Below are 48,470 nucleotides of genomic sequence, written 5' to 3' on the forward strand. Positions count from 1 at the left end.
CCGTACACACCCCGCCGCCCCCGCCCTCGTACGCCCTCCCGACGCCACGCACGCCTCCACCCCCACCAGGCCCCGCCCCCACCGCGCACCCACCCCCACCCCCTTCGCGCCCCCCGTCGTCTCGTGGTGTCCGTGAGTTCACCTGGGGTTCGTGTGGACGAAGCGGCCCGCTGCCAGCCTTCCCGCAGCAGAGGGCCCGGGGCCGGACCGGGCCGCGGTGGTGCCGGTACGGCGCCGGGGGAGGCGGACGGCCGGATGGACGGGGTCGACGCGGTCACGGAGTCCCTGCCGGGGGTCTTCGCCGGGGCGGTGTTCCTGCTCTTCGGGGGATGTCTGCTCGTGTGGACCTGTGCGCGTCTCGCGCTCAGGGCCCCGGTGGCCGAGGGGGTCAGGACGGGCACAGCCGTCGCGCTCGCGCTGCTGTTCTCCGTGGGCAGTCTCGGGCTCGGGGCCTGGTGCTTCGGGCGGATCTGAAACGGCTGGGGCGGGGGACGGGCGTACCGCCGTTGTCGTAGAGGGGTGCCGAGGCGGGCGCGGGCCGGTGTGCGCGGGGGCGACGGGGAGGGCGCTGGGGGTGGCGGACCGGCGCGTGAGGGTGCCCCGTACGCGTACCGCCGGAGGCGCCCGCACCCCCTCCCACCTGCGACGGAGCCAGGACGGCCCGTATCACCGCACTCCGTGCGAAACGGCGGGGAGCTGGTCCGGGCGGCAGGAATGGCGGTAGTCGGGTTACCGTTCGAGTGGCCGTTGCGGGCTTTTCCCGTTTGACACGGGGGCGGGAGGTACCGTCACACTCCGCAGCGTCAGCAGTCACCCACCCGCAGGAGTGTGGGAGGCGTCGGGCCCCCTGTGGCCCGGCCCCGGGCACGTGTCCACGTCCCGCGGACCTTGAGCCTCGACCGGAGAGAAGAGCCACGTTGTCCCCGACCAGCGAGACCGCGAACGGCGGTCGCCGACTCGTCATCGTCGAGTCGCCCGCCAAGGCGAAGACGATCAAGGGCTACCTGGGCCCCGGCTACACCGTCGAAGCGAGCGTCGGGCACATCCGCGACCTCCCCAGCGGTGCCGCCGAGGTCCCGGAGAAGTACACCGGCGAGACGCGCCGCCTCGGGGTCGACGTGGAGCACGACTTCCAGCCCGTCTACGTCGTCAACGCGGACAAGAAGTCCCAGGTCAAGAAGCTCAAGGACCTGCTGCGCGAGTCCGACGAACTCTTCCTCGCCACCGATGAGGACCGGGAGGGCGAGGCGATCGCCTGGCACCTCCAGGAGGTGCTCAAGCCGAAGATCCCCGTCCACCGGATGGTCTTCCACGAGATCACCAAGGACGCGATCCGCGCCGCCGTCGCCAACCCGCGCGAGCTCAACCAGAAGCTCGTGGACGCCCAGGAGACCCGCCGCATCCTCGACCGGCTCTACGGTTACGAGGTCTCCCCCGTGCTGTGGAAGAAGGTCATGTCGGGCCTGTCGGCCGGGCGTGTCCAGTCCGTCGCCACGCGCCTCGTCGTCGAGCGGGAACGCGAGCGCATCGCCTTCCGTTCGGCCGAGTACTGGGACCTGACCGGCACTTTCGGCACGGGACGCACGGGGGACGCGAGCGATCCCTCCACCGTCGTCGCGCGCCTGAACACCGTGGACGGCAAGCGCGTCGCGCAGGGCAGGGACTTCGACGCGAGCGGCCGGCTCAAGTCGGACGTCCTCCACCTCGACGAGCAGGCCGCGCGCACCCTGGCGGCCGCCCTCGCCGAGGCGAGCTTCGCCGTGCGCTCCGTGGAGTCGAAGCCGTACCGCCGCTCCCCGTACGCGCCCTTCCGCACCACGACCCTCCAGCAGGAGGCGAGCCGCAAGCTCGGCTTCGGCGCGAAGGCGACGATGCAGGTCGCGCAGAAGCTGTACGAGAACGGCTTCATCACCTACATGCGTACGGACTCCACGACGCTCTCCGACACGGCGATCTCCGCCGCGCGTGCCCAGGTCACGCAGCTGTACGGCGCCGATTACCTGCCGGACAAGCCGCGCACGTACGCCGGCAAGGTCAAGAACGCGCAGGAGGCGCACGAGGCGATCCGCCCCTCGGGGGACCGCTTCCGCACGCCCGCCGAGACCGGACTGACCGGCGACCAGTTCCGGCTCTACGAGCTCATCTGGAAGCGCACGGTCGCCTCGCAGATGAAGGACGCGACCGGCAACAGCGTCACCGTCCGCCTCGGCGGGACGGCCAGCGACGGCCGGAACGCCGAGTTCTCCGCCTCCGGCAAGACGATCACCTTCCACGGCTTCCTCAAGGCGTACGTGGAAGGCGCCGACGACCCGAACGCGGAGCTGGACGACCGCGAGCGGCGTCTGCCGCAGGTCGCCGAGGGCGACCCGCTGACCGCCGAGGAACTGACAGCCGACGGGCACTCCACCAAGCCGCCCGCCCGCTACACCGAGGCCAGCCTCGTCAAGGAGCTGGAGGAGCGCGAGATCGGCCGCCCCTCCACGTACGCCTCGATCCTCGGCACGATCCTCGACCGCGGCTACGTCTTCAAGAAGGGCACGGCGCTCGTCCCGTCCTTCCTTTCCTTCGCCGTCGTCAACCTCCTGGAGCGGCACTTCGGCCGCCTCGTCGACTACGACTTCACGGCGAAGATGGAGGACGACCTCGACCGCATCGCGCGCGGTGAGGCGCAGGCGGTGCCGTGGCTGCGCCGCTTCTACTTCGGCGAGGGCGACGGGGACGGCGCGGACGGCGCCGCCGCCGCCGCGGGCAACGGGGACGGCGACCACCTCGGCGGTCTCAAGGAACTCGTGACCGACCTCGGCGCGATCGACGCGCGCGAGATCTCCTCCTTCCCGGTCGGCGACGGCATCGTGCTGCGCGTCGGGCGGTACGGGCCCTACGTCGAGCGCGGCGAGAAGGGCACCGAGGAGTACCAGCACGCCGACATCCCGAGCGACCTCGCGCCCGACGAGCTGACCGTCGAGTTCGCGGAGGAGCAGCTCGCCAAGCCGAGCGGTGACTTCGAGCTGGGCACGGATCCCGAGACGGGCCGCGAGATCGTCGCGAAGAACGGCCGCTACGGGCCGTACGTGACGGAGATCCTCCCCGAGGGCACCCCGAAGACCGGCAAGAACGCGGTCAAGCCCCGCACCGCCTCGCTCTTCAAGTCGATGACCCTCGACACGGTGACGCTCCAGGACGCGCTCAAGCTCATGTCGCTGCCGCGCGTCGTCGGTGTCGACCCCGAGGGCGTCGAGATCACCGCGCAGAACGGCCGCTACGGCCCGTACCTCAAGCGCGGCACGGACTCGCGGTCGCTCCAGACCGAGGACCAGATCTTCGACATCACGCTCGACGAGGCGCTCGCGATCTACGCGCAGCCCAAGCAGCGCGGTCGTGCCGCCGCCAAGCCGCCGCTCAAGGAGCTGGGCGAGGACCCGGTCAGCGGCAAGCCCGTCGTCGTCAAGGACGGCCGCTTCGGCGCGTACGTGACCGACGGCGAGACCAACGCGACGCTGCGGGCCTCCGACAGCGTCGAGGACCTCACGCCGGAACGCGGGTACGAGCTGCTCGCGGAGAAGCGCGCGAAGGGACCGGCGAAGAAGACCGCCAAGAAGGCCGCGAAGAAGGCGCCCGCGAAGAAGGCCGCAGCGAAGAAGACGGCCGCGACCGGGACCGCCAAGAAGACGGCGGCGAAGAAGACGACGACCGCCAAGAAGACGGCCACGAAGACGACCGCGGCCAAGAAGACGGCGGCCGGAGCGCGGTCGGGCTCGGGCGGCGACCAGGGCGACGGCGGGGAGTGACCCCCGCGAGGTGACGGACACGGCGAGGGCCGGGCGGCGAGGAGCTGCCCGGCCCTCGCCGCGCGTGCGGTGGCTGTTCGATGTCCCGGCCCGCGTGGGCGGAGCCTGCCCGGCCCGCCCGCGTGCGCGGACTTTTCTCCGGGACCCGTCACACGGTTGTTTGGCGGCGCTGAGCTGGGTACGGGCACGACGCGGGGTTGATCACGGCGCCCCGGTCCCTCGGCGGAAGGAGAAGAAGGCGTGCGGGTGAGAGGTCGTATGTTCGGGCGCGGCCCCGGGATGTCCGATCCGGCCGATAGGCTGGCCGAATGATGCGAGCCGAGCAGGAGGCGGACGCCGCCCGGACCTCCGACCACGCGACGTCAGGCAGCGCGACCTCGGGGAACCCGACCTCGGACAGTCCCCTGGTCGCGGACTCCCGCGAGCGCGCGGTCCGCGCGCTGCTGCGCTCGCAGCCCCTCAAGCGGCTGTGGAGCGCTCAGTTCGTGGGCGGCGTCGGCGATGTCCTCGCGCTGCTCGTGCTCGTCGTCCTCGTGCTCCAGTCGGCCGTGCTCCAGGGCTCCTTCGGCGGTGGCTACCGCGGCGCGGCCCTCGCGGTCGCGGCCGTCGTCGGCGCGCGCCTCGTCGCCACCCTGCTCTTCGGCGCCGTGCTGCTCGGCCCGCTCACCGCGCTCACCGCGCCCGAGGGCCCGCTCGACCGGCGCTGGACCATGACCGGCGCCGACGGGGTGCGGGCCGCGCTGCTCATCGTGGCCCCGCTGTGGATCGACTGGACTCCGGGCAACGCGCTCGCGCTCCTCCTCGTCACCGTGTTCGTCGCCGGACTCGCCGAGCGGCTGTGGACGGTGTGCCGCGAGAGTGCGGCGCCCGCGCTGCTGCCCGCCCCGCCGGTCGAGGGCGAGGCGGTGCGTCCGCTCCCCGACCACCTGCGCGCCCTGCGCACGCTGTCGGTGCGCACGAGCTTCCTCGCGATCCCGGCCGCGGCGCTCACGCTCGTCGCCGTCACCCTCGTGGGGAACCTGCTCGGCGCGGGCCTCGACTGGTTCGCGCTGCACCAGGCCGCGCTCGCCTCGTACGTCGCCGCCGGTTTCTTCGCCGCCTCCCTCTCCGTGGTCTCCACGCTCGAACTGCCCGCCGCCCGCACGCCGCGTCCGCGCTCCCCGCTGGAGGGCCTGCGACGGCCCCGGACCGCCGGAGCGGAGGACGGCGGCGCGCGGGACAAGGGGCGTACGGGCGCTGTCCCCGCCCTCGTCGGCGCGGGCGCGGCGGTCGCCGGGGCGATCGCCGCCGCCGTCGGCGTCGCCGTGCTGCACGCGGCCGATCTCGGGGGCGGGCCGGTCGCGTACGGCCTCTTCGTGCTCGCGCTCGTCGGCGGCACCGCGCTCGGCATCCGCGGCGCGCGCGCCGTCCTGCCCGCGCTCTCGCGGCGCCGCCTGCTCGCGCTCGCGATCGCGCTCGCCGGGCTCTCGCTGCTGATCGCCGGGCTCGTCCCCGACATCACCACGGTCCTGCTGCTCCTGCTGCTCGCCGGTTTCGTGGCGGGCGTCTCCGCCCACACGGCGCACGCGCTGCTCGACCAGGAGACCGAGGAGCCGCGCCGGGCCCGTACGACCGAGCACCTCCAGGCCGTGGCGCGCGTGACCGCCGCGCTCGCCGCGCTCGCCGCCCCGGTCGTCGCCGCCCTCATCGGTCCGCACCGCGTGGAGAACGGCAAGTTCACCTTCGACCACGCCGGAGCCTCGTACACGCTGATGCTCGTCGGCGCGCTGCTCCTCCCCGTCGCCGCGCTCGTCCTCGCCAAGACCGACGACCGCAGCGGGGTGCCGCTGCGCCGCGATCTGCGGGAGGCCCTGCGCGGCGGGGAGCCCGGGCAGGCGCCCCCGGCGACCGGTTTCTTCCTCGCTCTCGAAGGCGGCGACGGGGCGGGCAAGTCGACGCAGGCCGAGGCGCTCGCCGAGTGGATCAGGGCCAAGGGCCACGAGGTCGTCCTCACCCGCGAGCCCGGCGCCACGCCGGTCGGCAAGCGGCTGCGCTCGATCCTCCTCGACGTCTCCAGCGCCGGGCTCTCGCACCGGGCCGAGGCGCTGCTGTACGCGGCCGACCGCGCCGAGCACGTCGACACCGTCGTACGCCCCGCGCTCGAACGCGGCGCGATCGTCATCACCGACCGGTACGTCGACTCCTCCGTCGCCTACCAGGGCGCGGGCCGCGACCTCTCGCCCGTCGAGGTGGCGCGGATCTCGCGCTGGGCGACCGGCGGTCTCGTGCCGAACCTGACGGTGCTCCTCGACGTGCCCCCCGAGGCCGCGCGCGAACGCTTCACCGAGGCGCCGGACCGCCTGGAGTCGGAGCCCGCCGAGTTCCACGCGCGGGTGCGGGCCGGGTTCCTCACCCTCGCCGCCGCCGCGCCCGAGCGGTACCTCGTGGTGGACGGGGCCCAGGAGCCCGAGTCCGTCACCCGGACCGTGCGGCACCGCCTCGACCAGCTCCTCCCCCTCTCCGAGGCCGAGATCCGGGCCCAGGAGGAGGCGCGCAAGGCCGCCGAGGAGGAGGCCAGGCGCAAGGCCGAGGAAGAGGCCGCGCGCAAGGCCGAGGAGGAGCGCCAGGAGCGCGAGCGGCAGGAGCAGCTCGCCAAGCTCCGCGCCGAGCAGGAGGAGCGCAAGCGCCGCGAGCTGGAGGAGGCCCGGCGGCAGGAGGAACTGCGCCGCGAGGAGGAGGCCCGCCAGCGCGAGGAGGAGGAACGCCGCCGCGCCGAGGAGGAGCAGCGCAAGCGCGAGGCGGAGAAGGCGGCGCACGAGGCCGAGCAGGAACGACTCCGCAAGCAGGCCGCCGAGGAGAAGCGGCTGCGCGAGGAGGCCGAGCAGCGCCGCGTCGAGAAGCAGCGCAAGGCCGAGGAGGCACTGCTGCGGGCGGAGCGAGCGCGGAAGCTCGCTGAGGAGCAGGAGGCGGCGGCCCGGGAGGCCGAGGAGCGGGAGGCGGCCGAGCGGCGGGCCCGTGAGGAGGCGCAGCGGGAGGCGGCCGAGCGAGAGGCGGCTGAGCAGCGGGCCCGTGAGGCGGCTGAGCGGGCCGAGCGGGAGGCGGCCGAGCGGGAGGCCGGTGGCCCGGCCGGTCCCGCCGGTACCGTGCCCGACAACGAGACGACGGTGCCGACGCCGGTCGTCAGCTTCCGCAAGTCCGACGCCATACGGGACGAGGAGCCCGGGGCGGCACGGGACGAGGACGAGGAGCCGCGGTCCGGCGCCGGCTTCGCGGCGGGCGACCAGGACACCACGGTGTCCACACCGGTCGTGCGTCCCGGCGCCGAGGACGAGACGACCGTGCTCCCCCAGTACCGCGAGCCCGCGGACGCGGGACGGGACGGTGCCGAGGACGAGACCACGGTGCTGCCGCAGTACCGGGAGCCCGGGGCCCCCGCCTCCGGCGGTGCCCCGCAGGCCCCGGCGGACAACCCCGCCGACAGGGTGCCGCCCGGGTTCTTCCGCGACGAGCGCCCCGGCCGGCCTCCCGCCGGGCTCGGCCCCGACGACCGTACGCGCGAGCTGCCCCAGGTGGACGAGACCGGCGCCCCGCGCCACCGTCCCCGCCCCGCCTGGGCCGAGGAGACGCCGCTCGACGACCTGCCGACGCTGGCGGACGAACTCCTCGGGGCGCGGTTCGAGCCCCGGGAGCCGGAAGCCGGGCCGGGGGCCGGTTCCGGACCGGAGCCCGGAACGGCGTCGGGCTCGGGTACGGGCGCGGGTCCGGGTTCGGTTTCGGGCACGGCCTCGGGTTCGGGGGAGAAGGAGCGGAAGCGCCGTGGCTGGGGCGGGCGAGGGCGGAAGGACTGACACCGCCGGTCTAAGGGCCCACCCCTCGATCGCCTCCGTCCCCCCACGGTCCGCTCCCCGCTTGTCAGTGCCTTCGCCCACAATGGAGGGCGAGGTACGACGAAAGGTGCGGTGACCGATGGCGGTCTGGGACGACCTGGTGGGCCAGGAGCGGGTGAGCGCTCAGCTCGCCGCCGCGGGGAAGGACGCCGACGCGCTGGTCACGACCGTTGCCGGGGGCGGGCAGGCGGAGGCGGGCTCGCGGATGACGCACGCCTGGCTGTTCACTGGCCCGCCCGGTTCCGGGCGGGCCGAGGCGGCGCGGGCCTTCGCCGCCGCGCTCCAGTGCGTCAGCCCGGACCGGGCGCTGGGTGGGGAGCCCGGCTGCGGCTTCTGCGAGGGCTGTCACACGGCGCTCATCGGGACCCACGCCGACGTCGAGTTCGTACGGACCGACCTCCTGTCGATCGGTGTGAAGGAGACGCGCGACCTGGTGCGGCGCGCGCAGCTCTCGCCCGCCACCGGGCGCTGGCAGGTCATCGTCCTGGAGGACGCCGACCGCCTCACCGAAGGCGCGGGGAACGTGCTGCTCAAGGCCGTGGAGGAGCCAGCGCCCCGTACGGTCTGGCTGCTGTGCGCGCCCTCGCTGGAGGACGTGCTGCCCACCATCCGCTCCCGCTGCCGGCACCTGAGCCTGCGGACGCCCCCCGTGGACGCCGTCGCCGACCTCCTCGTCCGCAGGGACGGCGTCGACCCGGCGCTCGCCGCCTCCGTCGCGCGTGCCACCCAGGGGCACATCGACCGCGCGCGGCGGCTCGCGACCGACGAGCGGGCCCGCGCCCGCCGGGCGGCGGTGCTGAAGCTGCCGGTGCGGCTCGGGGACGTCGGTGCTGGGCTGCGCGCCGCGCAGGAGCTGATCGACGCGGCGGGGGACGACGCCAAGGAGGTCGCGGAGGTGACGGACGAGAAGGAGACGGAGGAACTGCGCGCCGCCCTCGGCGCCCAGGCCGGCGGCCGGCTCCCGCGCGGCACCGCCGGGGCGATGAAGGAACTCCAGGACCGGCAGAAGCGCCGCTCGACCCGTACCCAGCGCGACAGCCTCGACCTCGCGCTGCTCGACCTCACCGGCTTCTACCGCGACGTGCTCGCCCTCCAGTTCGGCGCGGGCGCGGAGATCGCCAACGAGGACGTACGGGATTCCGTCGAGCGCGTCGCGCGCGAGAGCCGCCCGGAGTCCACCCTGCGCCGCATGGAGGCCATCGGCGCCTGCCGCGACGCCCTCGCCAGGAACGTGTCACCGCTCCTCGCGGTGGAGTCGATGGCGATGGCCCTCCGGGCGGGGTGAGGACGGGCGGATGCGTCCGGGTGCGGGTCGCGGGGAGGGACGAACAGAAGGACGGGGAACAGGAGCACGGCGAACAGAAGCATGGCGAACAGGAGCACGGGGAACAGGAGCATGGCGAGCGCGGATAGTAGTGGCGAGGTCGCACACCGTTAAGCTCGCTGAATGCTCCTCCCGCCCCGCCCTGCCCACTTCCCCTCCCGTACGCCTTGGAGCGCCGGACTCGCCACGGTCCTCGCGCTCGCCCTGGCCACCGCCGCCCCGGTCGCGGCCGGGAAGGCGCGGGCGGCGGAGCCCCCGTACGAAGCCCGCCTCGCCCCGTACTACGGCCAGCACCTCGACTGGCACCCGTGCGGCAAGCCCGCCCCGCACGCCACCGCCCCGCAGCCCACCGCCGCACGCGCCACCGCCGCCGCTCGCGAGGGCGGCTTCGTCTGCGCCACCGTCCGCGTCCCGCTCGACTACGCGGACCCGAGCGGCGCCGAGGTTCCGCTCGCCGTCGCGCGCAAGCCCGCGACCGGGCCGGGCGGGCGCCTCGGCTCCCTCCTGCTCAACCCGGGTGGCCCCGGGGGCTCGGCGGTGGACTTCCTGACGGGGTACGGGGGCGCGCACTATCCCGAGGCGGTACGCGCGCGGTACGACCTGGTAGGCGTTGACCCGCGCGGGGTCGGGCACAGCGCCCCGGTGGGCTGCCTCGACGGACCGGCCATGGACCGCTGGGCCGCCACCGACCTCACGCCCGACGACGCCGCCGAGACGGCGGCGCTGCGCCGCTCGTTCCACGGCTTCGCCGACGCCTGCCGCAGCCGTACCGGCAAGCTCCTCGGCCACGTCTCGACGGCCGAGGCGGCACGTGACCTGGACATCGTGCGCGCGGTACTCGGCGAGCGGAGGCTCGACTACGTCGGCGCCTCGTACGGCACCTACCTCGGCGCCATGTACGCGGACCTCTTCCCGCGCCGCGTCGGCCGCATGGTCCTCGACGGCGCGATGGACCCCTCGATCGGCTCCCGCCGCCTGAGCCTGGAGGAGGCGGCCGGCTTCGAGACGGCCTTCCGCGCCTTCCTCCGCGACTGCGCGCGGCGCGAGGACTGCCCCCTCCCCGCCACCGAGGCCGCGGCGAACCACACACTCGCCGCCTTCCTCGCCGCCCTTGACCGCACCCCGCTCCGTACGGACGACGGCAAGCGGCGGCTCACCGAGGCACAGGCCACCACCGGCATCATCGCCGCCCTCTACACCGAGGCCGCCTGGCCCGCGCTGCGCCAGGCCCTCGGCGAGGCGAGCGGGAGCGGCAAGGACGGCACGACCCTGCTGAGCATGTCCGACGCCTACTACGAGCGCGGCGCGAACGGTCACTACTCGCCCCTCATGGCCGCCAACGCCGCCGTGAACTGCCTCGACGCCCCTCCCGCCTTCACCGGCCCCGCAGCAGTACGCGCCGCACTGCCCGACTTCGAAAAGGCGTCCCCCGTCTTCGGCCGCGCGCTGGCCTGGACGGCCCTGAACTGCGCCGACTGGCCCCACCCCGCCACCGGCACCCCGCACCGCGTCACGGCCCCCGGCGCACCCCCGATCGTCGTCGTCGGCACGACCCGGGACCCCGCCACCCCCTACCGCTGGGCCCGCTCCCTGGCCGCCCAGCTCACCTCCGGCCACCTCCTCACCTACGACGGGGACGGCCACACGGCGTTCAACAGGGGCAGCACCTGCGTCGACACCACCCTCACCACCTACCTCCTCACCGGCGCCCCACCCACCCCCCGCACCACCTGCCACTGACCCCGCCCCCGCCCTGGTCGGAACCACCCCCGAGACCTGTGTAGACTTGCCGAGGCTGCTGCACCACCACGGAACAGCACACCAGCCGCCTTAGCTCAGTTGGCCAGAGCAACGCACTCGTAATGCGTAGGTCTCGGGTTCGAATCCCGAAGGCGGCTCCGCCGAACCCCAGGTCACGTAGGTCGTGACCTGGGGTTTTCTGGTGGTCTGGCGCGTGACGGGGCGCACGGTGGGGCTGCCCTGACGTTCTTCTCACCGAGGCGAAGCGGGAGATCAGCGTCCTCGTCTTCTCCGGCACCTTCTTCGCCCAGTCCAACCCGCACGTCGCCAAGATGCTCGCCGCCCGGGCCTCGGAAGGCGTGCGCGTACGCCTGTGCTTCGGCGACCCGCAGGGCCAGGCGATCGCGACCCGGGGACGGGAGGAAGGCATTGGCGACGCCTTGGCCGCGAAGATCCGCGCCTCGCTCACGTACTACCGTTCGCTTCTCGGCGCGACGGGCTGCGGCGTCCGGCTGCACGACACAACCCTGTACGCCTCGATGTTCCGCTACGACGACGACCTGCTCGTCAACCCGCACGTGTGGGGCCAACCGGCCAGCGCCAACCCGCTGTTCCACCTCCGGCAAGCCGATGACGGGGGCTGGTTCGCGACCTACGCTGAGAGCTTCGAAGCCGTCTGGGCCGGCGCGCGGCCGTGGACTCCCGAGCAGTGAGGACGGCCTCCAGCAAGGCGAAGGAATGGTTGGCCACGAGGCGGGTGAGGCGTTCGTCTGCGTGGTGCTCGTCCCGCAGGAAGCGGGCGCCGTCGAGGGGGTGGAAGCCGGTGGTGGCGAGCCTGGGGGCATACCCGACGTCGTGAAGGGTGGCGGCGCATATCAGCAGCTCGGACGCCTGGATGAGGGAGCCGAGAGCGGTAGCTCGAGCGGTCACTCCTTGCGTATGCGCCCAGCGCCGCGGAAGCGGGACAGCAAGCTCGGCGCTTGCTACACCGAAGGCCCAGGACGCACTCATCCTCCTCATGGGTGCATGCCTACCCAACCGCAGGGATTTGCTACTGAGGCTGAACTCGTGATGTCGCGTTCGGCTGGCCGGGGGCCGCTCCGTGCGATATCGCCGTGGGGTGCGGTATCCGCAAGGAGGCGGGCTGACCGCCGAGCGCCGGGAGTTCCGGGAACGGTTGGGGCTGGAGGCGGCCGAGCGGTTCGCGCGCGGTGAGACGAACGCGGCGGTCGCCAAGGAACTGCGGGCCAGCGTCCGCTCCGTGCGGCGCTGGAGCCGGGCCTGGGCCCCGGGCGGCTCACAGGCCCTGAACTCCGGCCCCGGGCGGCCCCCAGGACCTGAACTCCAGCCCCGGGCGGCTCACAGGGCCTGAACTCCAGTGGGCCGGCATCGCTGCCCCGGCTGAGCGACGAGCGGTTCACCACGCTGGAAGGGGAGCTCGCCAAGGGGCCGGCTGCCCCGGGCTGGGAGGACCAGCGCTGGACACTGGGCCGGATCAAGACGGTGATCGTTCGGCGCTTCCACGTGACCCTGCGCGGCTCAGCGAGGGGGTGCTCCTTACCGGCTGTGTGCGGCACAGCCGGGAAGCGCCCGCGGGCCCCGCCTGGCCTGGGGTTCATGGACGACAACCACCTCGGGGAGTTCCTCCGCGCGCCGCGCCGGACTGCGCCCGCAGGACGTGAACATGGCAAGTCACGGAGTGCGCAGGGTGGCGGGACTGCGGCGCGAGGAGGTCGCCGTCCTGGCGGGGGTCGACGACGCCGACTACTACACCCGGCTGGAACAAGGCAGGGAACGTCATCCCTCGGCCCAGGTGCTGGACGCGCTCAGCCGCGCCCTGCTGCTCGAGGTGGACGCCCCCGACCACCTGCGCCGACCCCGGGGCGGGCGCCTGCTGCCGAAGGGCGGTTGGGGGCGCCGATACGGCGCGCCGCGTCGTCCAGAAGCCCGTGATCGGCGCGGTGCCTACGCCGTGGAGAGCGCCGTCGTGAACGGGCACGGCGTGCCGCGGGGGCACCTGCGCACGTGATCGGCGAGTTGTCCGGTCACAGGCTCGCTCCCGTCACGTGAGGGGGTGTGCCGCACCCCGTCACGGCCTGCCCTGGTTGACGCGCCTCGCGCTGCCCAGACTCGGGGAAGGACCGGCGGGAGAAGCCCTCGTCGGCGGCTTGGGAGTGGGGCTCGCGCTGGGCACCGCTCCGATCGATCGGGAGGCAACACCATGACGCGGATCAGCAGGACCGTGGTGGTCACCGGGGCAAGCAGCGGCATCGGGGAGGCGACCGCGCTCCGTCTGGCAGCGGACGGACACCGGGTGTTCCTCGGTGCGCGCCGCACCGACCGCTTGCGGCGGCTGGCAGCACGGATCACGCGGGAGGGAGGCGTCGCCGCCTTCCACGCCCTCGACGTGACGGACGCCTCCGGCACGCAGACGTTCATGGACGCGGCGCTGCACGAGTACGGCCGGATCGACGTCGTCGTCAACAACGCGGGAGTGATGCCCCTGTCACCGCTGGCGGCTCTCAGGACCGACGAGTGGGACCGCATGATCGACGTGAACGTGCGGGGTGTGCTCCACGGCATCGCCGCCGCTTTGCCCGCCATGCGCGCCCAGGGTGCCGGCCACTTCGTGAACATCGCCTCCGTCGGGGCGTACGAGGTCTCGCCCACGGCGGCCGTCTACTGCGCCACCAAGTTCGCCGTCCGGGCGCTGTCGGAGGGGTTGCGGCAGGAGTCCGACGGAAGTATCCGGGTCACCCTCGTCTCCCCGGGAGTCACTGAGTCCGAACTCGCCGACAACCTCAGCGATCCGGAGGCGAGGAGCGCCATGCAGACCTACCGTGCGGTGGCGCTGCCCGCCTCCGCCATCGCGGACGCCATCGCCTACGCCGTCGGCCAGCCGCCGGGCACCGATGTCAACGAGATCGTCGTCCGGCCCGCCGGGGGAGCCCAATGATTCGCGCGATACGCACGGAGACCCGCACCTCCCGAGGGCAGACTCCTTGCCTTGGCTCCGCCTGCGGATCTCCTCCCAGGCCCTACAGGGATGTGTCCGCGTGGGCGTTCCAGCGTTTGGCGAGGTCGGTGGCGTAGGCCGCCGGGTCGCTGGCGAAGGCCGCGTTGTTGATGCCGGACCGGGCGACGGCCAGTTCTCCGTGGCTGTTCACCCGCACCATGGTGGTGGAGCCGTGCGGCCGTGTCCCGTCTCGCAGCCGGTCTCCGTCGACCACCAGCAGCAGGTCACCGAATGCTGCCCGGGTCTCGGCGGCCGTCGTGGTGGGCGGGCTGCCCGTCAGGTTCGCGCTGCTCATATAGAGGTGCTCGAACTCGGCGAGGATTCCGGCGCATTCAGGAATCCACGGCATTGATGTGAAGAACACCATGCCGTCAAGGGTGGCCGGACGCAGCCAGCGGGGCCCATCGGGCCGGACCGGTGCCAGCAGGCTGACCCTCTCGGATTCGCCCAGCCATCGCATCATCGGCAGCACCTCCTCGGCGACGTCGAGATAGGGAGCCACCGCATCGATGTCCGTGACGGTGAGGCCGACCGGCTGGTCCGCGGGCCGCCCCTTCGCGCCATTGACGGCCGCTGCCTCCGTGCCGGTGATCGTGTAGGGCATCGGCGACGGCAAGGGGATGGCGACCGGCGCTCCCTCGCGCAAGGCGGCCACGGCCCGGCGCACCGTGTCGTCTCCGACCGGCGGGACTGACATGAGAACTTCCCCTTCGCATCGATGTCCGGCGCTCATCCTGGCCCGTGCCACCGGCGGGCTCGGGAGACGGCTACCCGGAGGGCGGGGGCGGCAGTCCGGGGAGGTCCTGCGGACGGTGCGAGGCGCGGGCCCCGAGGAAGATCTGTACGGGGAGAGACGTGGAGGCTTGCGACCGCACCACGGGACGGTGCCGGCGTGTGAGCGGCACTCCGCGGATGGCACAGGGGCGGCCAACGGACGAGGGCGCCACGGCTATCGCGTACTACAGGACATGCGGCGCATCCTCGATGCACTCACCGCCTGGTAGGCGGCCGTGCCGGGCCTCCCGGGTCGCCTGGACCGCAGCCCCATCGTCGCGACCGGCCACTCCCTCGGCCGCTGGACCGCCGGCAACCCGGTGGACCTGCCCGCCACGGACCCGCAGACCGCTTGGTCGGCATCCAACCGGCCACCGCCGCCAAGGACGGCACCGAACTCCCTGTTCACACCCCGATGCGTACGCTTCCCGCAGGGCTCCGTGCGGTGGCGATCACGGGACCGCACGGAGATGCCCCTTGTCCGGAATTCGTATTTCAGACCCAGGACGTTGCTATGGCTTCGCCTCATGCCCATCCGCTCGCCCGGCTCGCTGAGCTGACCTTCCAGGCCGACGACGAGACGCTCGTCCGGGAAGTGCGCGCGCTTGTCGATCCGGCCGCCACGCTGCGCCTCGACGGAAAGGAGACTGACCTCGCCGGTTATCTCCGGCACCTGACGGAGCTGCGTTCCACTGTGGAGGAGGGGACGCTCACGGTGCTCGACGAGGTCGGCGAGGGCAGGACAGGCACCGTGGCGGCGCGGGTCACCGTGCGGATGGCCATGAAGGACGGCTCCGTCGTACGAGGCGAATCACACCTCGTCGGCCGACTCGGCGACGACGGCCGGATAACGAAGGTGGCCGACATCGGTCGGCTGCTCACGCCGGAGGACGACCCGGTCGAGCAGAGCTGAACAGCGCGCCCGACGAGTGAGCAGGGCACGACGGCCCCGCGTGCCCGCCCCGCTGACCCGTGGCAGAGGTGTGCCCGGGCTCCTTGGGGGGTGAGGACGGTTTCGCCGGGACCGCGGTGGTCCTTGTCCGCCCGCACGTGACGGCGGTCCGGGCGAGGGCATCGATGACGCGGTGCTCGCAGACCGCCCGCGGACCTCCTGGCCGTCCGCGCGCACCACTCACACCCGCGGTGCTCCGCCCCCGCCTCACGCCCCCGCTGCCCGGCACGCTCAGCCCCCCGCCCCGGCCGTCTCCTTGGAGGAGGCGGCGGCGGGCCGGGTCTTGGCACGCCGGGCAGGTCGGGACGCCCTCTGGTGCACCGCGCCCCTCCCGTGCACACACTGGGCCATGGACATGGGTATCGCACTACCTCAGTACGGCACACAGGCGCGGCCCGAGGTGATCGGCGCGTTCGCGCGGGACGCCGAGGACGCCGGATTCGACTCCCTGTGGGTCGGCGACCGCTCCCTGACCCCCGTCTCGCCCAGTGACCTCTACCCGGGTCACACCCCCGACGTCCCCTATCCGCCGCAGTACAAGACCTTCCTCGACCCTCTCGTCGTGCTGACGCTGGCCGCGGCGAGCACGCGGCGGGCGCGCCTGGGCACCAGCACACTCAACGCGCCCTGGTATCCGGCGCTGCTGCTCGCCAGGTCCCTCACCTCGCTCGACCTCGCGAGCGGCGGCCGCCTGGACCCGGGGCTCGGCATCGGGTGGCTGCGCGACGAATACACCGCCGTCAACGCCGACTTCGACAAGCGCGGCGCGCGGCTTGAGGAGATCCTCGACGTGCTCGACGCGTACTGGACGCAGGAGGAGTTCGCGCACGACGGCCCGCACTGGACGATCCCGCGCTCCTACGTGGGCCTTCGCCCGGCGGCGCCGGGCGGGCCGCCGGTGTACCTGGGCGGGTTCTCCCCTGCCGCGATGCGCCGGATCGGGCGCCGGGCGGCAGGCTGGGTGGGCACGGTGCTTCCCGAACCCGCGTACACCGCTCTGTGGGACACCGCGCGCCGGGCGGCCGAGGAAGCGGGGCGGGACCCCGGTGCGCTGCGGCGGCTGATCCGGTACAACCCGGGGCCGGGTGTCGGCGTGCCGGAGATCGCCGACACTCTGCTGGGGGTGCGCGAGGTGGGCGCCGAGGGCTGTTTCGTCGACCTGCAGCAGGCGACACGCGAGCCGCAGGAGGCGCTGGACCTGGGCATCCAGGTGCTGGAGCGGGTCCGGACCCGATGAAGCGGGTACGCCGTGCGCGTCCGGCGGGGCGGCGGGCAGGCGACATTGCTTGTCGTACGGACAGAACTGACACCTCTGCCTTCCTGCCACAACCCGGTCATGCGGAGGAGTACGCCGGTCAGCTTTGTCTCGCTCCGCTGTTCCCAAGGTTGGAGGGCGGAGGAGCGCCGGAAAGAGCGGAGCCGGCCGCCTCGGCTGTGAGCGCGGCGGAGAGGGGGGCTGCGTGGATCGGTTCGTTCGGCATGCGGCGGACTGTGCGCGGGCCGGCGGGTGGCTGTCTCTGGCTGGCGCCCGAGCCCGGCGTCAACGCCGATGCGCCGGAGCAGGCCCGCCTTCTCTGCATCAATGCGGGCGTGAGAGGACCGAAGCGGGCGTGACGGCGTCGGATCGGTGACGACATCGGGCGACTTTCCTCCTCGACCGGAATCAGGAACGGCGCGGAGGCGGGAAAGGCGTCCAAGGCCCGGGCGAGAGAGGCACTGCCGGCGGTCTGGCGCTTCGACGGCGGCGAGGCGCGCTCTGTGCTGGTAGTCGCGGCGGGTGAACCGCACGTCGTCCAGGACGATCCAGTAGTCCGCCGCGAACAGTTCGGCCAGCGTCGTCAGCCTTGGGAACAGGTTGGGTTGGTGGATCGCGCACAGGCCGCCGGGGGCCGGCAGGTCACTGCCGGAGGAGGTGGCTCGTGAAGCCGTCACGGACGAGGAATTCGTATGCATCGCTCACGTCCTCCGGGACGTGCTGGGGGATGGCGAATCCAAGTTCCGGGTACGTCATCACCCGTTGCAGGTCGCCGACCATCATGCTGATCACCATCCGCTCGTCGCCCATCGCCTTGAGGTAGGAGTCGAACGACAACGGGTCGGAGGCGCAAACCACTTCGGCCTCGGGCCACTGTTTGCGGAACGTGGCGAAGGCCCGCCGTTCCATGTACGGCATGCTGACCAGCAGCACGGAGCGTGGCCGGAAACCGGCGGCGGTGAGTGTCTCACGGGCGAAGGCGATGTTCTGGCCGGTGTTGGCTGCCCTGGGTTCCAGCAGCATCGCGTGGGCGGGGACACCGAGCGCGAGCGCGTGTTCGTGGAAGTGCACCGCCTCGCCACGAGGAAACGCGCCGAGGGTGTCCGAGCTGTTGCCGCCGGTGAACACGAGGGTGGGGAAGAGCCCGGCCCGGTACAAGTGGGCGGCATGGGTGCTGACGCCGAGGTCGTTGCAGCCCAGCGCGATGGCCGCGTCACAGGTTCGAGGTTCGTGACGCAACCGGTGGTAGTCCCAGATCAGCTGAGCCGCCTGCTGCTGCTCCTCGGTGATGTCCCGCGGTCGCTCGTCCGCCACGTATTGCTCCATGGTCAGTGATCGGTGGAAGTGAAGGCGTCCTCGCACGTCCGCCTGATGGCCTCGATGCTACGGAGCTGATGGCCGAGACCGAACCGTGCGGCGATCTGCGCGGCCTCGTCGAGAAGGCGGAGGCCGTCCTCACGGGTCGCGGGGTCGGTGCGCAGTACGTGGGCTCGCGCGGTGGTCAGCTGCACCCGCTGCATGGGCGACTCAAGGGCGCCCGAGGTCTGGGCGATTTCCAGATACCGGTAGGCGGCTGGGAGGTCCCCGGCGCCACGGCGGGCGAGCGCGAGTTTCTGGTGGGCAGCGGACCAGTCCTGGGGTTCGCCGAGTTCTTCGAAGGCACGCGTCGCCGCCTGCATGATGCGGGTCGCGAAGTCGTGCTCGCCTCCCTTGCTCAGCGTGGTGCCCACCCACAGCCGAGCCCTCGTGCGGTCGCGGGCGGAGAGCCGGTCATCGGAGGCCAGCGTTTGGTACGCGCGGGCGGCGCTCTCCAACTTGCCGAACATCTCGGCGGCGACGGCGAGCGACAGGTCGAGTTGGGCAACGCGGCGGGGGATATCGAGGTGGGCGAAGATCGCGCGGGCATGGACGTAGGAGTGCTGGGCCGACAGCGGTCCGACGAGAGTCCCCTGGTAGCGCTTGAGATCGCCGAGCAAGGCGGAGGAGCGGCCGAAGAGATACAGGCCCTTCTCATCCAGCTCGTGGGCCGCGAACCTGCCCAGCCACCGCGTGAGAAGGCTGTCGGCGAAGGCGAAGTCCTGCCGGGACAGGGCGACCACGACGCGGTCGAGGTCATCGGCCCATGACTCGTACTCCCACGCCCGGGGCCCGGAGAGGGTGACACTTCTGCCGGCGGTCGCGACGGAGTCGGCCATCTCCGACAGGAGCGTCTCGAAGCGCAGGTGGACCGCCGCGTCGGCTCGTCCGAGGGCCGTGTCGAGGATCGCTTGGGTATCGGGCCGCGGCTCGGTGGCGGCGAGCTTGCTCTCCCACTTGGACACGGTCGCGACCGCCAGGCCAAGACGCTCCGCGAAGGACCGCACGCTCAGCCTCATGGCGAGCCGCAGCGCCTTCGCCTCAAGCCCGGTCCAGCGGTGCACGGTCGCCACGCGTCGCTCCCTTCCGCCAGCCATCGAAGCAGACCCGAGGACGCGGCGGGACGGAAGTGGAACGGAAGTAGAACAAGCGGCGATTCCGTGCGAGCTGGTTCGCCGACATGCTCAGAAGCGTCACCACGTGTCGAGCCAGGGGACGGTCCTGAGCATGGAACCCCTCACCGAACACCGCCTGGTCAGCGGCCCGGTCGTCTACGGATTCCTACGGCTGATACGCGTACCTCGCGCACGGCAGAACGCGCTGGCCGCCTCGCCGGCCGAATACTGCCGCACCCACGGACTGCGGCTGTCCGGTCTCTTCACCGATCGCGAGGCCACCAGGGCCGCGTCGGCGGCGTTCAACGGTCTCCTCGACGCGCTCGCGCTGCCGGACGTCTACGGCGTCGTGGTCCCCGCCATGTCCCACCTGGGTCCGAAGGCCGTGGTGGTCGAACGGGGACGCCGAATCGAAAGCGCCGGTGCCCGGTTGTCGCTGGTCCGGCGGCCGCATCCCACGACCGCGACAGCTCCCCGAAGCGGTCCCGTAAACCCGCGCGCGCACTTCGGCACCACCCGCGTCGTGGACGCCACGTCACTGTCATGAGGACCATCGCGATGACCAAGACGACCCAGCGATTCTTCGAGTCCCGGCCCGAGTCGGTCGCCGAGGCACGGACGTTCACCGCCGAGGCCCTGACCAACTGGGGCTTGCTGGACCGAGGCGACGACGTCCGACTCTGTGTCTCCGAACTCGCCACCAACGCCGTGCTCTACGGGACAGCCCCCGGCCGGGGCTTTCTCGTCAGACTCGACGCAGACGACGAGGCCGTGCGCCTGGAAGTGCACGACAGCCGCAGCCGACGCCCCCACCCCCGTCGTCCTGGCGACACGGACACCACCGGCCGCGGGCTGCTCCTCGTGTCCGCACTCGCCGACGGCTGGGGTGTGGAGGATCGCACTCCGCTCGGGAAGATCGTCTGGTTGTGCTTCAAAGTCTCGGGACAGAGGGCAGCATGAGCGTCGCCCTCACCCCGCCGGGCTTTGCACCGCGCCTCGGGCTTTGCCGTTGTGCTCAGCCGGGGACATGCGGCGGGTTGCGCACGGATCGGCGGGCGGCTGGCCCGTGCCGGAGCCCGGGAGCCCGCCTTGGCGCCCACCTGCTGGCGGGCCGTCGGCGTCCTCAGCGGGAATCCGCCGCCGAGCCCGAGCCCGAGCCCGAGCCTTGGCCGGTTCCTCCGCGGCCTTCCCCGCGGCCACCTGGCCTTTTCCGGGCTCGGCGTCGGTCTCCGCCGTTGCCGAGGGCTCCGGGAACCGGCCGTGGGGGGTGGGGGCTTAATGCGTACCATGTGCAGGTGCGCCACAGTGACTACAGTATCCGGACCGCGACCTCGGCCGACCTTCCCGACGCCCGGGCCGTCATGCTCGACACCGTCTACCGGGACTTCGGCACCGGGTACGTCCCCCGGTGGCACGGGGACATCATCGATCTGGCCGGGGCCTATCTGGTCCCCGAGCGGCACACGCTTCTCGTCGCCGTCGGGGCGGACGGTGAGGTCGTGGGGACCGCCGCTCTCGACTCCCGGGGGCCCGCGCACCCCCCGAACCCCGCGCACGTCGCGGAGCGGTACCCCTCCGGTGTGACCGCTCAGCTGCGGAGGGTCTACGTGCGGCCCGAGCACCGGCGGCGTGGGCTCGCGCGGCGGCTCGTGGAGGAGTTGCTGGCGTTCGCCGCCGCCGAAGGGGGATACCGGGCCGTGTATCTGCACACCGATCCCGCCGTCACCGGGGCCGAGCCCTTCTGGCGGTCGTTGGCCGAGGTCGTGCACGACGAGCGGGAGGACGTGGGGGGCGGGCAGGGGATCGTGCACTTCGATGTGCCCCTGCCGGTGCCCGTGCCGGCGTCGGCGTCGGCACCGGTCCGGGCCGCACAGACGTGAAAACCGTTTTCATGTAGGCTTCCGAGTGCTCTGCCGCTCCCGGCCGCATCCCCGCGGCCGCCTGCACCCCTGCGCCCGTCCGCACCCCCGGCGCTCGCCCCGTCCGCCCGGCCGACCACCCGCGCCCCCGAACCGATCGATCCGAGGACCATGCGCTCCCACCGCCGCCCCCGGCTGCTCGCCCCTTTCCTGCTCCTCCCGCTGATAGCCGGCTGCTTCGCCTCCGGAGGCGGGGACGACTCCGCGTCCGGGGACGGTGGGGACGGCGACGGGGCCCGGCTGCGCGTCGCGCTCGCCTTCCCGCCCGCCGAGAACCTCTCCCCGTACGGCGCCGACGCCACCCTGCTCAGCCGCCTCGGGGTCACCGAGGGGCTCACCGCGCTGGACGCCAACGGCTCCGCCGCGCCCGCGCTCGCCGAGTCCTGGCGACGAGACGGCGAGAAGACCTGGGAGTTCACGCTCCGGGACGCCACCTTCCAGGACGGCGGGGACGTGACCCCGGCGGCCGTCGCCGCGTCCCTCACCCGGGCCACCGACGCCGAGCCCGCGCCCGCCGCCCTCTCCGGCGTCACCCTCAGCGCCGAGGCGAGCGGGGACCGGGTCGTCCGCGTCACCACCACCGAGCCCGACCCCGTCCTGCCGCTGCGGCTCTCCAGCCCCAGCCTCGCGATCCTGTCCCGGGACGCCTACGGCAAGGGCAGCCGCGTCGATCCCGTCGGGCACGCCACCGGGCCCTTCGAGCTGACCAAGGTCAACGGGGCCACCTCCGCCTCCCTCGACCGGTTCGACGACTACTGGGGCGGTCGCGCCCAGGCCTCCGGCATCGACGCCCGCTTCATCGCCGACGGCACCGCGCGCGCCAACGCCCTGCGGACCGGGGAGCTCGACATCGCCGAGGCCGTTCCGGTCGCCCAGGCGGCCTCCCTCGACAAGAGGACCCGGCGCGACACCGCCACCACCCGGACCACCAGCCTGCTCCTCAACGCCTCCGCCGGGCCCTTCGAGGACGCCGGGCTGCGGGCCGCCGCACGACAGGCCCTCGACACCTCCGTGTTCGCCAAGGACGTCTACGAGGGGTACGCCGACCCCGGGGCCGGGGTCTACGGGCCCGCCGTCACCTGGGCGGAGGGCAAGCGGACCGCGCCCGTCGGGCGGGCGGCGGCGAGGAAGCCGGGCAGCGGTGACACCCTCACCCTCGCCACCTACGACAACCGGCCCGAACTGCCCGAGGTCGCCCAGGTCGTCAAGCAGCAGCTGGAGAAGGCGGGTTTCACGGTCAAGCTCACCGTGCGGGAGTACTCGCGCCTCGAAGGCGACGCCCTCGACGGGAAGTTCGACGCCTTCGTGCTCGCCAGGAACACCCTCCTCGACACCGGTGACCCCGTCGCCGTGCTCGCGGGCGACTACAGCTGCGACGGCGGGTTCAACATCGCCCAGCTCTGCGACAAGGGCGTCGACCGCGCCGTGGCCCGGGCCGAGAAGATCGCCGACACCGCGAAGCGGCAGGACGCCGCCATGGCCGCCGAGGCCCGCGTGCTCGGCAGCGACGCCGTCGTGCCGCTCGTGCACCAGCGCGTCATCACCGGCGTCGCCGACTCCGTCCAGGGCGTGATCCTCGACCCGTACGAGCGCACCCTCGTCGGCACCGGCACCCGGCGCTGAACCGTGCGGCAGCGGGTGGCCACCCTCGTGTGGCGGATCGTGCTGGCGGCCGGGCTCGTGGGCGGTGTCGGGCTGCTGCCCTGGCTCACCCGCACCGATCCCGCGTACACCGTCCTCAAGGCGCGCTCCGCCGAGCGCGAACCGACGCCCGAGGTGCTCGCCGACATCCGGCGGCAGCTCGGGATCGACGGCGGGCCCCTGCGCGTACTCGGCGGCTGGCTGGGCGGGCTCGCGCGCGGGGACGCCGGGCAGTCGTGGATCTCGGGGTCCGACGTCCTGCCCGGTGTGCTCCGGGCCCTCAGCACCTCGCTGCTGCTCATGGGCGTCGCGCTGCTCGTCGCCGTGCTCACCGCCGGGCTGATCTGCGTACGCACCCTGCGGCTCGGCGCGCGGCGGCGGCTCGGTGGGCGGCGCGGTGGCGGGAGCGGCTCCGCGGTGCTCGCCTCGCTGCCCGAGTTCCTCGTCGCCTCCGTGCTCGCCACCGTCGTCGGAGTGCAGTGGGGCTGGCTGCCCGCGCTGGGGTGGTACGGGCCCCAGTGGACCGTGCTGCCCGCGCTCGCCCTCGGGCTGCCCGCGGGCGCCGTGCTGGGGCGGCTGCTCGACGACCTGCTGCCCGGCGCCTTCGGTGAGCCGTGGGCGCTGGCCGCGGCGGCGCGCGGACTGACCGGGTGGTCCATCGCCCGCCAGGCGCTGCGGCGGTGCGTGCCCGCGCTGCTGCCCAACCTCGGCCTGTTCGCCGTCGGACTGACCGGCGGTGCCGTCGCCGTCGAGCAGGTCTTCGACATCCCGGGGCTCGGGCGCACCACCCTCCAGGCCGCCCTCGCCCAGGACCTGCCGGTCCTCCAGGCCGGCACCCTCGCCCTCCTCCTGCTCGCCGCGCTCGCGACCGGCGCCACCCGCCTCGCCGCCCGGCTGCTGACCGGGCCCGCGCTGCGCGACGGTGCCCTCTCCTCGCTGCACCGGCCCGCCCCGCCCGCCGGGGGAGTGCTGCCGCTCCTCTACGGTGCCGTCCTGCTCGCGGTCGTCGGCTTCGGGCTGACCCGTGACCCGCTCGCCCTCGACACCGGGGAGCGACTGCGGGCGCCCTCCCTCGCGCATCCCTTCGGCACCGACGCCCTCGGCCGCGACCTGCTCGCCCGCGTCGGCCACGGGGCGCTGGACACGCTGCTCCTGGCCGCCGCCATCAGCGCCGCCGCCCTGCTCGCCGGCGTACTGCTCGGGCTCGTGCCCCGCCTCTCCGCGCCGCTCGTCGACACCGTCAACGCCGTGCCGCCCGTGCTCGTCGCCCTCCTCGTCACCGCCGTCGCGGGCAGCGGCACCGTCACGCCCGCGCTCGCCGTGGGCGCCGTCGCCTGGGCGCCGCTCGCCGCGCACACCTCCTCCCTGCTGCGGCAGGAACGGGCCACCCTGTACATCACCGCGACCAAGGGGCTGGGCGCGGGGCGCCTCCACCTGCTGCGGTACGAGCTGCTGCCCGCCGTGGTGCCGCCGGTCCTGCGGCACGCGCTGCTGCGGCTGCCCGGCGTCGCCCTCGCGCTCGCCTCACTCGGCTTCCTCGGTCTCGGCGCCCAGCCGCCGTCTCCCGAGTGGGGCCTGCTGCTCGCCGAGAACCAGCCCTACGCCGAGCGCGCCCCCTGGGCCGTCCTCGCCCCCGCCGCCGTCCTCGCCCTGCTCGGCGCCCTGGCCGTCAGCGCGGCCGGAGGGCTGCGCCGCCCGACCCGGCGGCGGCCCGCACGAGGCGTCGCCGAGGGGGCGGCGGGCTCCGTTCCGCGGCCCGTCGCGGCGGCGGAGAGGGAACCGGCCGGAGCCCGATGAGATGACCTCCGCCTCCACCCGCGAGCCCGCACCGCCGCCCACCACCCGGCGCACTGCCCGGCTCGCCACGCTCTCGCCGCTGCTCCGGCTGCTCATCCTCACCCAACTCGCCTTCAACATCGGCTTCTTCGCCGTGCTGCCCTTCCTCGCCGAGCACCTGGGGCGGACCGTCGGCATGGCGGGCTGGCTGGTCGGTTTCGTGCTCGGGCTGCGGACCTTCAGTCAGCAGGGGCTGTTCGTGGTGGGCGGGGCCCTCGCCGACCGGTACGGCATCCGGCCCGTCGTGCTCAGCGGGTGCGTGCTGCGGGTCGCCGGGTTCGCCTGGCTCGGCTTCGCGGAGCGGACCTGGGCCGTCGTCGGCGCCGTGCTGCTGATCGGCTTCGCCGCCGCGCTCTTCTCACCGGCGGTCGAGTCCGAGGTCGCCCGGCAGGCGGTGGTGTGGGAGGAGTCGGGAGGCGGCGACCGGACCCGGGTGCTCGCGCTGTTCACCGTCGCCGGGCAGGCCGGGGCCTTCGTCGGTCCGCTGCTGGGCGCGCTGCTGCTCGCCGTCGACTTCCGTACGGCCTGCCTCGCGGGCGCCGGTGTCTTCGTGCTGGTCCTCGCCGGGCACGCCCGGCTGCTGCCGCAGCGCATCCCCGGGCGGCCCCAGGTCCGGGCCGGGGGCGGGGTGCGGCTCGTCCTGCGCAACCGGCGCTTCCTCGCGCTCTGCTGCGCCTACGGCGCCTATCTGCTCGCCTACAACCAGCTCTACCTCGCCCTGCCCGCCGAGGTGGAGCGGGCCGCGGGTTCGCAGGCGCCGCTGGCCTGGCTGTTCGCGCTGTCGTCACTGCTGGTGGTGACCGCGCAGCTGCCGGTGACCCGGTGGGCGGGGGAGCGGCTGGCGCGGCGCCGGTCGATGCTGGCCGGCCTCGTGCTGATCGCTATCGGGTTCGCGGTCGTCGGGCTGGCGCGGCCCGCCGGGTGGACGGGGACGGGCGGACTGGTGCCCGCCGCCGGGTTCGTCGTCCTGCTCACGCTCGGTCAGATGCTCGTCGCGCCGGTCGCCCGCGCCTGGGTCCCGGACCTCGCCGAGGAGGGGCGGCTCGGGCTGTACACGGGAGCGCTGTCCTCGGTCTCCGGGCTCATCGTGCTGGCCGGCAGTTCCGCGACCGGCCTGCTGCTGGACACCGGCTTGCCGGTCGCCGTCCCGTGGCTGGTGCTGGCCGCGGTGCCGCTGATGGCGGTCGGGGTCCTGCCCGGGCGGGGGCGCTGATGCGGGGGCGCGTGGGCGCGGGGCGTCTGTCGTGTGGGCGCGGTGGGGGCCTGCCCGACGGGGGTACTGGGGCGCGGCGACGTGCGACGCGGCACCAGGGCGTCGAGCCCGGTCCGCGTCTCGCTGCTCCTGGCCCCTGCCGGGCCGTCCTTCTCCGGCGTGACACGCGGGACGTACGGTCCGCCCCCGCACGTGATCCCGAGGTCCCTCTCCGCCCAGACGGCTCGGTGGGCAGCCGAAGTACGTGTGCGAGACCGGGTTCCGGTCCTGGCGGGAGCCCCGGTCACCTGCGTGAGCGGCACCAGGGGAGTTGACGGCAGTCAGGCGAACGGGGATCAGGGGAACGTGTCGCCTCAGCCGGCCGCGGTGGCGTGGTGGACGCAGTCGCGGAGCAGGGCGCGGCGCCGGTCGTGCACGTCCTCGGGTTCCTGGCTGCTGGCCGCGTACACGTTGCTGACCGGTGACCAGGCCATGGACATGGCGATGACCAGGGCCATGATGTCGAACGGGTCGCCCGCGCGGACCCGCCCGGCCGCCTGGGCCTCGGCGATGGCCGTGAGCTTGCGGTCGTCGTAGTCCTGGTGCGTCTCGACGAGGTGCCCCGCAGGCCGGCGCTCCAGCCGTGTCCAGGTCGCCAGGCGGATGAGGTCGGGGCGGCGCAGGTACTCGTCGTAGAGGCGGACGGCCCAGCCCGCGAGATCGTCGGCGTCGATGGGCACGACGTTGGTGATGCGCTCCAGCGAGCTGAGGAAGATCGCGTCGAAGAGCCGTTCCTTGTCGCCGAAGTAGGCGTAGAGCTGCGCCTTGTTGGTGCGCGCGGCCGTCACGATGCGTTCGATGCGTGCCCCGGCGATGCCGTGCTGGGCGAACTCCTCGGTCGCGGCGTCCAGGATGCGCTGGTAGGTCGCGGCGCCGCGCGAGGTCTGGGGCTGTTCCGGCATGTCCGCAGCCTACCAAACAGAACAGTTGGTTTGCTTTGGCCTGCCGTCGCGCCTAAGCTGAAACAGACCGAACGGTCTGTCTAAGGAGCCACGTATGCGAACGACCACCGGATGGCAGGCGGCCGGACGGACGGCGCTGCGGCGCACGCCGCTGGAGCGCCGGGACCTGCGCGCGGACGACCTCGCGGTGCGGGTCGACTACTGCGGCGTGTGCCACACCGACGCGCACGCCCTGCATGACCACGACCCGCAGGCGACAACGCCGTTGGTGCCCGGTCACGAATTCACCGGCGTGGTGACCGCGACCGGCCCCGAGGTGACGACCTTCTCGGTCGGTGACAAGGTCGCGGTGGGCAACATCGTCGACTCCTGCGGCGTGTGCGCCATGTGCCGAGCCGGGCAGGAGAATTTCTGCCACGCCTTCCCGACGCTGACCTACGGCGGCACCGACCGGCACGACGGTTCGACCACCCTCGGCGGCTACTCCCGCGAGTACGTCGTGCGCGACGCCTTCGCCTACCCGCTCCCCTCCGGTCTCGACCCGGCCGCTGCTGCCCCGCTGATGTGCGCGGGCGTGACGGTCTGGGAACCCCTGCGCTCCCTCGGCGTGGGTCCCGGCAGTCGCGTCGCCGTGGCCGGACTCGGCGGCCTGGGCCACCTCGCGGTCAAGATGGCCGTCGCACTCGGCGCCACCACGACCGTCCTCAGCCGCACCCGGGACAAGCGCGACGACGCCCGCGAGCTCGGCGCTCACGACCTCATCGACTCCACCGACCCCCAGCACATGGCCGCGGCGCGCGACACCTTCGACGTCGTCATCGACACCATCTCCGCCCCGCACGACCTCGCCCCGTACCTGAAGACGGTGGCGATGGACGGCACCCTCAGCCTCCTCGGCTACCTGGGCCCCGTCACCGTCGAGGCCATGGACCTGCTCGTCGGCCGCAAGAGACTCAGTGGCGGCGGCAGCGGAGGCCGCCCGGCGACAGCCGAGATGCTCCGGTTCTGCGCCGACCACGGCATCGCCGCCGACATCGAAGTGCTCCCGTCCTCCCAGGTGGAGACGGCACTCGACCGCCTCCGGCGAAACGACGTCCGCTACCGCTTCGTGCTCGACCTGTCCGACCTGGACTGAAGAGACAGTGGGCCGGGCCGTGCCGTGCGAGCCGAGGCCAATGCGGCGCGCACGGACGGCGCCCCGCCCCACCCCGCACATGACGGTGAGTTTTGGCGGGGAGGACGTCACCGGTGGTCAGGAGCCGCCGCGGATCTCCATGGAAGGGCGGGGTGGCCGTGGCGCACGTGCTGAGTGCGGCGCCCGAGGCGGCTGCTGGGGCGTCGAGCCGTTTCCGCGAAGCGGCGTCGGCCGCTGTCTTGTCGCGGATCGCGTGACCGCACGGTTCAAGGCCCGGCGGACGCACCGACCCTCACCGGCTACGGGACAACCTTTGGTTCATCTCCACGCAGAACTCGCCGGCATGGGTCGATGCGTACCGACCGGGCGTCCCCGAAAGGAACCTCAGGCTCCCCACTCCGTGTGGTCCCCGATGATCCTGTCGCCGATGTTGCACCAGGCGACGCTCTCCGCGGTCGCCCATACCCAGGGGCCGTAGTGCGTGTACTGGTAGCCGCCCAGGGTCTCGCACTTGATCACTTCCCGGTACCGCCCCGAGTCGCACCAGGTTTTGTTCCCCTCATGCCCCCCGCTGCCGGTCACCCGCTGGCCCCAGCATGAGGCCTGCGTGGAGTCGCCGGACGCGGGGCGGGTGGTCACCGACGAGCCGCTGTCCGCCACCGCGCTCGGCGCGAGCGTCATCGCTCCCCCCAGGAGGAGCGCCGTTGCGGCCACTGCCTTTCCGATACGACCTTTGATCATGCGGATCTCCCAGATGTCGACGAGGTGAGTGAGCGTCAACCGGGGCGCGTGTCACGCCGGTTGAACGCTCGTTGACGACCGTAGGCGCGGACCGCGATCTGCGAGCACCCATATGCGCACAGTGACTCCCCAGTTCGTGCACGGTGCACAATTGGGACTGAACCGCACATGCGCCAGGGGTCTGGGAGCACAACGGCATGACCGACCGCAAGGGTTCCCGATTAAGGGGAACCGAGTCGTTCGAGGCAGTCGCCTCGGCCTTGTTCGCCCCGTTGCGGGTGACCGATCCCGGGCCGCACGGGTTCGAAGCCGTGGTGGACCACGAGGTCATCGGACCCGTGGTCGTCGTCCGTATCCGGGCCGCCGCCGCGACGGTGACGCGGGACAACCGCAGCATCTCCTCCAGCGACGTGGAGTGGATGCATTTCACTCTGCACCGCCACGGCCCGGTCACGGCGACCCAGGACGACCGGACCAGGGCGGTGAGGCCCGGTGAACTGTTCGCCTGTGACAACACCCGGCCCTACCGGCTCATCGGCGCCGACCCCAGTGACATGACGGTGCTCTGCGTTCCCCGGGCGAGTCTGGGCAGGCACGCGAACTCCATCAGCCGGCGCACGGCGCTCCCCATATCCACTCAGGGCGGGATCGGCAGACTGCTCGGCCACGCCTTGTCCGCGGCCGGCGAGGACCTTCCCCGTCAGTGTGTGTCCCGTACGTATCTGGCCGACGCGCTCACCGCACTCCTCCTCGCCGCTTTCGCCGACACCACCCCCGAGCGGGCGTCCGTCGCCAGCGACCTCGCCGACCGCATCCGCACCTACGTGCTGGCCCAGCTCGGCGACCCGCGCCTCAGTGCGGAACGCGTCGCGCACCAGCACCGCATCTCCGTCCGGTACCTCCATGCGCTCTTCAAGGGCGGTGACCTGACCTTCGCCGCCTGGGTCCGCCACGAACGCCTGCTACGCATCCGCCGAGACCTTCTCGACCCCGCCTGCGCGGACATCTCCACTGCCACGATCGCGGCACGCTGGGGAGTCCACGACACCAAACACCTCGGCAGGGCCCTGAAACGCGAGTTCGGTGAATCCGTCAGCGACCTGCGCCTCAAGCGAGGGGACTGAGCGGCAGTACGCGCCCGCCGCTCACCGGCGATCACGAGTCGGCGAGGATTTCAGCCGTCAGGTCCGGCTCCGTGAGCACCTCCAGTACGGAGTACTCCGCGCCGACACGGATACCGGGGTGATCGGTCACGATCTCGCCGGTCACCGGACTGACGATGTGTATGCAGCGCACGATCATGCGTGCAGCCTGTGGACGATCCGAGACGCCTGGTCCGGGAGGGAACGATCCTGGTGTGGCTGGTGGTGTGATCGCGGCGCCTGAGCCGTTCTGGAAAGCCCCGTTCACCGGGCTGAGCCCGTGCTGTTTCGCGAAGCTGGTGACGGTGGTGCGTCACGAGATCGCGGAGGAGCCGCAGCGGGGCCGGCCGTGGGTCCTGCCGCTGGAGGACCGGGTACTGCTGGTCACGGCGTACTGGCGGAAAACAGCGAAATACCCCTGGCGATTGCCGTGCCGGCTGAGGCGATTGACACCACCGCAAAGATGATGCGCAGATGGTCCGGCGTGAAACGCGGGCTCACGCCACCGCCGGGAGAAGCGGCAGACATTATGTCGTAGGCGCGAATCGCCAGATTTCGGTAATCGAAAGCAATTGCCGCTCCAATGAGGAACGCCATCGTCGACCAGATAAAAAGAAACATGCCGTCCTCTTTCGGGTGGATGGGGGTGGCGGTGACGGCGTCACGTGCGTCGGGTCGACCCCATGGCCTCGCTGCTGCCAGGTGCCCCTTTTGCGCACTCCGGTGGCGCCGCCCCCCAACTGCCGTCGGCTCCTGCTGCAAGGCCGGATCCGATCCCTCAGCCCGGATCCACCGGCTTGATGCCGGTGGATGGTTCACCAAGAAACGAAGAAGGGCCTTGCGATTTGCGATGATGGGGTTTTTCTAGGACCACATCAGGCACGATCGACAAGGCGCTTCCAAGATGCCATCTTCCCATGCCGCGGCGACGGTCTCATCCGCGTTCGATGACCCGAACCTGATCGCATACGGCGGGCTGGAGCCGGTGGTGCGGCTGGCCGAGCGGTGCGGCTTGCCCAAGCTGGCCGGGGGAACGGATCCTGGTACGGGTGAAGGGGTTGGGCTATCCGTTGTGTGCTTCGAGCTCCGTTGCCAGCGTCTGTTGGGTGGCCGCCCACGACGCCAAGAGCGCCAAATTATCAGCGGTCGGTGTGCCCGCGGGGGCGGTGTAGATGTTGAGGTGCAGGCCGGGTTCGGCGGGCAGTTCCAGGGACTCGACGTCCAAGTCGAGCTGGCCCACGGCCGGATGGCGCATACGCTTACGGCCGGACCGGTGCAGCCGCACGTCCTGAGATGCCCACCGCTGCCGAAACAGCTCACTGCGCGTTGACAGTTCACCGACCAGGGCGATCAGCTCCTCGTCGTGCGGATCGCGGCCGGCTTCCATGCGCAGCTTCGCAGCCACGGCACCGGCGACGTGGTCGTAATCGACAAAAAAATCTCTGGCCGCCTCGGGCTCCAGATAGACGAACCGCGCTGTGTTCGCGGGCCGTCGCGAATCGGCCAGCACCGGTGAATACAGCGCGCGAGCGAGTTGATTCATGGCGAGCACGTCATAACGGCCGTTACCGATCCAGGCCGGCGCCTCGGAGATCGCGTCGAGCACCTGCTGCAGCGTCGAGCGCACCGCCACGGCAGGCCCGCGCCGGCGTGGACCGCGGGGCGTTCTCGATTGGCGCGCGAGGTGGAACAGGTGGTCGCGCTCGGCCTCGTCGAGTTGCAGGGCAGAGGCCAACGCGTCGAGCACTCCGTCGGAGGCACCGGCGAGGCTGCCGCGCTCCATGCGCACGTAGTAGTCGACCGATACCCCCGCGAGCAGCGCGACCTCCTCGCGGCGCAGACCTTTGACCCGGCGGTTGCCGCCGTAAGCGGGCAGGCCCGCCTGCTCGGGTGCGATGCGGGCCCGACGCGAGCTGAGGAACTCCCGGATCTCGGTGCGTGGATCCATCTCGGCCATTTTCCTACTGTAGGCCCGTTCAGCCGTACTGGTCAGTGGCCCATGACGGGGGGAGTACCCGTTGCTGTCGTCGCGGTGCCGCCGTCTACCGGGATGATGGCGCCCGTGAGGTAGGAGCCGGCCCGGCTGGCGAGGAACACGGCGGCACCCGCCATGTCGTCGTCGCGGCCGATCCGGCGCAGCGGGGCCGCCGCCGCGATCTTGTCGCCGATGGCATCGAGCGTGGCCCCCATCATCTGCGAGGGGAAGACTCCCGGTGCTACCGCGTTCACCGTGACGTGCTGTGGACCCAGCTCCCGGGCAAGCACTCTGGTGAGCTGGTGGAGAGCCGCTTTGCTGCTGGCGTACGAGTAGGTGGGCGCCTGGGCGACGTGGATGGCGGCGATACTGCCGATGTTGATGATCCGTGCCGGATCATCGGCGGTTCCCGCCCTGCGAAGTGCGGGAAGCAGTGCCTGCACCAGCCAGAACGGCGACTTGAGGTTGAGGTCGAGCACTGCGTCCCAGGCCGCGTCCGGGAACGTCTCCAGCGGCTCGCTGCGCATCGCTCCCGCGTTGTTGACGAGGATGTCCAAGCGTCCCGAGTCGGCCATGACGAGATCAGCGAGGCGCCGGCACTCGTCGTGCCTGGACAGGTCGGCGGGAATTGCCTGGACGTCGCCGAATTCGGATAGCAGGTGCTGTGCCTCCGCGCACGTTTCCGCATTGCGTGAGCTGATGACGACGCGGGCGCCCGCCTGGAGAAGGCCGCGCGCAATCATCATCCCAATGCCCTTGGTGCCGCCGGTGACAAGTGCGTACTTCCCGCTCAGATCGAAAAGTTCCGTGTGAGTGGTGAATTGGTTGTCCGTCATTGGTGTCCGTTCCTTCTGTCGTGTCAGAGTGCGCCGACACGGTCACGCATTCGGGGCGGCAGCTGAATCGGTCTGATGGAGGGAAAGCCGCAGTGCGTGTCCATGGAGTGCGGTCGGCGCTTTCGACTCACGCCAGGTTGACAGGCGTTGTGGACATCTGGGAGACCCTGGTGATACAGGTACTGCCAGAACCCCCCTTTCCTGGTGCGCTGAGTCCGGATCACCCCGGCTTGATGCCGGTGGATGGTTCACCAAGAAACGAAGGAGTGCCTTGCGATTTGCGATGATGGGGTTTTTGAGGACCACATCAGGCAGGATCGACAAGGCACTTCCGAGATGCGATCCCCCATGCCGCGGCGGCGGCCTCATTCGCGTTCGATGGCCCGAACCTGATCGCGTACGGCGGGCCGGAGCCGGTGGTGCGGGGGGCCGAGCGGTGCGGCCTGCCCAAGCTGGCCGACGAACACGTCCGGCTGCCTGCCTCGAAGGACGGCACCGGCGCCCTTCACAGCGACGAAACCGGCGTCGTTGGTGGGCGGCATGGCCGCGGGCGCCGACAGCATCGACGACATGGACCGGCTGCGGCACGGTGCCGGCCAGGCCGCCACACCCCTGTCCGCCCCCGTGATCGCCGCCACCAGGCTGCGCAAGGGACCCACGAAACTCCGCGCGCGGGGCGGCAGCGTTCGTCGCTGAGACCATCCGCACCGCACGCGCCTGCGGCGCCAACGGCCTGCTGGTGCTGCGGGCGGACTCCGCGTTCTACGGCGCCGACGTCATCAACGCCTGCCGGGCCCTGGGTGCCCGCTTCTCCCGCACCATGCGGATGAACGCCTCCGCCAAAGCCACCATCGGCCGCATCGACGAAGACGCCTGGAGGCCGATCAAATATCCCCAAGCGGTCTGGGACGAGGAGGGCCAGTGCTGGATCTCCGACGCCGAGATAGCCGATATCCGCTACACCGCTTTCACTTCCAAGCCGAAGAAATAGCAGGTCACCGCCCGACTGGTGGCGGACTCCCTGCCTGCGGCTTCGCCCCGGGTCCGGTGGGAATCGTCGGCGTCGCCAGCGATGGATCATGGCGTGCCCGCCGCCTCGACGCCCACGGCCTTCCCTCATGGCATTGGGGGCGAAGAAGCGGGGCGGCAAGGAAAGGGCGGGTAGAAAGGAATCCGGTGCGGAACGCCGCAAGAATGAAATTGATCAGCACTGTGAAGAGGAAATGGGGTCGCGTTCACTTCCCTCCCGTCTAGCGGAGCACTTTGTACGGCCGGGGGCGCCGAAATGCCTCACCGGCTTCTGGTCCGGTCGGCCCCGGCGGCACCGGGTGGAGGGGCCGGTGGGCGTGCAGAGTGCGGAGTAGCATGGACGGTGGCTTCGCTCGCGTATGAGTTGGTACGTGCGGGGGAGGGGCCGCGGTGGTGGGGCCCACCGTTTCCAACCGCGGATCAGCCGCCAACGGTCCCTGCTTGCGAGGTGAGGTGTGCGCTGCCGCGCGCGCTCGAGCGAGTGGGAGACCCTGCGTGACATCAGCGAAGCCGCGTGACCCGGCCCCCGAACCCGTTGACCCCGATGTCGGTGCGGATGTGCCCGTTAGCGGTCTGTGGGACGGGCAGGGGCCCGTGTTCGCCGTCGTCGCCGCGGGCGGGGTGCTCGGGGCGGTGGCGCGGTACGGGGCCTCCGTGCTGTGGCCGACCGCGAGCGGGCACTTCCCCTGGACGACCTTCCTCGTCAACGTCGTCGGCTGCGCGCTGATCGGCGTCCTCCTGGCGATCGTCGCCGAACTCCGCCCGTACACCCACCGCTTGGTGCGGCCCTTCCTCGGTACGGGGGTCCTCGGCGGCTTCACGACGTTCTCGACGTACGCGATGGACGTGCGGGGGCTCATCGTCGCCGAGCGGTACGCGGTGGCCGGCGCGTACCTCTTCGGGACGATGGCGGCGGCCGTGCTCACGGTGTGGGGGAGCGCCTCGCTCGCGCGGTACGCGCTCAGGGAGCGGTTCGCGAAGGTCGCGGAGGGGGAGCGATGAACTGGCTGCTCGTGGTGGCGGGAGCGCTCGTCGGCGCGCCCGCGCGGTATGCCGCCGACCGCTGGATCACGGCGCGGAGCCGGGGACCCTTCCCCTGGGGGACGCTGAGCGTCAACGTTTTCGCCTGTCTCGTCCTCGGGCTCGTGACGGGCGCCGCGCTCGCGGGCGCCGCGTCCTCGCACGTCGTCGCGCTCCTTGGAACGGGGCTGTGCGGGGCGCTCTCCACGTACTCGACGCTCTCCTACGAGGCGCTGCGCCTCGCCGAGACCGGCGCGGGCCGTCTCGCGCTGGGCTACGCGCTGCTGTCGATGGGGGCCGGGCTCGGGGCGGGGTGCGCGGGCGTCGCGGTGGCGACGGGGGTGTGGGGGTAGAGGGCTGCGGGCGAACGCGGGCCCCTCGGCGAGCACCGGCCCCCGTCCGCTCGGCGAGCGCGGGCCGGTCCTCATACGGCGCGTGACCGCCCCGTAGCCGCTGCCCCGCCCCGCGCGCCGTGTCGCGGTGGCCCGTCCCGGTGCAGCGGGGGCCAGGTGCGTTCAGCCCTGCGGGTCGTACGCCCCCGTGAAGACGTCCACGAGGCGGCGGGTCGGGTCCTCGCCGAAGAGCATGTCGAGCGAGGCGGCGGACATCGCGGCCGTGTCGGCGGCGCGGGGGAAGAGGACGGATTCGTAGGCGGCGAGGGCGGCCTCGGTGTCCCCGGGGTGGGCGAGGAGGGCGGTGCCGAGGTCGGCGGCGTCGGCGAGCGCGAGGTTGGCGCCCTCTCCCGCGAAGGGGGACATGAGGTGCGCGGCGTCGCCGAGAAGGGTGACGCCAGGGACGCGGTCCCACGTGAGGCCGGCCGGGAGGGCGTGGATGCGGCGCGGGACGAAGCCGTCCTCGGCCCCGTCGAGCAGGGCGCGCAGGTGCGGGGCCCAGTCGGCGAAGGCGTCGAGGAGGAGCCGGCGGGTCCGCTCGGTGTCGGAGAAGTCGTGCGCGTCGAGCCATGCCTCGGGGACGCGCAGGGCGCTGTAGAGGTGGAGGGAGCCGTCGGTCTCGCGGTGGGCGAGGAAGCCCTGGCCGTCGCCGAGCGCGAAGCACATGCCGTCGCCGATGACTGCGGCGGCCTCGGGGTGGCGGGCGTCGGCGTCTTTCAGGTCGAACTCGATGAAGGAGATGCCCGTGTAGGCGGGCTCGGCGGGGGTGAGGAGGGGCCGGACGCGGGACCAGGCGCCGTCGGCGCCGACGAGGAGGCCGGTGGTGAAGACGGTGCCGTCGGCGAGGGTGACCTCGTGGCGCCCGGCGCCGAGCGGGCGCGCGCCGGTGACCTTGGAGTTCCAGCGCAGGGCGTGCGGGGGGAGCGAGGCGAGCAGGAGGGCGCGCAGGTCGCCGCGGTCGATCTCGGGGCGGTCGCCGTCCCCGGTGTCGGGCTCGTCGTGGACGAGAGTGCCCGCCTTGTCCCAGACGCGGACGGCCTCGCCCCCGGGGTGCACCTTCGCGCGGAACTCCGCGTGGAGACCGGCGGTGCGCAGGGCGGCCTGGCCCGTCTCCTCGTGGATGTCGAGCATGCCGCCCTGGCCGCGGGCCTCGGGGCCGCTCTCCAGGTCGAAGACGGTCGCGTCGACGCCACCCGCTATGAGGACACGGGCGAGGAGGAGGCCGCTGAGGCCGCCGCCGATGATCGCGATGGGGTAGTGCGGGGCGGGAGCGTGGCCCGACGCTGCGGTGGGGGTGCTGGTGCTGGTCATGGCTGCCTCCGGGGTGAGGGCGGGTGGTGGTGCCTCCACCGTAACGAACATGTTCGTGACGAACAAGTTCGTTCGAGGGTGGGGTGAGCGGAGACACGGGGCCGGAGGGAGCCGGTAGGGGGCGGATGCGGGGCGCGGGGTGCAGGGGGCGGCGGTACGAGGGCCGGGGCGGGCGGTGGTACGGGCCGAGGCGGCGACGGAGCGGGGCCCCCCGGGTCAAGCGGCTCGCGCACGCGCTTACCGCGCGCGGCCCGGGATGCGCCGCCGAGGGGCCGGGTGCCGTGGCCCGGCCCCTCGGCGTGTGTCAGCGCAGGCTGCGGACGGGGAGGAGGACGTGGGCGGAGGAGGTGAGCATCTCCGTGTCGCCGACGAACGCGGCGAGCGCCTCCTCGGTGATCTCCCGGCCCGGGACGGCCTGCGGCCAGGGCCGGGTGGCGAAGATGAAGTAGGCGTAGCCGCGCTGCTTGGCGGCGGCGAACCACTCCGGGGGGACCTCGCACTGGGCGTTGAGGTTCGGGGGCATGGTGAGCGCGGCCGAGCCCGCCTCGACGAGGAGGGTGAGGGGGAGCGAGGAGGTCTGCGTCCCGTCGAGGAGGGTGCCGCCGACCGGGAGTTTCGTGTCCGCGAGCAGGGCGAGCGCCGCCTCGGTCGCCCCCTGGTGGCCCCGCGTGCCGTCACCGAGCGGGTAGGCGAGCAGGAACGGCATGTCGTGGTCGTCGTCGGGGTGCTTGCCGCTCCACGCCACGACGACGAGCGTGCCGAGTTCGGCGGGGCGGAAAACGCGCTGCGCGCTGTCGGTGGAAGTCACCCCCGGACCCTAGCGACTCCGCCCCGGCCGGGCCCTCGCTCTTTCACCTGTCCGGGGGAGCCCGAACCGGCCATCACTCCAAAGGGTTTGGGGGTTCGCACGGCCGTTCCGCCCGTACGAGGCCGGTTCAGCCGCCGGGGCCGGTTCAGCAGGCGGGCCGGTTCAGCCTCCGGGGCCGGTTCAGCCGCCGAGGCCGCCGAGGCTGTCGAGGGGGAGGCCGCCGAGGAGGCCCGTGGCGGCGCTGGTCGTGGTGCCCTCCCGTACGAGCGAGGCGGGGTCGAGCTTCTGCTGCGGCAGGAGCGGCTTCACCTCGCGGGCGACGGCGTCGACGGTCTTGCCGAGGGAGTCCGGCTTCGAGGGGTCGAGCGCGTCGTTCGCGACGGTGTCCACGGCGCCCTGGAGCTGCGTCGCGGCGGCGTAGTACCCGCCGTTGAGGCTGCTCGGGGTGAGGGAGGCGGTGTCCACGGCGGGGGCGGCGAAGGCGGGGGCGGCCGCGGTCGCGGCGGCGAGACCGCCGACGACCACGGCGGCGGCCTTGGCGGCGGAGGGGGTGGTGCGGGGCTTGCGGTGCTTGGCGGTGCGGGCGGACATGGTGATCCTCTCGTCGGGGGTCGCGCGCTCGTCGGGGCCGGTCCCGGGGGTCCGCGGCCCCGGCTCCTCGAACGCCGGAGGGGCTGGTGCCGGAGCCCCGGTGCGAAGGGCCGCCCCCGTCCGGGGGCGGCCTCTCCTCACGTCAGGCGTTCACGCAGGTGTTGCCGAAGGCCGGGTTGAGCAGGCCGACGACGTCGATCGTGTTGCCGCAGAGGTTGATCGGCACGTGGACCGGGATCTGCACCGCGTTGCCGGAGATGACGCCCGGCGAGAGGGCGGCGCCGCCCTGCGCGCCGGCGTCGGCGGAGGCGAGACCGGCCGAGCCGGCGAGCGCGGCGGCGGCGACGGAGGAGAGGACGAGGGCCCTGGCGGTACGCGACATGGCGAAGCGCTCCTTACGGGTGTCGAGGAATCGTGCGGGGCCCGGCCGGTGCCGCTGGCTGCGCCGCGGGCCGGGATGCCGGGAACTGCCCCGGCGACTGCAACAACGTCGTCGGGACGCCGCGCGTTGTGCCCCGAAAAGGTGAAACGCCCCCTGTCCGAGTGGCGTGCGACACGCCGCACGTCTGCCGTGATCACCGCGTGCGAGTGCCCGCACGGGAAGTCGCCGCTGGTGGGCGGATGCGGGAGGGGCCGTTCGGGGGGTTCGGCAGTCGATCTGACAAGTACACCCGAACCGCCTCGCCGATGCTGACGGATTCTCCCGAGGGCGGGGGTTAGAGTCCCGTCGTTCCGCCCTTGTTGTCATGGCGTGCACCTTGTGTGCGATTCAGAGGCATACGGGGCGTAATGCCCATTTTCCGGAGTGTGAGTCCGGGCTGTCCCGCCCCCCCCATACACCGCCCTCGGAGGGCCGTCATGCGAAGCCGACTTCCGCTGTCCGCCGTGGTGCGCCGTGGCGCGGCCTGCGCGCTGCTCGCCCTCGCCGCCCTCGCCCAGGGGCCCCTCGCGGGCGCCGCCGCGCGGGGCGCGGAGGCGGAGGACGCGCCGACGGCGAGCGGGGCGCGAGCACGGCCCGTGGCGGCGAGCGGGGCGGCGCAGGCGGAGCTCCGGGCCGCCGCGCCGCGCGCCGCGACCAGGGTGCCCTTCGCGCCGCGCTGGAGCGCGACCCTGCACGGGGGATTCGCGCGGGCCGCCGCGTCGGCCGTGGTCTGCGAGGCGCCCGCCGTCAAGGGCGTCCCGGCGTGCGCGGGCGCCCGGCGCGGCGAGGGCGCGGTCAAGGGGCGGACCGCGCCGAACAACGGTGACTACGCGCTGTCCTACAAGGACAGCGACGACGACCCGAACACCTACAACTCCACCCGTGCCCGCCTCGACATCCCCGAGGGCGCGCGCATCCGCTACGCGCGCCTGTACTGGGGCGGCAACCTGCGCGTCGGCGAGCGGAAGCCCCTCGCGGACGCGGGGACCGTCCTCGTCGCCGAGCCCGGCGGCGCCTACCGGAAGGTCGGCGCCGACACGGCGATCGGGCACCGGGTGGCGGGCGGCGCCGAGGCCCTGCACGCCTCGGCCGACGTCACCGACCTCGTGCGCGCCAGCGGGCCGGGCGAGTGGACCGTGGCCCAGCTCCCCATCGCGAAGGGGCACTCGGCGACCGGTGGCTGGGGCGGGTGGACGCTCGTCGCCGCCTGGGAGGAGCCGCAGGCGCCGCTGCGGCGGCTCGCCCTGTGGGACGGGTTCGAATCGCTGCACGTCGGCGAGCGCGACCGCCGCACGCTGCGCCTCACGCTGCCGGGCCACCACGTCCCGGCCGGGGCCTCGGGCCGCGCGGGATTCGTCGCATACGACGGGGACCGGGGCGTGGACGGGGACGCGGTCACGGTGCGTACCGGAAAGGCGAAGCCCGTCCCGCTCGGCGGCGACGCGGCGAACCCGTCCGCCGACCTCTTCAACTCGACGATCAGTGACCGGACGAGTGCCTCCGGCAGGAGTTCGCGCCGGGTCCCGCCGCACACCTTCGGCTACGACTCCGACGTCCTCGACCTCCGCAAGGCCCTGCGGCGCGGCGGCACGGGGCTGCGGGCCGACGTGTCGGCGCAGCGGGACGCGGTGTGGCTGGGGGCGTTCTGGGCGGAGACGGACGAGGCGCGGGCGGGCGGTGGCGCGAGGGCCGGTGTCGCGGCGGGCGGGCGACGCGGCTGACCGTTCTTCCCGCTCCGTCATCCCGTCCGTTCCTCGCACAGTGGGGTCAGCGCGCGTGTCAGTGTCAGCAGAGCAGTGCGAACTCCCGGCCCGCGCACGTGTCCTGCACGTGGCGCAGCCGGTCGAAGGCGGCGTCGCGCGCGTCGTCACGGACCTCGTGCGCGCGCAGTGCGCGGACGGCATGGACGTCCGTCTGGCCTGCCCGCCCGACGGCACGCTCGGCGAACAGGCTTCCCGGCACGGGGCGTTCGTGCACGAGTGGTACGCGGGGCGCGCGCCAGGACCGGCGCTGCGGGCCGAAACGGCCGGTCTGCGCCGGGTGATCGACGCCGTGCGGCCCCAACTCCTGCACCTGCACAGCGCGAAGGCCGGTCTCGCCGCGCGGCTCGTGGTGCGCGGGGCGCTGCCCACCGTGTTCCAGCCGCACGCCTGGTCGTTCGAGGCGGCGGGCGGCCCGGTCGGCGCCTTCGCGCGGCACTGGGAGCGGTACGCGGCCCGCTGGACCGACCGGCTGCTCTGCGTGAGCGAGGCCGAGCGCCGTACCGGTGAACAGGCGGGCGTGCGCGGTGCGTTCTCCGTACTGCCGAACGGCGTCGACCTCACCGCCTTCCGGCCCGAGGGCGGCCGGTACGCGTACGGGGACGGCGCCCCGCTCGTCGTGTGCGTGGGGCGGTTGTGCCGCCAGAAGGGGCAGGACGTGCTGCTGCGGGCCTGGCCCGCAGTGCGCGAGGCCGTGCCGGGGGCGCGGCTCGTCCTCGTCGGCGACGGGCCCGACGAGGCGGAGCTGCGCCAACAGGCGGGCGAGGGCGTCGCGTTCGTGGGGGCCGCGCGGGACTGTGCGCGGTGGTACCGGGCCGCCGACCTCGTCGTGCTGCCCTCGCGCTGGGAGGGGATGGCGCTCGCGCCGCTGGAGGCGATGGCCTGCGGGCGCGCGCTCGTCCTCACGGACACGGGCGGCGCCCGCGAGAGCCTGCCGGACGCGGCGCTCCCGTACAGCCTCGTCCCGCCCGAGGAGCCCGGCGCGCTCACCGCCGCGCTCACGCGCCTGCTGCGGGCGCCCGCCCTGCGCGTGGACCTCGCCGCGGTGGGGCTCGCGCACGTGCGCGCCCGTCACGACGTACGACGCACCGCGCGGGCCGTCTCCGCGCTCTACGGCGCCCTCCTCGCGCGGACGCCCAGGACCACCCCTCCGGGCCCGCGCGGCACGACCGCCGGGACCCGCCCCCCAAGGGAGTCGATGACCTCGTGAGCGTGGAGAACGACCTTGTGCGCGTGGAGCTTTCGCCGTCGGACACGGCGAGGTCCCGGGGCGAGTCGCTGGACGCCGACCGGCGGGGGCAGGGGGGCCGCAGGGGTGCGGCGGAGCCGTACACGCGGGGCGGGGACCAGCCGTGCGCGCCGGGCGCGGAACAGCGTGTGGTGGAGCAGGGCGGAGCGGCGGCTGCCGGAGGAAGCGGGGCGGGCGACGGCGGCGCCGGACTGAGGGTGGCCGGAAGCGCATCCCCGACGCGCACCGCTACGCGCCCGGCCCCCCGCACCGCTACGCGCCCGGCGCCCCGCACCGCGCCCGGCACCCCCGTCCGCACCCCGGCCCGCGCCTCCTCCCGCACTGCGCCCCGTCCCCTCGCCCCCCGCCGCGCCCCCCACCCCTCTCTCGCCCTCGTCACCGCCGACCTGCTCGGTGTGCTCGTGGGTGGGCTGGTGGCCGGGGCGGGGTGGAGCTGGGAATGGGCGGCGCTCGGTGGGGCGCTGCTCGTCCTCACCGCGCGGTCCGCGTGCCTGTACCGGCCAGGACCGGAGACCGGGGTGCTCGACGAGGTGCCCGCGCTCTGCGCCCGTACCGCCCTCGCCTGGGCGGTCGTCGCCGCGCTGCTCGCCGCCGTGCGGCCGGAGGCGGCGCTGCCGCTCCCCGCGCTGATCACCGCGTGGGCCGCGCAGAGCCTCGTCGCCGCGAGCGTGCGCGGGCTCGTGCACGGGCGGCGGCGGGCGCGGCGGCGCGCGCGGCCCGCCGCCGCGCTGCTCGTCGGCGACGCCCGTACCCACACCGTCGCCACGGTGCTGCGCCGCTGCGAGCGGCCCGTCGTGCTGCCCGTCGGCATCGTCGGGCCGCGCGCCGGGACACCCGGGGACGTGCCCGTGCTCGGCTCCGCCGACGAGGTGCGGCGCGCCCTCGGCGCGCACGACGTGCGGCTCGCGCTGTGCGTCGGGGAGCCGCCGGCCGCGTACCTGCGGCTCCTGCGCGCCCACGGCTGCGCCCTGTGGCGCCTGGACGCGCGCGGCCCCGGGCACGGTTCCGCGCCCGGCACCACGAGCCTCGCCGGCTACCCGCTCACACCGCTGCCCCCCGGCCCCCGCCGGCCCGGCGCGGGCAAACGCGCCCTCGACCTCGCCCTCGCGGGCCCCGCCCTGGTGCTCCTCTCGCCGCTCCTGCTCGCCTGCGCCCTCGCCGTCCGCCTCAGTGACGGCCCCGGTGTCCTCTTCCGGCAGGAACGCGTCGGCCAGTACGGGAAGGCCTTCACGCTCCTCAAGTTCCGCAGCCTGCGCCCCGGCGACGACCGCGAGGCCGCCACCCGCTGGAACGTCGCCCACGACGACCGCATGAGCCCGGTGGGCCGCTTCCTGCGCCGCTCCTCGCTCGACGAGCTGCCCCAGCTGTGGAACATCCTGCGCGGCGACATGAGCCTCGTCGGGCCGCGCCCCGAACGCCCCTTCTTCGTGGCCGAGTTCGGCCGTACGTACGCGGGGTACCGGCACCGGCACCGCGCACCCGTCGGCCTCACCGGGCTCGCGCAGATCAGCGGCCTGCGCGGGGACACCTCCATCGAGGACCGCTCCCGGCACGACAACTACTACGTCGACCACTGGTCGTTGTGGCTCGACGTACGGATTCTCGTGCGCACCGCCGTCTCGCTCGTCCGCCCCTCGGGGAGCTGACCCCGTGACCCACGCACCCGCCCACGCCGCCCCGCACGCAGCCGGGCAGCCCGCCGCCCCCACCGGCCCGCACGCCGCGCCGGACGCCGCGCCGCGCGAGGCGGCCCGGCCCGCGCCGCTCACCGTCCTCGTTCGCGCCGTCCGCCGCCACGTCCCCGCCCGGCTGCTCCCCGCCCTCGCCGTTCTCGCCCTCCTCGCCTACCCCGCGTCCCCGGGCGCCGAGGGCGCGACCCCCGCCGACGCGGCCTCCGCCGTCCTCGTCCTCACGGTCGCGCTGCGGCTCCTGCGCGAGAGGCGGGGGGACGGCGGGGGCGGTGAGGACCGCGTGTCCGGCGAGAGCCGCAGGACCGGCGGGACCGCCGAGACCCGCGAAACCGGCCGCCCCCACGCCCCCCACGCCCCCTTCACCCCCGGCGCCCCCCTCACCCCCCGCGCCGCCCTCCTCCTCGGCGTCCCCGTCCTCGCGCTCGCCCTCGCCGCTCTCGGCGCGGCCGACGCGGCGACCGGGATCGCCGGGCTAGGCCGCTACCTCCAGATCTTCGTCCTCGTCCCCGCGGCGCTCCTCCTCTCCCTCCGCGACCCGCGCGACCTGCGCGTCCTCGCCTGGGGACTCGTCGCGCTCGCTCTCGCCGAGGGCGGCGTCGGCGTCGTCCAGTACCTCACCGGCTCCGGCGCCTCCTACATGGGCGAGGACATCCGCGCCGTCGGCACCTTCGGGCCCGGGGACGTCATGGGCATGGCCACGGTCGTCGCGTACGGGCTCGTCGCCGCGAGCGGCCTCGCGCTCGCCCGCCCCGGGGAGGCCCCGCGTCTGCAGCGGCCCCTCGCCGCCGCCTGCGCCGCCGCGCTCCTCGTCCCGCTCGCCCTCTCCTTCAGCCGCGGCGCGTGGATCGCCACCGCCGCCGTCCTCGGCCTCCAGCTCCTCGGCGCCGGACCCCGCCGCGCCCTCAAGGTCCTCGCCGCCGCGAGCGCCGCCGCCGTCGTCCTCGTCGGCGGTCTCGGCATCGGCTCCGCGATGCTTCAGGAACGCCTCAGCAGCATCACCAAGGTCACCGCCGCCCCCGACCGGTCCGTCACCGACCGGTACACCATGTGGGCCGCCGCGGGCGACATGTGGCGCGAGCACCCGGTCACGGGCGTCGGCCTGAAGGGCTTCCCCGCCCACCGCGACAGCCACGCCTCGCTCGCCCTCTCCGCGGGCAGCGACACCGCGGGCGCGGGTCAGGACTTCCGCGTCCAGGCGCTCCTGTCCCCGCACGACATGTACCTCCTCGTCCTCAGCGAACAGGGCCTCATCGGCCTCACCGCCCTCGGCGGGTGCTGGGCCGCGCTCCTCGTCCTGGGCGTGCGCCGCCTCGTCGGCACGCACCGGAGCCCCTTCCCGCGCCGCCGCCCCCTCGACTGCGGACTCGTCGCCTGCGGTCTCCTGCTGTGGCAGCTCGTCGACTTCGTCTACGCCGACATCGGCGGCCCCGCCACCGTCATGACCGCCTTCGCCCTCGGCCTCGCCGCCTGGTGGGGACTCGGGGTGCGGTACGGGGCGGAGCGGCCGGACGCGGAGGGGGCGGAGCCGACGCGCGTGCGGGGGACGGCCGGACCCGTCCCCTGCGAGGCGCGGCGACCCGCTCCGTACGCCGCGCCCCGCCCCGCCGGGCACCCCGCCTCCCAGCCCTCCGAGAGGCGGACCCCATGACCGACCGCACACCCACCGCTCCCGGTGAGCCCACCGCACGGACCGGGCACGCCACACCCCCGGCGAGTACGGCGGGCACAGCGACGACCGTGGCGACCGCCACACACGCCACACACGCCATGCCCGCCACACGCCCCGCCCCCGCTGTCCCCCCGAAGGCCCTCCCCGCCCCCCGCTCCGAAGGCCGCGACCCCTCCGGCCGGTTCCTCGCGCGCGCCGCGGGGATCACCGCCGCCCTCACCGTCGCCGGGTCCGTGCTCGGGCTCGTCCGCGACCAGGCCCTCGCGCACTTCTTCGGGGCCGGGCAGGAGACCGACGCCTTCCTCGTCGCCTGGACCCTGCCCGAGTTCGCGTCCACGCTCCTCATCGAGGACGGCACCGCGCTCGTCCTCGTCCCCGCCTTCTCCCTCGCGCTCGCCCTGCGCGCCACGAGCGGCGCAGGGGAACCCGACCCGGTCCGCGCCCTCGTGCGCGCCACGCTCCCCAGGTTCTGCGCGATCCTCTCGCTCGTCGCGCTCCTCCTCGTCGCGGGCGCCCCCTGGATCGTCGAGTTCCTCGCCCCGGGGCTGCCGCGCCGTCAGCTCGCCATCGACTGCACGCGCCTCACCGCGACCTGCGCCCTCAGCTTCGGCCTCGCCGGGTACTGCGGCGCGGCCCTGCGCGTCCACCGCCGCTACCTCTCCCCGGCCTCCATCTACGTCGCCTACAACACCGGCATCATCGCCGCGATGGCACTCGTGGGTGCCTGGGCGGGCTGGGGCGTGCGCGCCGCCGCGCTCGGCGTCGCGCTCGGCGGCGGCCTCATGGTCCTCGTGCAGGCGCCGTTCCTCGTACGGGAGTTGCGCGCGCGGCGCGTCATCGGCGGCGCGAGCGGGGACGCGCCTCCGGCCCGTACCCGGCTCTTCGACCCCGCGCTCCTCGGGCCCGTCCTGTGCTTCGCGCTCTTCCGGCAGTCGCAGGTGCTCGTCGAGCGCTGGTTCGGCTCCGAGCTCGCCCCGGGCGCGATCTCCCACCTCAACTACGCGCAGAAGGTCGCGCAGGTCCCCATGGTCATGTCGCTCATGCTCGCGACCGTCACCTTCCCCGTCGTCGCCAAAGCGCTCGCCGAGGGGCGCGCCGAGGACGCCCGCCGCCGCGTCGAACGCGATCTCTCGCTCGCCGGGTGCGTCGTCCTCCTCGGCGCCGCCGTCGTCATCGCCTGTGCCGGGCAGATCGTCGAACTCCTCTTCCAGCGCGGGGCCTTCACCGCCACCGATACGGCGGCGACCGCCGCCGTCATGCGCGTCTACGCCCTCGGCCTCCTCGGCCACACGCTCGTCGGCGCCCTCATCCGCTCCTACTTCTCCGCCGCGCGCAAGACCTGGTACCCGGCCGCCGCCATGCTCGCCGGCCTCGGCGTCACCGCCCTCGGCGCGGCCCTCCTCGCCCCGGCGCACGGTGTGCTCGGCCTCGCCGCCGCCAACGCCCTCGGCATCAGCACCACCGCCGCCCTCATGCTCGCCGGGCCCCTGCGCCGTTCCCTCCCGCTCCGCACCGGGGCCGTCGCCCGCGACCTCGCCGGGCTCGTCCTCGCCGCCGCCCTCGGCTGCCTCGCTGCCCACCTCGCCGCCGCTCGCCTCGCCTCCCCCGCGGCCGGGCTCGCCGCGGGGACCCTCGCCCTTCTCGCCGTCTCCCTCGGCACCGCCCTCTCCCTGCGCCTCCCGGCCGCCGAAGTCCTCCGCCAGACCCTCGCGAAGCGGACCGGCCGAAAGGGCCGTACCCGTACGACCGGTACGCGTGCGAGCGATACGCCTGCCAGCGGTACGGCCGGGGCGCCTGCGAGCGGTACGCCCGGTGCGCCCAGCACCCGCGCGAGCGACGCCACCCGCGCGAGCGACGCGCCTCCCCCCGACTAGCCGGCTCCCTCCGCCGGTCCCGCTCCCCGTCCCCCCGTACGAGAAAGCGCCGCGATGCCCGCTGAACCGCCCGCCGTTCCCGCGCCCGTCTTTCCCGCGCGCCCCGCTCCGGCCACCCCGCTGTGGGTGCTCATGTACCACTCGGTCTCCGAGGTGCGCGAGGACCCGTACCGCGTCACCGTCACCCCGCACCGCCTGGAGCGGCAACTCCGCTGGCTGCGACGGCGCGGACTGCGCGGCGTGTCCGTCACCGCGCTCCTCGCGGCCCGCGCCGCCGGACGCGGTGAGGGACTCGTCGGGCTCACGTTCGACGACGGCTACGCCGACTTCCTCTCCCACGCGGTGCCCCTCCTGCACCGCTACGGCTGCACCGCCACCGTCTTCGCCCTCCCCGGCCGCCTCGGCGGCGACAACGCCTGGGACCCGCTCGGCCCCCGCAAAGCCCTCCTCACCGCCGCCGGACTGCGCCGCGTGCGCGCCGAGGGCATGGAACTCGCCTCGCACGGCCTGACGCACGTGGACCTCACCCGTGCCGACGACGCCACCCTCCGCGCCGAGACCGCCGGTGCCCGCGCGCGCCTCACCGAGCTCACCGGCACACCCGTCGACGGCTTCTGCTACCCGTACGGGACACTCGACGCCCGCGCCATGGACGCCGTCCGCGCCGCCGGTTACCGGTACGCCTGCGCCATCGACCCCGGCGCGCACACCGGCCCGTACGCCCTTCCGCGCGTCCACATCGGCAGCCGCGACACCGCACCGTTCCTCGCCCTCAAGCGCCGCCTCCACGCCCGCCGACGCCCCACCGCGCTCGCCACGCTCCCGTACGCGCCCCTCGCGCCCGAGGAGGCGGCCCGCGTATGAGCACCGCCCCCGCCGCGGAGCCCCGCACGGGCACCGCGCCACCCCCCGGCGCCGCCCCCCGCCCCCGGGTCCTCCACGTCATCACCGGGCTCGGCGTCGGCGGGGCCGAGCAGCAACTCCGGCTCCTCGTCCCCCGCCTCACCGCCGACAGCGAGGTCCTCACCCTCACCCACCCCGGGCCACTCGCCACCGCGCTGCGCGCCGACGGAGTCCCCGTCCACCACCTCGGCATGGGCGGCAACCGCGACCTGAGCGCGCTGCCCCGCCTCGCCCGGCACATCCGCGCGGGCCGCTACGACCTCGTGCACACGCACCTCTACCGCGCCTGCCTCTACGGCCGTCTCGCCGCCCGTCTCGCGGGGGTGCGCGCCCTCGTCGCCACCGAGCACTCCCTCGGGGACACCGAGATCGAGGGCCGCCCCCTCACCCCCGGGGTCCGCGCCCTCTACCTCGCGGGCGAACGCCTCGGCACCGCGACCGTCGCCGTCTCCGAGACCGTCGCCGAACGCCTCGCCCGCTGGGGCGTCCCCGACAGCCGGGTCCACGTCGTCCCCAACGGCATCGACGCCGCCGCCTTCGCCCACGACCCCGAACTCCGCACCACCGCGCGCACCGCCCTCGGCATCCCGGCGGGCGCGCACGTCCTCGCCGGAGCCGGCCGCCTCGTCCCCGGCAAGCGCTTCGCCGCGCTCGTCGAGGCCCTCGCCCTCCTCCCCGCGGACCACCACCTCGTCCTCGCGGGCGCGGGACCCGAGGAGGCCGCCCTGCGCGCCCTGACCACGCGGCTGCGCCTCGACGACCGCGTGCACCTCACCGGCGAACAGGACCCGCACGGACTGCGCGCCCTGCTCTGCGCCGCCGACGTCTTCCTCTCGCCCTCCGCCGACGAGGCCTTCGGACTCGCCGTCGTCGAGGCGCTCGCCGCCGGGCTCCCCGTCCTCTACGTGCGCTGCCCGGCCCTGGAGGACCTGCCCCCCGAGTCCGCGCCCGCGCAGCGCGTCGGCGGCTCACCGGCCGCGCTCGCCGAAGCCGTCCGTTGGGGCCGCGCCACCGGGCACGGGCGCGGGCTCCCGCCGGGCGAGCGGTTCCCCGTGCCCGCCGCCGTGCGCCACTACGCCGTCGAGCGCTCGGCCGCGCTCCTCGACGCCGTCTACCGCCACGCCCTCGCCCAGGCCGCGACCCCCGCCGCCGCCCGCCCCCCACGCCCCCGCGCGCCCCACCCGACC

40 protein-coding genes, 1 tRNA gene and 6 pseudogenes are annotated in these 48,470 nt (G+C 73.7%); 32 read left to right on the forward strand and 15 right to left on the reverse strand.

The features are described 5' to 3' along the window. Positions 1 to 255: 255 nt before the first annotated feature. The 7 genes and pseudogenes from IF99_RS0121210 to IF99_RS35070 form a co-directional block, all read left to right on the forward strand. Positions 256 to 474: a hypothetical protein gene (locus tag IF99_RS0121210; protein WP_030998193.1), complete on the forward strand. Its 219-nt coding sequence runs from the start codon at positions 256 to 258 to the stop codon at positions 472 to 474. A gap of 443 nt (positions 475 to 917) precedes the next feature. Further along, positions 918 to 3,788, forward strand: coding sequence for a type I DNA topoisomerase (gene topA / locus IF99_RS0121215; RefSeq protein WP_030998194.1), 2,871 nt, complete (start codon positions 918 to 920; stop codon positions 3,786 to 3,788). Positions 3,789 to 4,099: 311 nt separating this feature from the next. Next, positions 4,100 to 7,615, forward strand: a complete 3,516-nt coding sequence (gene tmk / locus IF99_RS0121220) for a dTMP kinase (protein ID WP_037827265.1) — start codon at positions 4,100 to 4,102, stop codon at positions 7,613 to 7,615. Between the two features lie 118 nt (positions 7,616 to 7,733). Then, positions 7,734 to 8,939, forward strand: a complete 1,206-nt coding sequence (locus tag IF99_RS0121225; RefSeq protein ID WP_030998196.1) for a DNA polymerase III subunit delta' — start codon at positions 7,734 to 7,736, stop codon at positions 8,937 to 8,939. Between the two features lie 162 nt (positions 8,940 to 9,101). Continuing rightward, entirely contained in the window at positions 9,102 to 10,718 is a 1,617-nt protein-coding gene (locus IF99_RS0121235) for an alpha/beta hydrolase (protein ID WP_030998197.1), read from the forward strand. A gap of 84 nt (positions 10,719 to 10,802) precedes the next feature. Further along, positions 10,803 to 10,876: transfer RNA gene (locus IF99_RS0121240), tRNA-Thr, on the forward strand. 90 nt (positions 10,877 to 10,966) lie between these two features. After that, a pseudogene (locus tag IF99_RS35070) lies at positions 10,967 to 11,431 on the forward strand (XRE family transcriptional regulator); the annotation flags it as partial. Between the two features lie 4 nt (positions 11,432 to 11,435). Here IF99_RS35070 and IF99_RS32695 read toward each other — a convergent pair. Then, positions 11,436 to 11,729: pseudogene (locus tag IF99_RS32695) on the reverse strand (HD domain-containing protein); the annotation flags it as partial. Positions 11,730 to 11,838: 109 nt separating this feature from the next. Between IF99_RS32695 and IF99_RS35790 the strand changes: the two are divergent. The 3 genes and pseudogenes from IF99_RS35790 to IF99_RS0121255 form a co-directional block, all read left to right on the forward strand. After that, positions 11,839 to 12,248: pseudogene (locus IF99_RS35790) on the forward strand (helix-turn-helix domain-containing protein); the annotation flags it as partial. Positions 12,249 to 12,335: 87 nt separating this feature from the next. Beyond that, a pseudogene (locus tag IF99_RS32705) lies at positions 12,336 to 12,603 on the forward strand (helix-turn-helix domain-containing protein); the annotation flags it as partial. Positions 12,604 to 12,939: 336 nt separating this feature from the next. After that, positions 12,940 to 13,674, forward strand: coding sequence for an SDR family oxidoreductase (locus IF99_RS0121255; RefSeq protein ID WP_030998200.1), 735 nt, complete (start codon positions 12,940 to 12,942; stop codon positions 13,672 to 13,674). A gap of 82 nt (positions 13,675 to 13,756) precedes the next feature. On the opposite strand, the gene IF99_RS0121260 is transcribed toward IF99_RS0121255, so the two are convergent. Next, positions 13,757 to 14,431, reverse strand: coding sequence for a Sua5/YciO/YrdC/YwlC family protein (locus IF99_RS0121260; RefSeq protein WP_030998201.1), 675 nt, complete (start codon positions 14,429 to 14,431; stop codon positions 13,757 to 13,759). 591 nt (positions 14,432 to 15,022) lie between these two features. Between IF99_RS0121260 and IF99_RS0121265 the strand changes: the two genes are divergently transcribed. Beyond that, the gene (locus tag IF99_RS0121265) at positions 15,023 to 15,421 is read left to right on the forward strand and encodes a hypothetical protein (protein ID WP_030998202.1); all 399 of its coding nucleotides are present in this window, start codon (positions 15,023 to 15,025) and stop codon (positions 15,419 to 15,421) included. 388 nt (positions 15,422 to 15,809) lie between these two features. After that, positions 15,810 to 16,697, forward strand: coding sequence for a TIGR03619 family F420-dependent LLM class oxidoreductase (locus tag IF99_RS0121270; protein ID WP_030998203.1), 888 nt, complete (start codon positions 15,810 to 15,812; stop codon positions 16,695 to 16,697). A 515-nt stretch (positions 16,698 to 17,212) separates the two neighbouring features. Here IF99_RS0121270 and IF99_RS35795 read toward each other — a convergent pair. From IF99_RS35795 to IF99_RS0121280, 3 genes and pseudogenes are all read right to left on the reverse strand, one after another. Beyond that, positions 17,213 to 17,413, reverse strand: a pseudogene (locus IF99_RS35795) (WbqC family protein); the annotation flags it as partial. Continuing rightward, the gene (locus tag IF99_RS0121275; RefSeq protein ID WP_030998204.1) at positions 17,358 to 18,041 is read right to left on the reverse strand and encodes a YdcF family protein; all 684 of its coding nucleotides are present in this window, start codon (positions 18,039 to 18,041) and stop codon (positions 17,358 to 17,360) included. The gene IF99_RS0121275 and the pseudogene IF99_RS35795, both read right to left, overlap by 56 nt. A 2-nt stretch (positions 18,042 to 18,043) precedes the next feature. After that, positions 18,044 to 19,144, reverse strand: coding sequence for a helix-turn-helix domain-containing protein (locus tag IF99_RS0121280; RefSeq protein WP_030998205.1), 1,101 nt, complete (start codon positions 19,142 to 19,144; stop codon positions 18,044 to 18,046). 154 nt (positions 19,145 to 19,298) lie between these two features. Between IF99_RS0121280 and IF99_RS0121285 the strand changes: the two genes are divergently transcribed. The 6 genes from IF99_RS0121285 to IF99_RS0121310 all read left to right on the forward strand — a co-directional run bounded on the left by IF99_RS0121285 (position 19,299) and on the right by IF99_RS0121310 (position 25,795). After that, complete coding sequence (locus tag IF99_RS0121285; RefSeq protein WP_030998206.1) at positions 19,299 to 19,733, forward strand: hypothetical protein; 435 nt, start codon at positions 19,299 to 19,301, stop codon at positions 19,731 to 19,733. Between the two features lie 11 nt (positions 19,734 to 19,744). Beyond that, the gene (locus IF99_RS0121290) at positions 19,745 to 20,146 is read left to right on the forward strand and encodes an ATP-binding protein (protein ID WP_030998207.1); all 402 of its coding nucleotides are present in this window, start codon (positions 19,745 to 19,747) and stop codon (positions 20,144 to 20,146) included. A gap of 335 nt (positions 20,147 to 20,481) precedes the next feature. Next, on the forward strand, positions 20,482 to 21,066 hold the full coding sequence (locus tag IF99_RS0121295; RefSeq protein ID WP_051703605.1) for a GNAT family N-acetyltransferase: 585 nt from the start codon (positions 20,482 to 20,484) through the stop codon (positions 21,064 to 21,066). Between the two features lie 150 nt (positions 21,067 to 21,216). Further along, entirely contained in the window at positions 21,217 to 22,728 is a 1,512-nt protein-coding gene (locus IF99_RS0121300; protein WP_030998209.1) for an ABC transporter substrate-binding protein, read from the forward strand. Between the two features lie 3 nt (positions 22,729 to 22,731). Beyond that, positions 22,732 to 24,543: an ABC transporter permease subunit gene (locus IF99_RS0121305; protein ID WP_030998210.1), complete on the forward strand. Its 1,812-nt coding sequence runs from the start codon at positions 22,732 to 22,734 to the stop codon at positions 24,541 to 24,543. Between the two features lies 1 nt (position 24,544). Then, positions 24,545 to 25,795 carry an MDR family MFS transporter gene (locus tag IF99_RS0121310; RefSeq protein ID WP_030998211.1) on the forward strand — a complete coding sequence of 417 codons (1,251 nt, stop codon included), beginning with the start codon at positions 24,545 to 24,547 and terminating at the stop codon, positions 25,793 to 25,795. Between the two features lie 353 nt (positions 25,796 to 26,148). On the opposite strand, the gene IF99_RS0121315 is transcribed toward IF99_RS0121310, so the two are convergent. After that, the gene (locus tag IF99_RS0121315; protein WP_030998212.1) at positions 26,149 to 26,736 is read right to left on the reverse strand and encodes a TetR/AcrR family transcriptional regulator; all 588 of its coding nucleotides are present in this window, start codon (positions 26,734 to 26,736) and stop codon (positions 26,149 to 26,151) included. A 94-nt stretch (positions 26,737 to 26,830) separates the two neighbouring features. Here IF99_RS0121315 and IF99_RS0121320 point away from each other — a divergent pair, with 94 nt between their 5' ends. After that, positions 26,831 to 27,871 (forward strand): NAD(P)-dependent alcohol dehydrogenase, encoded by a 1,041-nt coding sequence (locus tag IF99_RS0121320; protein ID WP_030998213.1) that lies wholly within the window; start codon positions 26,831 to 26,833, stop codon positions 27,869 to 27,871. Between the two features lie 384 nt (positions 27,872 to 28,255). Here the strand turns inward: IF99_RS0121320 and IF99_RS0121325 are convergent, their stop codons facing one another. Beyond that, complete coding sequence (locus IF99_RS0121325) at positions 28,256 to 28,651, reverse strand: hypothetical protein (protein ID WP_030998214.1); 396 nt, start codon at positions 28,649 to 28,651, stop codon at positions 28,256 to 28,258. Between the two features lie 158 nt (positions 28,652 to 28,809). Between IF99_RS0121325 and IF99_RS0121330 the strand changes: the two genes are divergently transcribed. Beyond that, positions 28,810 to 29,736, forward strand: coding sequence for a helix-turn-helix domain-containing protein (locus tag IF99_RS0121330; protein WP_030998215.1), 927 nt, complete (start codon positions 28,810 to 28,812; stop codon positions 29,734 to 29,736). 31 nt (positions 29,737 to 29,767) lie between these two features. Here IF99_RS0121330 and IF99_RS34085 read toward each other — a convergent pair whose 3' ends face one another. Next, positions 29,768 to 29,914 (reverse strand): hypothetical protein, encoded by a 147-nt coding sequence (locus IF99_RS34085; protein WP_158716635.1) that lies wholly within the window; start codon positions 29,912 to 29,914, stop codon positions 29,768 to 29,770. A 55-nt stretch (positions 29,915 to 29,969) separates the two neighbouring features. Here IF99_RS34085 and IF99_RS35075 point away from each other — a divergent pair. Beyond that, positions 29,970 to 30,155 (forward strand): annotated as a pseudogene (locus tag IF99_RS35075) (IS5/IS1182 family transposase); the annotation flags it as partial. On the opposite strand, the gene IF99_RS34090 reads toward IF99_RS35075, so the two are convergent. The 3 genes from IF99_RS34090 to IF99_RS0121345 all read right to left on the reverse strand — a co-directional run bounded on the left by IF99_RS34090 (position 30,139) and on the right by IF99_RS0121345 (position 32,565). Next, the gene (locus IF99_RS34090; protein WP_158716636.1) at positions 30,139 to 30,375 is read right to left on the reverse strand and encodes a hypothetical protein; all 237 of its coding nucleotides are present in this window, start codon (positions 30,373 to 30,375) and stop codon (positions 30,139 to 30,141) included. The pseudogene IF99_RS35075 and the gene IF99_RS34090 overlap by 17 nt on opposite strands. A 442-nt stretch (positions 30,376 to 30,817) precedes the next feature. Further along, complete coding sequence (locus tag IF99_RS0121340; protein ID WP_030998216.1) at positions 30,818 to 31,711, reverse strand: helix-turn-helix transcriptional regulator; 894 nt, start codon at positions 31,709 to 31,711, stop codon at positions 30,818 to 30,820. Between the two features lie 32 nt (positions 31,712 to 31,743). Further along, on the reverse strand, positions 31,744 to 32,565 hold the full coding sequence (locus IF99_RS0121345; protein WP_030998217.1) for an SDR family oxidoreductase: 822 nt from the start codon (positions 32,563 to 32,565) through the stop codon (positions 31,744 to 31,746). Between the two features lie 540 nt (positions 32,566 to 33,105). On the opposite strand from IF99_RS0121345, the gene IF99_RS34095 reads away from it, so the two are divergent. The 4 genes from IF99_RS34095 (at position 33,106) to IF99_RS0121360 (ending at position 34,967) form a co-directional block, all read left to right on the forward strand. Further along, positions 33,106 to 33,261 (forward strand): hypothetical protein, encoded by a 156-nt coding sequence (locus tag IF99_RS34095; protein ID WP_158716637.1) that lies wholly within the window; start codon positions 33,106 to 33,108, stop codon positions 33,259 to 33,261. A gap of 43 nt (positions 33,262 to 33,304) precedes the next feature. After that, positions 33,305 to 33,556 carry a hypothetical protein gene (locus IF99_RS31710; protein WP_051703603.1) on the forward strand — a complete coding sequence of 84 codons (252 nt, stop codon included), beginning with the start codon at positions 33,305 to 33,307 and terminating at the stop codon, positions 33,554 to 33,556. Between the two features lie 533 nt (positions 33,557 to 34,089). Beyond that, on the forward strand, positions 34,090 to 34,596 hold the full coding sequence (locus IF99_RS0121355) for a fluoride efflux transporter FluC (protein WP_030998218.1): 507 nt from the start codon (positions 34,090 to 34,092) through the stop codon (positions 34,594 to 34,596). Continuing rightward, the gene (locus IF99_RS0121360) at positions 34,593 to 34,967 is read left to right on the forward strand and encodes a fluoride efflux transporter FluC (protein WP_030998219.1); all 375 of its coding nucleotides are present in this window, start codon (positions 34,593 to 34,595) and stop codon (positions 34,965 to 34,967) included. Before IF99_RS0121355 ends, IF99_RS0121360 begins: the two co-directional genes overlap by 4 nt. A gap of 162 nt (positions 34,968 to 35,129) precedes the next feature. Here the strand turns inward: IF99_RS0121360 and IF99_RS0121365 are convergent, their stop codons facing one another. From IF99_RS0121365 to IF99_RS0121380, 4 genes are all read right to left on the reverse strand, one after another. Beyond that, positions 35,130 to 36,317 (reverse strand): FAD-dependent oxidoreductase, encoded by a 1,188-nt coding sequence (locus IF99_RS0121365; RefSeq protein WP_030998220.1) that lies wholly within the window; start codon positions 36,315 to 36,317, stop codon positions 35,130 to 35,132. 304 nt (positions 36,318 to 36,621) lie between these two features. After that, entirely contained in the window at positions 36,622 to 37,125 is a 504-nt protein-coding gene (locus tag IF99_RS0121370; protein ID WP_030998221.1) for a DUF5949 family protein, read from the reverse strand. A 180-nt stretch (positions 37,126 to 37,305) separates the two neighbouring features. After that, entirely contained in the window at positions 37,306 to 37,716 is a 411-nt protein-coding gene (locus IF99_RS0121375) for a hypothetical protein (RefSeq protein ID WP_030998222.1), read from the reverse strand. A 142-nt stretch (positions 37,717 to 37,858) separates the two neighbouring features. Continuing rightward, entirely contained in the window at positions 37,859 to 38,098 is a 240-nt protein-coding gene (locus IF99_RS0121380) for a chaplin (RefSeq protein WP_030998223.1), read from the reverse strand. A gap of 476 nt (positions 38,099 to 38,574) precedes the next feature. Between IF99_RS0121380 and IF99_RS0121385 the strand changes: the two genes are divergently transcribed. The 7 genes from IF99_RS0121385 to IF99_RS0121415 form a co-directional block, all read left to right on the forward strand. Further along, positions 38,575 to 39,858 carry a hypothetical protein gene (locus IF99_RS0121385; RefSeq protein ID WP_030998224.1) on the forward strand — a complete coding sequence of 428 codons (1,284 nt, stop codon included), beginning with the start codon at positions 38,575 to 38,577 and terminating at the stop codon, positions 39,856 to 39,858. 61 nt (positions 39,859 to 39,919) lie between these two features. After that, positions 39,920 to 41,107 (forward strand): glycosyltransferase, encoded by a 1,188-nt coding sequence (locus IF99_RS0121390; protein ID WP_030998225.1) that lies wholly within the window; start codon positions 39,920 to 39,922, stop codon positions 41,105 to 41,107. Between the two features lie 236 nt (positions 41,108 to 41,343). Next, positions 41,344 to 42,792 carry an exopolysaccharide biosynthesis polyprenyl glycosylphosphotransferase gene (locus IF99_RS0121395; RefSeq protein ID WP_078655196.1) on the forward strand — a complete coding sequence of 483 codons (1,449 nt, stop codon included), beginning with the start codon at positions 41,344 to 41,346 and terminating at the stop codon, positions 42,790 to 42,792. Positions 42,793 to 42,796: 4 nt separating this feature from the next. Then, entirely contained in the window at positions 42,797 to 44,485 is a 1,689-nt protein-coding gene (locus IF99_RS32715) for an O-antigen ligase family protein (protein WP_420705692.1), read from the forward strand. Between the two features lie 119 nt (positions 44,486 to 44,604). Further along, the gene (locus tag IF99_RS0121405; RefSeq protein WP_107048996.1) at positions 44,605 to 46,380 is read left to right on the forward strand and encodes a lipid II flippase MurJ; all 1,776 of its coding nucleotides are present in this window, start codon (positions 44,605 to 44,607) and stop codon (positions 46,378 to 46,380) included. A 54-nt stretch (positions 46,381 to 46,434) separates the two neighbouring features. Beyond that, positions 46,435 to 47,244 carry a polysaccharide deacetylase family protein gene (locus IF99_RS0121410; protein WP_037827264.1) on the forward strand — a complete coding sequence of 270 codons (810 nt, stop codon included), beginning with the start codon at positions 46,435 to 46,437 and terminating at the stop codon, positions 47,242 to 47,244. After that, positions 47,241 to 48,470 (forward strand): glycosyltransferase (locus IF99_RS0121415; protein WP_107048997.1); only part of this gene is annotated, 1,230 nt, incomplete at its 3' end. The genes IF99_RS0121410 and IF99_RS0121415, both read left to right, overlap by 4 nt.

Origin of the sequence: Streptomyces sp. NRRL F-5630 (genome assembly GCF_000719475.1) — a bacterium.
In the GTDB taxonomy this organism is placed as follows: domain Bacteria; phylum Actinomycetota; class Actinomycetes; order Streptomycetales; family Streptomycetaceae; genus Streptomyces.

Excerpts from the sequence above, each read along its gene's own strand:
- IF99_RS0121210 (WP_030998193.1), top strand. The coding sequence starts at position 256 with ATGGACGGGGTCGACGCGGTCACGGAGTCCCTGCCGGGGGTCTTCGCC.
- IF99_RS0121265 (WP_030998202.1), top strand. The coding sequence starts at position 15,023 with ATGGCTTCGCCTCATGCCCATCCGCTCGCCCGGCTCGCTGAGCTGACC.
- IF99_RS0121360 (WP_030998219.1), top strand. The coding sequence starts at position 34,593 with ATGAACTGGCTGCTCGTGGTGGCGGGAGCGCTCGTCGGCGCGCCCGCG.
- IF99_RS0121385 (WP_030998224.1), top strand. The coding sequence starts at position 38,575 with ATGCGAAGCCGACTTCCGCTGTCCGCCGTGGTGCGCCGTGGCGCGGCC.
- IF99_RS0121225 (WP_030998196.1), top strand. The coding sequence starts at position 7,734 with ATGGCGGTCTGGGACGACCTGGTGGGCCAGGAGCGGGTGAGCGCTCAG.
- IF99_RS0121275 (WP_030998204.1), bottom strand. The coding sequence starts at position 18,041 with ATGGAGCAATACGTGGCGGACGAGCGACCGCGGGACATCACCGAGGAG.
- IF99_RS0121270 (WP_030998203.1), top strand. The coding sequence starts at position 15,810 with ATGGACATGGGTATCGCACTACCTCAGTACGGCACACAGGCGCGGCCC.
- IF99_RS34090 (WP_158716636.1), bottom strand. The coding sequence starts at position 30,375 with ATGTTTCTTTTTATCTGGTCGACGATGGCGTTCCTCATTGGAGCGGCA.
- IF99_RS0121260 (WP_030998201.1), bottom strand. The coding sequence starts at position 14,431 with ATGTCAGTCCCGCCGGTCGGAGACGACACGGTGCGCCGGGCCGTGGCC.
- IF99_RS0121235 (WP_030998197.1), top strand. The coding sequence starts at position 9,102 with ATGCTCCTCCCGCCCCGCCCTGCCCACTTCCCCTCCCGTACGCCTTGG.
- tmk (WP_037827265.1), top strand. The coding sequence starts at position 4,100 with ATGCGAGCCGAGCAGGAGGCGGACGCCGCCCGGACCTCCGACCACGCG.
- IF99_RS0121375 (WP_030998222.1), bottom strand. The coding sequence starts at position 37,716 with ATGTCCGCCCGCACCGCCAAGCACCGCAAGCCCCGCACCACCCCCTCC.
- IF99_RS0121285 (WP_030998206.1), top strand. The coding sequence starts at position 19,299 with ATGGAACCCCTCACCGAACACCGCCTGGTCAGCGGCCCGGTCGTCTAC.
- IF99_RS0121330 (WP_030998215.1), top strand. The coding sequence starts at position 28,810 with ATGACCGACCGCAAGGGTTCCCGATTAAGGGGAACCGAGTCGTTCGAG.
- IF99_RS0121290 (WP_030998207.1), top strand. The coding sequence starts at position 19,745 with ATGACCAAGACGACCCAGCGATTCTTCGAGTCCCGGCCCGAGTCGGTC.
- IF99_RS34095 (WP_158716637.1), top strand. The coding sequence starts at position 33,106 with ATGGCCGCGGGCGCCGACAGCATCGACGACATGGACCGGCTGCGGCAC.
- IF99_RS0121300 (WP_030998209.1), top strand. The coding sequence starts at position 21,217 with ATGCGCTCCCACCGCCGCCCCCGGCTGCTCGCCCCTTTCCTGCTCCTC.
- IF99_RS0121315 (WP_030998212.1), bottom strand. The coding sequence starts at position 26,736 with ATGCCGGAACAGCCCCAGACCTCGCGCGGCGCCGCGACCTACCAGCGC.
- IF99_RS0121405 (WP_107048996.1), top strand. The coding sequence starts at position 44,605 with ATGCCCGCCACACGCCCCGCCCCCGCTGTCCCCCCGAAGGCCCTCCCC.
- IF99_RS0121365 (WP_030998220.1), bottom strand. The coding sequence starts at position 36,317 with ATGACCAGCACCAGCACCCCCACCGCAGCGTCGGGCCACGCTCCCGCC.
- IF99_RS0121320 (WP_030998213.1), top strand. The coding sequence starts at position 26,831 with ATGCGAACGACCACCGGATGGCAGGCGGCCGGACGGACGGCGCTGCGG.
- IF99_RS34085 (WP_158716635.1), bottom strand. The coding sequence starts at position 29,914 with ATGATCGTGCGCTGCATACACATCGTCAGTCCGGTGACCGGCGAGATC.
- IF99_RS0121310 (WP_030998211.1), top strand. The coding sequence starts at position 24,545 with ATGACCTCCGCCTCCACCCGCGAGCCCGCACCGCCGCCCACCACCCGG.
- IF99_RS0121345 (WP_030998217.1), bottom strand. The coding sequence starts at position 32,565 with ATGACGGACAACCAATTCACCACTCACACGGAACTTTTCGATCTGAGC.
- IF99_RS0121410 (WP_037827264.1), top strand. The coding sequence starts at position 46,435 with ATGCCCGCTGAACCGCCCGCCGTTCCCGCGCCCGTCTTTCCCGCGCGC.
- IF99_RS0121255 (WP_030998200.1), top strand. The coding sequence starts at position 12,940 with ATGACGCGGATCAGCAGGACCGTGGTGGTCACCGGGGCAAGCAGCGGC.
- IF99_RS0121340 (WP_030998216.1), bottom strand. The coding sequence starts at position 31,711 with ATGGCCGAGATGGATCCACGCACCGAGATCCGGGAGTTCCTCAGCTCG.
- IF99_RS0121380 (WP_030998223.1), bottom strand. The coding sequence starts at position 38,098 with ATGTCGCGTACCGCCAGGGCCCTCGTCCTCTCCTCCGTCGCCGCCGCC.